Source organism: Streptomyces sp. HD (genome assembly GCF_028369295.1).
Classification (GTDB): domain Bacteria; phylum Actinomycetota; class Actinomycetes; order Streptomycetales; family Streptomycetaceae; genus Streptomyces.
Genome location: NZ_JAQMYP010000022.1, coordinates 55955 through 110382, shown reverse-complemented (window position 1 = coordinate 110382; position 54428 = coordinate 55955). Strand labels below are relative to the sequence as shown.

Below are 54428 nucleotides of genomic sequence, written 5' to 3'. Positions count from 1 at the left end.
CGAGCTGGATCAGGACCCCGGTGACGAGGAACGCGGCCGGGCGTCCGGCGCCCTGGAACGGCCACCGGATCGCGCGCCGCAGGCGGGCGGTTATGTGCATGAGGGAACCGTAAGTGCCGAGGTCAGGGGTGGTCCATGACGTAAGCGTCCGTCTTGGGGGTGTAGTTGGTGCCACCCCGGAACGGACATCTGCGTTACTGACTGTGATCGCCCCGCGGTCGAGGCTGGAGGTCATGAAGGAGAGCCGCCGCGAACGCGAGGAGTCCGAGCAGATGAGTGCGCTGATCACCCGAACCCACGGTGTCGAGGGCGGGTCGACCCTGCGGCGAGTGCGCCGCTGGTACCGGATGGAATACGTCCCGGTCGCCTGCGGGCTGGCCCTGCTGCCCTGGCTGGTCGTGCTGGCCAACAGCCTGCCCGCAGCGGCCGTCGCCTCGAACTGGCGCACGGTCTGGATCGGCCTGGACACCGCGGAGGCGGTGGCCCTGATCGCCACGGGCTTGCTGGCCGTACGAGGCCACCGCCTGCACTCGCTCACGGCCACCGTCGCCGCCACGCTGCTGGTGGTCGACGCCTGGTTCGACACGATGACGGCGGCACCGGGCATGGACCAGGTCTCGGCGGCGGCGATGGCACTCGGCGCGGAGCTGCCGCTGGCGGTGGTGTGCGTCGTACTGGCGGCAAGGGGGCACGCCCGCCCCACGAGCTGGCCGCCCACGAGCTGACCGGCCCACGGGCCGCCATCGACCTGCCGTCGGTCATCTCGTACGCCACGAGCAAGGGCATCGGCGTCTTCCTGTACGTCAACCGGCTCGCGCTGACCGACGCGGACCCGCTCTTCGCCCTCTACAAGAGCTGGGGCGTGCAGGGCGTCAAACTCGGCTTCATCAACGACGGCACCCAGGCGATGACCAACCGGATCACCGACTGGGCCAAGGCGGCAGCCGAGTACGAGCTGCTGATCGACATGCACGACGACGTCCGGCCGTTCGGCCACGAACGCACCTTCCCGAACTACGTCAGCCTCGAAGGCGTCCGCGGCAACGAGCAGTTCCCGACCGCCACGCACAACGTGACGCTGCCGTTCGCCCGCAACATCGGCGGACCGATGGACTGCACGATCTGCTACGGCCAGTCCCGCAACAGGACGACGAACGCCCACCAGATGGCGATGGCCGCGGTGTACTAGCAGCCCCTGAACTTCCCCTTCTGGTACGACAAGCCGTCCAAGTACTCCAACCCCGCGAACTGGCCGGGCCTGCCCTGGTTCGACACCGTCCCCACGACCTGGGACGAGAGCCGCACCCTGGCCGGGTCCATCGGCGAGTACGTGGTGGTCGCCCGTCGGAGCGGCGACACCTGGTACCTGGGTGCGATGACCAACGAGACGTCCCGGACCCTCTCGGTCCCCCTGTCATTCCTGGCCGCGCCGGACGACGGGCTCGTGGAGGTGGTCGCCACTACGCCCTCGGTGCGGGCGCCCGTTCCGGCGAATGGGATGCGGGGTCCTCGCGACCCGTGTCACGGTCGGTCTGGCGCCAGGCGAGGCGCAGCTCATGGACGGCGTGAACGAGGCTGACGCACGCACTGCACCTGATCGCGGGGCAGCCGAGCCTGGAGACCATGCACCGCCTGCTGCAGAAGCGGATATCCCGTACCCGCCTTCACGACGCCTTCACCGAGCCGCGGCTTCCGCCGTGGGACACCGTCGACGCGCTGGTCGAGATCCTCGCTTCACGCGCTCCGGGCAGGACACCCCAGCTGAGCGCATCTCTGATCGACGAGATCAACGCCGATTCGTTGTTGGTGCTCGAAGCCGCGGGCCGTATTGAAAGGTGCTTCGACATCGAGCTGGACGAGGACGGCCTCATCGAAGCGGAAACCATCGAGGAAATAGTGGGCCTGGCCCTCATGGCACGGGGGATAACGCGCGAGGGCGGCTAGGACCTGCCCCGCTCCCCCCCCCCAGCCGTTCCGCCTGCGGCAGGCCACAAGTTCGATCCGCCCGCCAGCCGTCGGCGCCGTCATCGAGGAGGGCCGGGGCTGTCCTCGATGACGGCATCATGGCCGACGCCGCTCAGCGTCTGCTGTCGGCCTGGCGGCCCGGCCTCACTTCAGGTGTCGGCCGAAGAAGCGGTCCCCGTCCTCCAACTCGAACCACGGGGTGCCGGTGTGACCGCCCATGTTGGCGTGCAGTGTCTTCTCCTTGCTGCCGAAGGCGTCGTACAGGTCCAGGGCCCGTTCACGGGGGTTCCCCTCGTCGTCCCACTGGAGAAGGATCAGCAGCGGAATGGTGATCTGCCGGGCCTCCTCGCGCTGGGCGTGGGGCACGTAGCCCCCGGCGAAGAATCCGGCGGCCTCGATGCGCGGCTCGACCGCGGCGAGGCGGATGCCGACGGCCATCCACCCCGAGTACCCGACCGGGCCGCCGATCTCGGGCAACGCGAGGAGGGCGTCCAGGGTGGTCTGCCAGTCCGGGACCGCCTTGTGGACCAGCGGGCCGATGAACGACTCGAAGATCTCGTCGACCGGCTCGCCGGCCCGCATCGCCCGCCGGAGGTCGGCGCGGGCCTGCTCGTCGGCGGTGGAACGGGGCCGGTCACCGCACCCGGCGGCGTCGATGCCGGCCACCGCGTAGCCGCGCGCCGCGGTGTACCGGGCCCGGGCCACCAGCCGCGGTTGCGCCTTGGACATGCCGTTGTTGTGGGCCATCAGGATCAGCGGGGCCGGTGCGGCGGATTCGGGCGTCCACAGGGTGCCGGGGATCTCGCCGAGGGTGAATTCGCGTTCGAGGACGCCGTCTTCGAGGCGCTGCTCGGAAGTGAATCGCATGGTCGTGCCTTTCGGGAGTGCGCTTGAACGGCGCTCCCGGACGACCTATCGCCCGACCGCGACCCCGGAGGGGAGCACCCATGTCGATACTGCGTTCACGGGTACCACCTCCTCGTTCTCCGGCACGGCCTCCGAAACGTAGCAACGGCCGCCATGGCCCGCCAACGGGTTTTCGCGAAGGCTCCGGGGCCCGCCGCGACGGCGGTCACGCCCAGCCTTCGGACCGCACCGCGGCGCCTATCGTGATCCGCATGCAGTCCTACACAATCGGCCAGGCCGCACGGCTTCTCGGGGTGAGCCCGGACACCGCGCGGCGATGGGCGGACGCCGGGCGGGTGGCCACGCATCGGGACGAGGCCGGGCGGCGGCTCGTCGACGGGAAGGATCTGGCCGCCTTCTCCGTGGAGTTGGCGAAGAGCGGTGGCGCCGAGGGGGGCACCTCGTACACGTCCGTCCGTAATGCCTTCCCCGGCATCGTCACCGCCGTGAAGCTCGGCGACGTGGCGGCCCAGGTGGAGATCCAGGCCGGGCCGCACCGGCTGGTGTCGCTGCTGACCCGGGAGGCCGTGGAGGAGCTGGGGCTGGAGGTCGGCATGGAGGCCACGGCCCGGGTGAAGTCGACGAACGTGCACATCGACCGGACCTGAGCGGGGCCGGCCACCGGGCCGACGGCCGTGCCGGTGGCTGCGAGGGAGTGACTCACGACCGTACCCGGGGCCGCGTCCCGTACAAACGCACATGCCAACCCAGCAGATCACAGTTGCGGCTCATGCGAAGAGACAGCGGACTTTTCCCTCGCACCTGCGGCAGTATCAAGTCGACCGACGTGGTCGTGGAGAGGGAGTAGATCCGTGATGACCCGTACCGTGCGGCGGACCCGCCGCCCCCTGCAGGTGGCGGCTCTGGGGGCCGTCGCCATGCTGGCCCTGGGTGCCTGCTCCTCGTCCGACTCGGACTCCGCTACGAAATCGGACTCCGCGGCGTCGGCGTCCGCCTCTGGCTCCGACGCCGGCAAGGTGTCCGGCTCGGTCACCGTCTTCGCCGCCGCCTCGCTCAAGGAGAGCTTCGAGAAGCTCGGCAAGCAGTTCGAGCAGAAGCACCCGGGCACGAAGGTCACCTTCAGCTTCGGCGGCAGCGATTCCCTCGCGGCGAGCATCACCGGCGGCGCCCCGGCGGACGTGTTCGCCGCCGCCAGCCCCAAGACGATGAAGATCGTCACGGACGCCGGGGACGCCTCCGGTACGCCGGCCACCTTCGTCCGCAACCAGCTGGAGATCGCCACCCTGCCGGGCAACCCCGACAAGGTCGCCTCCCTGAAGGACCTCACCAAGTCCGGCCTGAAGGTCGTGCTCTGCGACAAGGAGGTGCCGTGCGGCGCCGCCGCGCAGAAGGCCCTCGACGCCGGCAAGCTGAAGCTCACGCCGGTGTCGTACGAGCAGGACGTCAAGGCCGCCCTGACCAAGGTCGAGCTGAAGGAGGCCGACGCGGCCGTCGTCTACAAGACCGATGTGAAGGCCGCGGGTGACAAGGTGGAGGGCGTGGAGTTCCCCGAGTCCGCCGACGCCGTCAACGACTACCCGATCACCCTGCTCAAGGACACGCAGAACGCCGAGGCCGCCAAGGCGTTCATCGCGCTGGTGCGGTCCGCCGAGGGCCAGAAGGTCCTGACCGGGGCCGGGTTCCTCACGCCGTGACCGTCCCGACCGACAAGTCCGGTGCCGCGACCGACACCCTCCGGGGCGGGCCGCGGCGCCGGCGCGTCCGGGCCGGCGTCCCGCTGCCCCTGCTCCTCCCGGCACTGGTCGGCCTGGCGTTCCTTGTCGTGCCACTGATCACCCTGCTCGTACGCACCCCGTGGCGCAGCCTGCCCGAGCAGCTGACCAGCCCCGAGGTGTGGCAGGCGCTCCAGCTCTCCCTGGTCTGCGCGACGGCCGCCACCGCGGTGAGCCTGGTGCTCGGCGTGCCGCTGGCCTGGTTGCTGGCCCGGGTCGAGTTCCCCGGACGCGGATTCGTACGAGCCCTCGTCACCCTGCCCCTCGTCCTGCCCCCCGTGGTGGGCGGTGTGGCGCTGCTGATGGCGCTCGGCCGCAACGGGGTCGTCGGGAAGTGGCTGGACTCGTGGTTCGGGATCACCCTCCCGTTCACCACCGCCGGGGTCGTGGTCGCCGAGGCGTTCGTCGCCATGCCGTTCCTCGTGATCAGCGTGGAGGGCACCCTGCGGGCCGCCGACCCGCGCTACGAGGAGGCCGCCACGACCCTTGGCGCCTCCCGCTTCACCGCGTTCCGCCGGGTCACGCTGCCCCTCATCGCGCCCGGTATCGCGGCCGGCGCGGTCCTCGCCTGGGCCCGGGCACTCGGCGAGTTCGGCGCGACGATCACCTTCGCGGGCAACTTCCCGGGCCGTACCCAGACGATGCCGCTCGCCGTCTACCTCGCCCTGCAGAGCGACCCGGAGGCGGCCATCGCCCTCAGCCTCGTCCTGCTGGCCGTGTCGATCGCGGTCCTGGCGGGACTGCGTGACCGCTGGATGTCCGCCTCATGACCTACGCCGAGAAGGCCAGCCACCGTCTGATGACCGACGCCGAGGGCGCCCGAGCGGCCGGCCGCCTCATGACCGACACCGAGAAGACAGCCACCGCCTCATGACCGACGCCGAGAAGACGCCCGAGGATGCCGGCGGAGCGCCCGGCCCGGCCGGTGCGGGACTCGACGCCCGGCTGGTGGTCGAGCGCGGCTCCTTCCGCCTGGACGTGAAACTGACGGCGGCGCCCGGCGACGTGGTCGCCCTCCTCGGCCCCAACGGCGCCGGCAAGACCACGGCGCTGCGCGCACTCGCCGGACTCGTCCCGCTCACCGGCGGCCACCTCTGGCTGGACGGCGCGGAGTTGGACCGTACGCCACCGGAGTCCCGCCCGGTCGGCGTCGTCTTCCAGGACTACCTCCTCTTCCCCCACCTCACCGCGCTGGACAACGTCGCCTTCGGACCCCGTTGCCACGGCGCCACCAAGTCGGAGGCACGGGCGCAGGCCGCCGAGTGGCTGAAGAGGATGGACCTCACCGCCCACGCCGGCGCCAGACCCCGCCGTCTCTCCGGCGGCCAGGCCCAGCGCGTCGCCCTCGCCCGCGCCCTGGCCACCCACCCGCGCCTGCTCCTCCTCGACGAACCCCTGGCCGCACTCGACGCACGTACCCGGCTCGACGTCCGCGCCCAACTCCGGCGCCATCTGGCCGACTTCGAGGCGGTCGCGGTCCTCGTCACGCACGACCCGCTCGACGCGATGGTCCTGGCCGACCGCCTCGTCGTGGTCGAGGACGGCCATGTGGTGCAGGAGGGCACACCGGCCGACATCGCCCGCCATCCCCGTACGGACTACATCGCCCACCTCGTCGGCCTGAACCTCTACCGAGGCCAGGCCGAAGGGCACCTGGTCCACGTCGACGACGGCCCCATGCTCACCACCACGGAAGACCTCACCGGCCCGGTCTTCGTCGCCTTCCCGCCCAGCGCGGTCACCCTCCACCGGAACCGCCCCACCGGCTCCAGCGCCCGTAACGTCTGGCGCTGCGAGGTCGCCGGCCTGGAGACCCACGGCGACCAGATCCGCGCCGCCCTCACCGGCGAACTCCCCCTCGCCGCCGACCTCACGACGGTCGCCGCGGCCGAACTCGACCTCCACCCCGGCGCCACGGTCTGGGCGACGGTGAAGGCGGCCGAGACGCACGCGTACCCGGCCTGAGACGTGACGTCGTACGACCGCGCCCGATCCCGGATCCCGAGCCCGAGCCCGATCCCGAGCCGGATCCCGAGCCCGAGCCCGATCCCGAGCCGGATCCCGAGCCCGAGCCCGATCCCGAGCCGGATCCCGATCCCGAGCCGGATCCCGATCCCGATCGGCGCATCCTCCCCCGGATCCTGTCCCGTCGCACGACTCACGGACACACAAACACCGATCCGTGACAGGTGCGGCTCCGCTTCCGGCACGGCAGGCCCTACGCTGATCCCCGTGAGGCAGGCCGACGCTGGGAAGGATGATCGGCGATGACGCCCCTGAGCACCGGGGACCCGGAGTCCATAGGCGGGTACACCCTTCTCGGTCGGCTCGGGGCGGGCGGCATGGGAGTCGTCTACCTGGGAGTCTCCGCCTCGGGACGGCAGGTCGCCGTCAAGCTCGTACGCGGGAGGTACGCCCAGGAAGAGGAGTTCCGCACCCGCTTCCGGCAGGAGATCGCGGCGGCGCGCAAAGTGAGCGGCGCCTTCACCGCCCCTGTCGTGGACGCCGACCCGGACGCCGAGCGGCCCTGGATGGCGACGCTCTACGTGCCGGGGCTCAGCCTGGCCGAAGCCGTGGAGAAGAACGGCCCGTTGAGCCAGCGGGAACTGCGCACGCTGGGCCTGGGGCTCACCGAGGCGCTGCGCGACATCCACCGGGCGGGCCTGGTGCACCGGGACCTCAAACCGGGCAACGTCCTGATGACCGAGGACGGGCCGCGCGTCATCGACTTCGGCATATCGCGCGCTTCCGACCACCAGAGCCTCACCATGACCGGGCGCATCATCGGCACCCCGCCCTTCATGTCGCCGGAACAGCTCGCCTCTCCCCGGGACGTCACCCCGGCCTCGGACGTGTTCTCGCTGGGGTCGCTGCTGGTGTTCGCCGCCGTCGGCACCGGACCGTTCGACTCCGACAGCCCCTACATGACCGGCTATCAGGTGATGCACGAGCCCCCGGACCTCGACGGGGTGCCCGAAGCGCTCCTGGACATCGTCGGGCGCTGCCTGGACAAGGACCCGGCCGCACGGCCCGAACTGGCGGACATGCACCGCATGCTCCAGGCGCTGCCGGAGTCCGACGCCATCGCGCCCCCGAGGACCAGGGACCCCGCGAACCCCCCTCCCCGCCCCGCCCCTTGGGGCACGGCCACCGCCTCCGCGAGCGCCACGACCGGTACTGGCAAGGCACGCCGGCCCCGGATGCTGCTGGCCGGCCTCGGCACGGCGCTGGCCGTCGCGGGGCTGTCCGTCGGGGCGGCCGTCTTCGTGTCGGGCGAGGGCAGGACCACCGCCTCCGACCCCGCCGCCGCGACGGCCACCGCCCGTACCGCGTCGCTGCCCGACGGCTGGCGGCCCTGGCGCACGGCCCTGCGGCACGACGTGAAGGGCGTCCCTCTCGACTACGGGACCCTCGGCTGCGTGACGGAGGCGAACGCCCTGTTCTGCGGCGGTACGGGCTTCACGGCCGCCCGGATCGACACGGCCACCGGCCGCACCCTGTGGCGGTTCGGCACCCGCCCTCAGGGGGTGCAGCCGATCGGCGTCCGCGACGGGCTGGTCTATGTGTACGAGGACCCGGACGACACGGTCAGACGCGTGGTGGCCCTCGACGCCGCTACGGGGCACCGGCGGTGGCAGCGCGACATCAGCAAGTCCGAGGCCGCGATCCTGTACGACGACGGACTGCTGACCTTGTCCCCCGACCACTCGTCGTTCGTCGCGTACGACCGTTCCGGCAAGGAACTCTGGACGGCGCCCTCGCTGGACGAGTACTGCGCCACGTCGGTGCTGGGCGGCGCCCCCTACGCCCTGTGCTCGGCCGCCCGCGAGCCCGGCCAGGCCCCGATCGACCTGATGAAGCTCGGCCCCGGCAGCCTGACCGAACTCGCCACGCTGCCCAAGAAGGCGGTGGCGCTCGGCGCCGTCGACGGGCAACCCGTGTTCCTCGCCCCCCAGACCGCGAAGGACGTCTACGAATCCGGGTACGAGCGGCCGTACAACGCACTGCTGCGGGTGGACCCGAAGACCAAGCAGGTCCGACGAACACCGCTGGCCCCTGCACTGACCGGCGCGGCCACCCTCGTGGACGGCGTCGTCCACTTCGTCCGGTCCGACGGAACGGTCACCGCGGTGTCGGCGGACAGCGGCAAGCAACTCTGGCAGAAGGCGACGGACATGGAGAGCCTGTCCGCGCCCGCGGTGTCGGCAACGTACAAGCGGGTCTACTTCTCCAACCGCTTCGGCCGTCTGCTGGCACTGGACAGCCGCACCGGAGTGGAGGTCTGGCGCACCCCGGCACTGGAAAACCCCGGGGACAAGGCACAGGGCACCCCGCCGCGAGTGCTGCTCATCAAGGACGCGATCGTGGCGACGGCCGGCGACACGGCCTTCTCGCGCAGCCCGGACGGACCCAACTGACCGGTTGCCACTTCCTGTTACTCCTCCCTCTGACGCCCGGTCAGCGACCCGCGAGCCAGCCCACCAGGTCGTAGACGGCACCGCAGTAGGGGTCGTGGTCGTCCTTCCGCATGCGTTCCAACTCCCCCTGCAGAAGGACCGGAAGTGCGGCGTGCACTGCCGTCACGCCGACGACCACGAAGCCGTCTTCGTCGCGAAGGGGAAGGTCAACACCGAATGGCGGAGCGTCCTCTGACGCAGGGGTGTCCAGGTAAAGGCGGCACGTCGCCTGGTCAAGAAGCAAGAACCCACGCAGGCGCAGTTCCGCGGGCTCGCCCAACTCCGCGGAGACGGAGAAGGCTACGGCTGCCGCATGCAGCGCATCCGGCACCTGGAACCGCGGCTGGGCGACGAAGGCACGGACAGCGTCGGAAGCGTCGATCACCGGAATCCCGAAGGAGTCGCGTGGCGCCTCCTCGACCTCGCGCCCGGAGCAGTCGGCCAATACGCCGCGCAGGGCGGCCGCAAGGTCCCCCGGGGGGATGTTTCCGCCGTACTGATCCGCGAGAGGCACGTCGAACGCGACGGAACTGCCCAGTTGCCGCCCGTCCCACAGCACGACGCGCCCGACGCCGCGTCGATCCGGGCACGTCACCACACCACGTACAAGCCTGACCTCCTCCCCGAACGCGAACGCCGTGACCCGACTCAACATTTCGCGCGCCAACTGCGCCTGCAAGCCGGAAAGGCCCGCGTCATCCCACATCATCGAATGCTCCGCCATTGGACCAATCTTTGATCAATCCCGTCTCTCCTTGGCCATCAACGAAGCCCGAGCGTTGGTTGGGTCCCGGGCCACCCGGGCCGCCCCCATACAGAGCCGGGGATGCAGCTGCTATGCAGAGCTGGACACCTCGGAAGCCGGCCGCGCATCCGAGCCTCGCTCGGCCGGCGCGGGCTCCTGACGGCCGGTGTCACCGTTCCCGAATGCGCCACCACCACCAGCGCCCCGCCGTCCACTCGCTCGCCCAACCCGGGTCCGGAAGAGTACGCCGCTCGAACTCGATGTCGATCCGCTCCACCAAGCGGCCCAGATCAGCTCGGGCTCCTCTCGGGAGGCGCCGCAGGGCCACTTCCAGGTCATCTCGGCCGTCTTCGATCTCGATGCCGGGACTCTCATAAGGGCCGGTCAGATATCGCCCCGGCTGCCTGAAAGCCCACTCGAACCGGCTGAGCGCATCGGCAACGGCGTCCGGCCACAGGTACCCGGCCTCAACGCGTCGCACTGCTGCCCGGGTTCTAGCGGATACACCTGGAATCCGACGGACCGGCACGTGCTTGCGTGGCCGCCACCGCTCAGCGCGGACGGCCTTCGGGCGCCTACGCGGCATCGCCCTTTCGGATCAGAACCATGCCGGCATTCTGCCACGGGCCGCGCCTTCGGATTCGGGGTTCTCGCCACCCGCTCCGTGATTCGCGACCACGTCAGCGCCCTTGGGCCTGTTTGTTGTGCACCCCTTCTCAGCCCGGCCAGGCATCGTCCACCACGAGCGAGACCACCGTCCCACCGAACCGACTGGGCCCGGCATGCCATGAGTCGGCGATCGAGTCAACCAGGAGGAGGCCGCGACCGTGGGCGTCGTTGGCGTCTGGACGCCGGAGACGCACGTTCGCGGGGAACCCCGGGTTGTGCACCTCGATCCGGAGTGAGGCACCGTCGCGGAACCACTCCACGCGCACCACCCAGTCGTCATCCGACCACCCGTAGACGATGGCGTTGGTCACCAGCTCCGAGATCATCAGCGCACAGTCCTCGATCGAGCAGGCCGGGTTGTACGGGGCGATGAACTTCTGGAACCAGCATCGGGCTCGTGACACGGACTCCGGGACCGGAGGCAGGCTCATGGCTCCGAGACGCGGTGAGTCCGGGCTGGGGTCGCGATCGATTTCGTAGGCCATCCGCGCTCACTCCTTGCCGGTGCCGTCGCAGTCGAGGCACCGTCGCTTCGATGTGGCACGAGCGCGGTCGCTGACGGCGGAGAGCGCGAGAAGTCGTGCGTGAACTGACGCCCTTCCAGCCGCGCACCCGACATCCTCGGCAAGCTAACCGCGCACCCTGGTCCGGCTGATGACTCGCCACGTCGTACCCCCTTCCGAGTAAGTGGCCTTAGCCACTTACTGGATAGTGGCATTAGCCACTTGCCCCGTGCAAGCGGTTCAGCAGAAGCCCCACCCCATCAGGCGAGGGGGTAGCCCTGCTCGAACGCCCAACGGTGCGGGGGATACGTGGCTTCGGCGAACTCCAACGGCCGGTCCTGGAGGTCGTAGACGACGTGATGCACGACCAACACAGCGGCTGCGGACTCCAGTCGGAGCGCTGCCGCCTCATCCTCGGTCGCACTCCGAGCACACATACGATCCTCGGCGTAACTCCCCTGTCGACCGGTCGCCTTCTCGACGTACATCAAGGTGCCCTCCTGGATCCGCTCGGGGTCCAGCAGCTTGGGCGCCCGCCGACCGACATCCGGTGCGAACCACGAGAAGGACAAGGTGATGGGCCCGTCCTGGTTGTTGGTGACGCGGCGGCGATGCACGGCCCGCCGGTCCTTCACCAGCCCCAAGGCCTCAGCGACATAGTCGGGCGCCTCCATCCAGCCGGCGGACGTGATCACCGCGTACTCGCCCGGCGTGTAGATCTTGCCGGTCTGCCGCGCACGCCCGTACAGCTCGCGGGCCCGCCGGTTGACCTCAAGGCTCCGGACGTATGTGCCCGATCCCTGGCGCTTCTCCACCAGACCTTGATGACTCAACGCCTCAAGCGATCGAGCGGCGGTCGGCCTGGATACGTTCCAGTCAGCGGCGAGTTGGCGTTCGGAGGGGACCTCGTCCCCCGCCCTCAGGTCACCCCGAAGGATCTGATCACGGATGAAGTGCGCGATCTGGAGATACTTCGGCTGAGCCTCCTCGATCTGCGGCATGCGGTCCCCTCCTGCTCCAAGTGGCTATGGCCTCCAGCCACTATAGGGTGAGTGGCCAGCACCCCGAGCTCGTAGTCTTGGGCGCATGACGCGCCTGATCGTCGCAGCAGGAGGAGGGGGCGACGCAGTCGCCGCCGCAATGCTTCACACCGCCCTGTACGGCGACGACGACCGGGCGGTGATCCTCACCTACGCCTGGGATCGCCTTCTGATCGACCCGGTACCCGGCCCCCGAGGCGCCGACGACTTCACGGGACTTGATCCCCTCACCCCCGCGGTCCGGGCAGTGCCGGCCGACGCCCGCCCCATCCCGCCGGCAGGCTCGACACTCCCCCGCCTGGCGGCAGAGCTCCCGCACACCTTCGCCTTGCTCGACCCACATCACGGGGCCGAGGGGGTAACCCGCCAACTGGAAGAACTGATCGACCACTTCGAGCCCGAGACCATCGACGTCCTGGACGTCGGCGGCGACATCTTGGCCCGCGGCGATGAGCCGACCCTGAAGAGCCCGCTAGCCGATGCCCTCACGCTGGCCGCCTGCTGCCAAGTTAACGCACCCATGCGCCTGTTGATCGCCGGCCCGGGCCTGGACGGCGAACTCCCCATCGACGACCTGCGCGGACTGCTCGTCCCGCTCATCCATACGTTCACCGCAGAGGACGTCTGGCCAGTCGCCTCGGTCCTGGAGTGGCACCCCTCCGAGGCCACCGGGATGCTCGCGGCGACGGCCCGAGGGGTGCGAGGCACGTGCGAAGTTCGGGACGCGGGACTCCCTGTACCCCTCACGGACGAGGGCCCGACGGTCCATCAGGTCGACCTGGACGAGGCGTTGGACCGGAACGAACTGGCCCGCGCGGTGATGGCCACAGAGACCCTGGCCGAGGTGGAGACCCTCAGCCGTGAACTCTGCGGCTACTCCGAGATCGACTACGAGCGCGAAAAGGCCGCGCGGCTCAAGGACCATCCGCCAACCGAGCTGAACGAGGAGACGGTCTTGGCAGCGCTGGACCAGTTCGAGACCGGCGCCCGGAGCCGCGGAGTCACCCACACGACGTTCCGCCACCTCACTGAGGCCCTGAGTCTCAGGGGCAGCCAGCGCCAAGACCTGCGCCAACTCCTAATCAACAACCGCCCCGAGCAGTACGCACCTCCGTTGTGGAGCGTCACGGCCACCAGTACCCAACACACACGCCTGACACCATGAGCGCCTACGCCAGCGACCCACATCTCAACGTCCAGGACCTCACCGGCAACGGCACAGGAGTCGACGTCGCCACCAACCTGCTGAACGGGCTGTTGCGATCGTTGCGGCAGGTCCTGACGCTGCGCCCAGCGCGGCAGCCAAGCCAGCATCCATAACGCTGACGGTGCCGTCCCGACATGCTCCACATGCGCCGAGGGAGCAGTTCAGTCGACCTTCTTCCATGTCCTGCACCCGTTGGTCGTGAACGCCTTGTCGTCAGCATCGATGGTGACGGTGGTTCTCCCTTTGGTTACCTCACTGGCAATGATGTCGTTCGATTCACCGGACGTACTGCTCAATCGCGCCCAATAGCAGTCCGTGATGAGTCCACCCTGCGGCCCCTCCGTACGGTATGTGCCAGGCTTGATGTCCTTACCGATCACGTACGTACCGTCTCCAGGAATCTCCCCGGGGCGCCGGCCCTTGGTGGTGTCGGGCTCTCCGACCGGCGAGTTCCCAGTGGCCGTGGATGTCGCCGTAACGGTCTTTGTCGCTTTCGGCGAAGTATCCGCTGAGTCGCCTGCTCCGGTGTATCCGGCCACGGCTCCCACTGTGAACCCCACCACGACGGCCGCCGCGTGCGTCAGGACGCCTTTACTCACCCTCCGCCACCGACGGGCAGGAGACTGGCCGCCCCGCCGCTCTTCTCGCTGCAGCGGACCTTCCGGAGGCCCTGATGGATCGCCGGGCTTCATGCCCCCAGCGTGCGCCCACCCAACGCCGTCCGCACCTCGTCGAGGCAGAACGGTGAGCCAGGCTCCGTTGGAGTCCGTCCCTTGCGAAGGCCAGTTCGATGGCACGGGCGGTTGGTGATGACGACGATCGTTTTCCCTGGGGTGTTCGCATGCTCGACAGCGAACGTGGAAGGTGACCAGGCCAACGCATGTAAGTGGGCCGGCTCACCCTTCAGCCGTCAGCGGTAGGCCGTGCCATCGACAATGATGCGCCGTGCACCCCCACCCACACAATTGGAAACCGAGTGCGACTCGTTGTGGTGGCCGGGCGAAACGGTTGAGGTGGCTCGCGCGAAGTTCCTCGATGATGTCGTCGCGGAACGCCTCGGCGTGGAGGGAAACCCGTGGGGCGATCTGGTCTGGGCCGACGTCATCGAGCCGACTTCAGACCACAACGCTTAAACCTCCGCACCACAACACCAGATAGGGCAGGGAGCAGCGGGGAATCATGGTGAGCAGCCCTGCCCGACGGCCAGGAGAGCCGCGCAAGTAGTCGCACGCACCCCTGATCGCCGGAGCCAGAGATGGACCCTTCCGGCACGGCCGCTGTTTTCTGGGCATGCCTTGCGATCAACTCCCCCTGGGACGCCTTCTCAGCCGCTCGCGCCCGGCAACGGCGTAATCCCTGCCCGCGTCCCGGCCTCCCCAGCCGTGCCCCCGGCGCTGCCAGGCGCAAGCCCGCACGTGCCGGACCTAGACGCCCCGTCACGTCCCGTAAGTTGTACGACCGCCTCGCCGTCGGTGTCCTTGCTGTAGGCGATCGTGCAGGTCAGCTGGCGTAGGGCGATGCTGTTGAGGCCCTTCACGGCTAGAGGCAGGCGGGCTGTGACCTTGCCGTCCGGGGAGACGTCGATCTCGACGGTTGGGCCGAGGCCGGCGGTTGGGAGGGCGGTGGTGAGGCCAGCGGCTTGGTCTTCGGGGCGGGGGCCGTGGAGTAGCGCCAGGATTACCTTCTCCGTGGGGATCGGGCCGGCCGCGGCGTCGTTGTTCTCGGCTCCGGAGCCGGACTCGGCGAGTCCGGGGCCGAACTCGGTCTCGGGCTCGGGTGTTCGGATCACGGGGGTCAGGCGTCCGTCGGGGGTGCGGAAGAAGAGCAGCATGTCGGTGTCGCGGTTGAAGAAGGCCTGGACGCTGGCGGGGCCGCCCGCCTCGATGACGTCGGTCTCCTGGATGCCGCAGCCGCCGAGCAGCGGTGCCGTCGCCGCGACGGGGATGGCCAAGGCCACCGCAAGTCGAAGTCTCCGTCCGAGCCTCCGCGCACGCCTTCTCCCCCGGCCCTCCTCCACACCAGGCGGTGTCTCGACGGCCACAGCCACGGCGGCGGCCGTCGTGTGTCGGCGGCTCCGCGCACGCCTCATCCCCCGGCCCCCTCCGAGTGAAGCGGTATCTCCACGGTGAAGACGGCACCGCCCTCTGGCAGGTTCCCGGCGCGGATCGTTCCGCCGTGCAGCTTCACGTTCTCCAGGGTGATCGCCAGGCCCAGGCCGCTGCCCGCCGAGCGGGTACGAGCCGCGTCGGCCTTGTAGAAGCGGTCGAAGATGTGCGGGAGCGATTCGGGGCGGATGCCCGGGCCGCTGTCCATGACCTCGACGATCAGCACCTGCGAGCCCCCGGAGCCGGCCGAGGCGATCGGTGCCAGCGTGAACGCTGAATCAGCCGAGGCGATCGGTGCCGGCACTGAATCAGCCGAAGCGATCGGCACCGGCATACCCGCAGAGCCAGCCGAAGCCAACGGCACCGCCATACCCGCAGAGCCAGCCGAAGCCAACGGCACCGGCGTACCCGCAGAGCCAGCCGAAGCCAACGGCACCGGCATACCCGCAGAGCCAGCCGAGGCCATCGGCGCGGGCGTGCCCGCAGAGCGTTCCTCCGTAGTCAGTGCCGGTGAGGCCGCGGGCCCTGCCTGCGGCGCCGGCACGGGCGTACCCGCCGGCCCCGCCTCCCTCGACGTGTCCCCGCACCGCACCCCCGTCCGCAACCGCACCGTCACCGGTGCGCTCCCATGCCGCAGCGCGTTGCCCACCAGGTTGGCGATCACGACGTCGAAGCGGCGGAGGTCGAGGCGGGCTCGGATGCCGTCCGGGAGGTCCGTGCAGACGCGAGCGTCGGTCCAGTGGCGGTTGTGGAGGGTTTTGCGGATGGCCTCCGCGACGTCGACCTCGTCGGCGTTCAGTTCGGCCGCGCGGGCGTCGAAGCGGGAGATTTCCATCAAGTCCTCGACCAACACCGCGAGCTTTCCTGTCTCGGCGCTGACCAGGCGGACCGCTCGGGCGGTGTCGGCGTCCAAGGCGTCCGCGTCCTCGTCCAGGACCTCGGTGACGGCGAGCATTCCGGCTAGCGGGGTGCGTAGTTCGTGTGAGACGTCGGAGGCGAAGCGGCGGGCTCGGGCTTCCGCCTCGCGCAGTTCCCGGACCGAACGCTCCAGTTGGGCCGCCGACTCGTTGAACGTGTGGGCCAGATCCGCGAGTTCGTCGCTGCCTCGTACTGGAATGCGAGTGTCCAGTCTGCCGCTGCCCATGCTCCGGGCCGCCTCGCGCAGCTCCCGCACCGGGCGCAGCACGCTACGGGCGGCGATCAGGCCGGGAATCAGGGCGATGACGAGGCCGGGCAGGGCGCCGTCGCGGGCGGCCATGAGGAGGGCGTCGACGTTGATCTGTTCGTCCGTCATGGGCATTACGGCGTAGAGGACGAGTCCGCTGGGCAGCAGGCTGTACGGGCCTGTCTTGAAGACGGTCGGCATGGCGATGGTCAGGTAGGGGACGCCGTCCTTGACCACTCGCTCGAAGCTGCCGTGAGGGTTGGCCCGCGCGGCGCGGCGCAGTTCGGGTGTGATGACGGTGGAGACGGGGTTCTCGCCCGAGGAGGCGCGGACCGAGCCGTACTCGGCGAACACCACCCACGGGTGCGGCTTGCCCTTGCGGGCGATGTCGCGCAGGACCTCCTCCAGACCGCCGCCCTCCTCCCGCACCGGCAGCCCGAAGCCCGTCTGCTGCACCTGCTCGCGGAACGACGTGACCGCCGTGTCCTGCGCGGTCTCCAGCAGCGCGTTGCGCGCCTCGCGGTACGTCAGCGCGGCCGTCGTACCGGCGCTTACGGCGGCGACCAGCAGGAAGGCCAGCAAAAGTCTCGTGCGCAGGCCGAACGCCCTGACCCGCCGCGATCGCTGAGGGCCCGTGGCCATGGTCACAGCGGACCGAAGCGGTAGCCGAAGCCCCGCAGTGTCTGGACGTAGCGGGGTCTGCCGATCTCGTTCTCGATCTTGCCGCGCAGACGGGCGACGCACGCGTCGACCAGCCGGGCGTCGGCGTGGTAGCTGTGCTCCCAGACGTGTTCCAGCAGTTGCTGCCTGCTGAACACCTGCTCGGGGGCGGCGGACAGGTGCAGCAGGAGCTTGAGCTCCGAGGGGGCGAGGGCCAGGGGGCGGCCGGCCTTGGCGACGGTCAGGCCGACCCGGTCGATGGTGAGTTCGCCGTAGACCTCGATGGCGGGGCGGCCCTGGCCGCCGTCGTCCAGGCGGCGCAGCACGGCCCGGATCCGGGCCTCGATCACCTCGGTGCGGGCGGGCTTGACGATGTAGTCGTCGGCACCGGCCTCCAGGCCGATGACCACGTCGAAGTCGTCGCCGCGCGCGGTGAGCATGATGATCGGCAGCTGGCTGCGCTCGCGGACCTGGCGGCAGACCTGTACGCCGTTCATGCCGGGCAGCATCAGGTCCAGCAGCAGCAGATCGGGGCGGAACTCGGCCATCGCGGCGAGGCCGGCCTCGCCGGTCGCGGCCGCCCGTACGTCGTGGCCGCGGCGGCGCAGACCGAGTTCGACCCCCTCGCGTACGGAAGGGTCGTCCTCGATGAGGAGCACGCGGGGCATCTGCGGTTCTCCCTCGGTGGTGGTCAGGGCCGGGGCCGGGGCCGGGTCCGTCGTGGTCAGGTCCGGTCCGGGTCCGTCGTGGTCAGGTCGGAGTCCGAGGCCGGGTCCGTCGTGGTCAGGTCCGGTCCGGGTCCGTCGTGGTCAGGTCGGAGTCCGAGGCCGGGTCCGTCGTGGTCAGGTCCGGGTCCGGGTCAGTCTTTTGCGGATGCCGGCGAGCAGCGCTTCGAGTTCGGCCAGTCGTAGGGGTCGGGCCAGCAGGGCGAACGGGAGGACGACTGCGGCCGCTCCGGCAACCGTGGAGACCATCGCCCCCGCCCGTGCGGTTCCCAGGACCGCGAAGTGGGCCAGTGCCGTGGCGGGGACGGCGGCCAACAGCAGCCGTACGTGTGCTCCGGCAGCCGACGAGCGCAGCGGGCGGGCGACGGCGAGTCTGCGGCTCAGCACCCGCGCGGTCAGTGCCCAGCCCGCGCACAGGGCCAATGAGTACGCCGCCGCCATGCCCGTCACGGCCCAGCGCGCCGGGAGCAGTTGTGCGGCGGCCAGGGACAGTCCCGCGTTGAGGGCGACGATCACGAGGTTGAGCAGGAACGGCGTACGGGTGTCGGAGAGTGCGTAGAAGGCGCGGGACAGGACGTACTGGCCGGACAGGGCGATCAGTCCCGGCGCGAAGGCCATCAGGATCCCGGCCATGGCGGCCGTGTCGGCGGCGCTGGTCCTGCCGTATCCGAAGACGAGGGCCATCACCGGCTGGGCCAGGGCGAACAGCGCGCAGGCGGCGGGTACGACGGCGGAGGCGCAGACCCGCAGGGCGTGCGAGACGTCGCGCCGCACCGCGGCCGTGTCACCGTCGGCCGCGGCCGCGCTCATCCTCGGCATCAGCGCGGTCACCACGGAGACCGTGATGATGCCGTGCGGTACGACCCACAGGACATAGGCGTTGTTGTACGCGCCGTATCCGGGGCCGCCGTCCAGGCCCGCGGTCGTGGCCAGCCGGGTGGTGACCCAGTAGGCGGCCTGGTTGGCCAGGACCAGCAGCACCAGCCAGCCGGCCGAGCGCAGGGGGCGGGTCAGTCCGCTGCCGCGCCAGTCGAAGCGGGGCCGCCAGCGGAAACGGGCCGCGCGCAGCGCCGGGACGAGGGCGAGGGCCTGGACCGCGATACCGGCGGTCGTGCCCCAGCCGAGCACGGCGGTCTCGGTCGCGGTGAGCAGGCCCCCGCCGTCCCCGCCACCCCCGCCGGGCCCACCGTCCCCGCCTCCCATGGCCATCGCCAGGTACAGGCCGAAGACCGTCATGACGACGACGTTGTTCAGGACCGGCGCCCACATCATCGCGCCGAACCGGCCGCGGGCGTTGAGCACCTGCCCCAGCAGCGTGAACAGTCCGAGGAAGAAGATCTGGGGCAGGCAGTAGCGGGCGAACGCCGTCGTCATCGCCGCCTGCCCGCCCGTGTAGTCGGTGTACACGTCGATGATCGCGGGCGCCGCCCATACCGCCGTCGCGGTGATCGCCAGCAGCGCGACGACGCAGACGGTGACGAGCCGGTCGGTGTACGCGGCGCCCCCGTCCTCGTGCTCCTTGGCGGCCTTGACCAGCTCGGGCACGAAGACGGCGTTCAACGCCCCGCCGAGGAGCAGGACGTAGACGATGGTGGGCAGGGCGTTGCCGACGGCGTAGCCGTCGGGGATCGGACCGATGGTGCCGATCGCTGCCGCGACGACGGCGGAGCGGGCGAATCCGGTCGCGCGGGAGACGAGGGAGCCTGCGGCCATGACGGCACTGCCGCGGGCGGTGGAGGTCTTCGTTTCCGTACCCGCCCGCATCGTGGTCTGCTTCATCGGCGGTTCAGGTACGCCTGAAAGGCGCGGTAAAGCGTGTGGTTGGCGCTGCCGCCCAAGGGTCTCTCCCATTCCCCCAACGTCTCGACGACCTGTCCCCCGGTGCCGAGCTTCCACCGCAGCAGTCCGTACGTACGTTCCTCAGGATCGAGAGTGGAGGGTACCCCGCGCATGTCGTAGACGTCGGCGCCGAGGGCGTGGGCGTCCTGCAGCATCCGCCACTGCAGGGCGTTGGAGGGCCGGACCTCGCGGCGGTGGTCGGCCGAGGCGCCGGTCTGGTACCAGACGCGGCGGCCCACCGTGATCATCGTGTGGGCGGCGAGGATCTCCCCTCGGTGCCGGGCGAGGTACAGCTTCATCCGGCCCGGTTCCTCGGCGTTGAGGGCCGCGTACTGACGCTCGTAGTAGGCGAGCGAGCGGCCGAGCCGGAAGCCGTCGCGTCGCTCCGTTACGCCCAACAGCCGGTAGAAGTCCGGGAGTTCGGCCGCGCTGCCCACCACCACCTCCACGCCCTCTTTCTGGGCCCGGCGGACGTTGCGTCGCCACTCCTGGTTGAGCGCGGACCACAGGTCCTCGGTGGTGCGTCCGGCGAGCGGCACATGGAAGACGTGCCGGGGCTGAGCGTCCGCGTCCCCGCCTCCGCCCCTGCCTTCTGTGGTCCCGTCACCGCCGCAGCGGCGCCAGCCCCGCGCCCGCAGCCGTTCGGCGACGGCGGTGCCGAGCGGGTCGACCTCGCTGGCGAGGACGTCGCCGAGCCGTCGGCCGGGGCGGGTGAGCGGCTTGAGCAGGGCGGCGTCCCAGCGGCGGTAGGCGGGCGACGGGCCGATGCGCACGGCGAAGGCGCCCGCGCGGCGCAGGTGTTCCAGCAGCGGGTCGAGCCAGCCGTCGATGTGGGGGTCGTTCCAGGCGGCGACGGGTCCTTCGGGCAGGTAGGCGAAGTACTTGCGGGTGCCGGGGAACTGGCGCAGCAGAACGAGGGCCACGCCGGTCAGTGCGCCGGCCTCCGGATCGGGCCCCCAGCCGAGGAGTTGGGCACGCCAGCCCTCCTTGACGTCGGCCCAGGACGGGCACTGGAGGAATCCGGCGCCGAGCGCGGCGCCGTCGGGGGACGCGAGGAAGGCGCGGTAGGTGTCCGCGGAGATGGTGCGCAGGGCGAAGCCCCGGTGCCCTGGTCGGCACACGCGGCTGGGCGGAACGAGCAGCGCTGACACGGTCTGAGCCTCTCCTTCTCCCCGGGCTGTCGCGGGGACACAAAGGAGGCTCACAGCGGTCCATGACCGCTCCGTCCGGCGAATGTGACGGGACCATGACCGTTCCTCACCAGTCGCCGTCATATAGCTCCGTAGCCGCTGACCTCGGGTTTTCCGGCTCTACAGTCACGACATCGCCGACTCTTCCACTCGTTCGCTTCCTCCCGGAGGTCTCGTTGTCGCGCACCCGTGCATTTGCCCAAGCCCGTGTCCGGGCCGTCGTCGTGGCCACCGCCACGGCCTCCTTGCTGACGCCGCTCGCCGCCTGTTCGTCGGGGGGCTCCCCCAGCGCCCCGGGCAGCAAGGTGAAGCCGGGCGCCGACGACCGTCCTGTCACGGTCACCGTCACGCCCAGGGGAGATCGGGTCCCGGCGGGCGAGCCCGTGAAGGTCACGGCCGCGGGCGGCAGACTCACCTCGGTGACCGTCACCGACGGCGAGGGCCACCGGCTCGCCGGAAAGGTAGCCGCCGACGGCCGTTCGTGGGTGTCCAGCCGCAAGGCCGTACCCGGCGCCGCGTATTCGGTGACTGCGGCGACCCGGAGCGAGGGCGGCACTGCCAAGAGCACCAAGGCCACCTTCACCACCGCTCCCGCAGACAAGGTCAACAAGGTCGACTGGCGGCCGGGCTCCGGCACCACCGTCGGCGTCGCGCAGCCGATCTCCCTGGTCTTCGACAATCCGGTGAAGAACCGGGCCGCGGTCGAGAAGCAGCTCAGGATCACCACCTCGAACGACACCGAGGGCTCCTGGGGCTGGATACGCGACTACTCGGGCCGGGACCGGGTGGACTGGCGGCCCAAGGCGTACTGGAAGCCGGGTACCAAGGTCACGCTGAACGCCGAGCTGAACGGCACCGATTCGGGCACGGCCGGCGGCTGGTTCGTACGCGACTACACGACCACCTTCACCATCGGCGCCCGGCAGGTCGTCAAGGTCGACCTCGACAGCCACCGGCTCACCCTCGAACGCGACGGCGAGACGGTCCGGCGCATACCGGTCTCCGGCGGCACGCCCGGCGGCGACAAGCGCTCCTGGCACGGAACCGCCGTGCTCATGGCCAAGGAGGGCACGATCAACATGAACTCCGAGACGGTGGGCCTGGGCGACGCCTACGACAAGATGGTCGACTACTCGATGCGGCTGACCTGGTCGGGGATGTACGCGCACGCCGCCCCGTGGAACGCCCGCTACTTCGGCAATTCCAACCAGAGTTCCGGGTGCATAGGGATGAGCACCGCGAACGCGGCCTGGTTCTACGGGCAGGTGCGGCCGGGCGACCCGTTCGAGATCACCGGCAAGGACACCAAGGACGCGGTCGCGCCCGGCAACGGCTTCGGCGCGTGGAACCTCTCGTGGGCCGAGTGGCAGCAGAAGAGCGCGTTGCGCTGAGAAGCTCCCGGCTGCGGTCCGGGGACTGCGACGCCGCTGCCGGTTCCGGCCCGAGCGGGGTTCCGGAGAGGGCCCACAGGCAGAGGCTGTCGGCGAGGCTGGGCAGGTCGTAGGGGATCGGCCGGGGTGCGGCCTGGTCCGGGCGGGAGGGGATGCGGCCGCCGGGCTCGCCGGGGCGGTGCCCCCAGCCGCCGTTGCCGTGCTGGGTGGCCGGCAGGCGGCCCGCCGAGCCGGCGGACGCACCGAGCGCCGTCACGGCCCGATGACCAGGGCGCGGCACGGCACCGCCAGGGGTGTGTCACCAGCGGCGGCCGTCACGGAGCGCCAGCCCCAGGCCCGCAGGGTGCGAAGGGTCGCGGTGTCGGCGCGGTCCACCAGCGTGACACCGAGCACGTCGGGGTGGCCGGTGAGTCCGGCGGTGTGATCGGCGAGCAGCCGCCGTTGCAGGCGCCGGGCGAGATTCCAGTCACGGCCCTGGTTCTGGGTGCGCACCCGGGAGTGGACCACGAGCCCGGAGATCGCGAAGAGCCTCCCGGAGGGCGCGAGCCGGAGCAGGTCCAGCGGGAGATACCGGTCCAGACCCCGCCACCGGGGCCCGTACGCGCGCACCGGAAAGCCGTAGGCACATCCCGTCATCACGACGCCGTTGGCCGGGCCGGTCCCGGCCAGTTCCCGGGGCACGCCGCGCTCCGCGACCAGCAGGGCGAAGCCCGGTCGCTGCACCTCGACGGCGAGTCTGCGCAGGAACAGCTCGCGGTCCTGGTGCCACGCCCGCGGATCGCTTCCGGAGGTCTCCGCGTACAGGTCGCCGAGTTCCTGCCGCCGGTCCTCGATCTGCCACCGGTTCAGCGGGCGGATGCGCTCCCCTTCCAGGGGCGACGGCATCTGCCGGCCCTTTCGGTCGGGCATGTTCACGGCCATGTGGCGCATCCTGCCCCGGTGTCCGGACGGGACCGGCCCGGTGTAGACGTTCGCCGAGAACGGCGCCGGGTGTGAGCCGGCACACCAAGAACCCTCGGCCACTTTCACCGTACTCCCGTGGATGTCCGGCCAGGCCGGAGGAGCGGGATACTCGGAGCCGTCCACCCATCACTAATCTGTTATGGCGAAGACACCTTTCCTTGCCTGCCAGGGCTAGGGTTGTCGCATGCCCGCTGAGAAGGTCCCAGTCGCCGGAGACCTCGACAACGACGACTACCCCGCCTACACGATGGGGCGGGCCGCAGACATTCTCGACACCACCCCGGCCTTCCTCCGCGCCGTCGGCGGCGCCGGGCTGATCACCCCGCTGCGTTCGGCAGGCGGCCACCGCCGGTACTCCCGCAGCCAGTTGAGGATCGCCGCCCGCGCCCGTGAACTCGTCGCCCAGGGCACCCCCGTCGAGGCCGCGTGCCGGATCATCTCCCTGGAGGACCAGCTCGACGACGCCCTCCGGCTGAACCGGGAAATGCGCCGGCAGCTGGACCAGCAGGGCGGCCGTGCGGTCGCGGATACCTAGTCCCGCCAGTACAGAAATACGGGCCGCGTCGGGGTCAGAATTTCTGGCCGACCCCGAAAAAACATGAGGCCTCCACCCCGGCCCCTGTGTTAACGTGATACCAGTTGCAGTTTTGGTTGCCAGAGACTTTTTCTTTGCAGAGCTTTCCGGATATTTCCGGAGGGGTGATCATCGCGGCGACTCGGATTCCGTAAAGTGCGGATTCCGGCACTGCCCCCCAAGGGAGATTCAATATGGCATCTGGCACCGTGAAGTGGTTCAACGCGGAAAAGGGCTTCGGCTTCATCGAGCAGGACGGTGGCGGCGCTGACGTGTTCGCCCACTACTCGAACATCGCCACCTCCGGCTTCCGCGAGCTTCAGGAAGGCCAGAAGGTTACCTTCGACGTGACGCAGGGCCAGAAGGGCCCGCAGGCCGAGAACATCGTTCCCGCCTGACGCTCACGCGAACCATGTGGCTGGGGCCCGCGCTCTTGGGGTGCGGGCCTCAGCTCATTTCTTTCCCGGACTTCTCGGCCTCGCCCGACTTTCGCATTTCCCTCGGCTCATTCTTGTGAATCCGCGTGTGGCACCGCTGGGCGGAATTCCTCGATACGCCGCATCGAGGAAGGTCCCCCATGAACCGCACCCGTCGCGCCGACGGTGGCTCCGGTCGCTTCCGCACCGACAGAACCTCCACGCGCTCGGCAGGCAGCTCTCGTAGCGGTCGCGTTCGCGCCCAGGAGGCAGGCCGGCAGAACCCCCGTCCGGCCACCGGACGCAGGAACGGCGCCGGAGCACGCTCCGCCACCCGCCCGCAGGAGTTCGCCCTGCCGGTCACTCTCACCGAGGCGCTGCCACCGGTCGCGACGTTCGCCGAACTCGACCTGCCCGCACGTCTGCTGACCGCCCTCGCCGCCGAAGGCGTGACGGTGCCCTTCCCGATCCAGGCGGCCACCCTCCCGAACGCGCTGGCCGGACGGGACGTGCTGGGCCGGGCACGCACGGGCTCGGGCAAGACGCTCGCCTTCGGCCTGGCTCTGCTGGCCCGGCTGGACGGACAGCGGGCCCTGCCTCGACAGCCGCTCGCCCTCGTCCTCGTACCCACGCGGGAACTGGCCCAGCAGGTCACCGACGCGCTCACCCCCTACGCCCGCGCCCTGCGGCTGCGGCTCGCCACCGTGGTGGGCGGCATGTCGATCGGCCGTCAGGCGAGTGCGCTGCGCGACGGCGCCGAGGTCGTCGTGGCGACACCCGGCCGTCTCAAGGACCTCATCGAGCGGGGCGACTGCCGGCTGGACCAGGTCGCCGTCACCGTGCTGGACGAGGCCGACCAGATGGCCGACATGGGCTTCATGCCCCAGGTGACGAAGCTGCTCGACCAAGTCGGTACCGACGGCCAGCGGTTGCTGTTCTCCGCCACCCTGGACCGCAACATCGACCTCCTGATCCGGCGCTACCTCCACGACCCCGTGGTGCACTCGGTCGACCCGTCCGCGGGCGCCGTCAACACCATGGAGCACCATCTGCTGCATGTGCGCGACACCGACAAGCACACCACCGCGACCGAGATAGCCGCCCGCGACGGGCGAGTGATCATGTTCCTGGACACCAAGCACGCGGCCGACCGGCTGGCCAAGCACCTGCTGTCCGTCGGTGTGCGGGCCGCTGCCCTGCACGGCGGCAAGTCGCAGCCGCAGCGCAACCGGACACTCGCCTGGTTCAAGGACGGCGAGGTCACGGTCCTGGTGGCCACCAACGTCGCCGCCCGCGGGATCCACGTCGAGGGTCTCGACCTCGTCGTGAACTTCGACCCTCCGGGCGATCACAAGGACTACCTGCACCGCGGCGGCCGTACCGCGCGCGCCGGCGAGTCCGGAACCGTCGTCACCCTCGTCCTGCCGCACCAGCGGCACGCGATGGACCGTCTGATGGCCGACGCCGGCATCACGCCGAGCACCGCCCGGGTCGGCCCTGGCGAGGCCGAACTGCACCGCATCACCGGCGCCCGAACCCCCTCGGGCGTGCCCGTCACCCTCACCGTGCCGGTCCCCGCGCAAGGCGAACGCAAGGGCTCCGGCTCGCGCGGCCGTAAGGCATCCGGCTCGCGCGGTCGCAGGGGGGCTGGAGCCGGCAGCCGTACGGGATCCGGCTCCACCAGCCGTACAGGATCCGGCTCCAGCAGCCGTACAGGATCCGGTTCCACCAGCCGTACGGGATCCGGCTCCGGCAGCCGTACGGGACGGTCGGCCGACCGGGGTGGGAACGGACGGGCCGCCGACCGGGCCCCCCGCTCCAACCCGCGGAACACCCCATAGAGGAGAAGCCCATGCGTTGTGTCATCGCACATTTCCCCTTCGACCTGATCAAGAGCGAGGTCGAGCAGTCGATGAGCGGAATCACGCCCGAAGTCGTCACCGGCGTGGCCGTGACCATCGAGGGCCGCGTCTACCCCGTGATGCAGGTCGGGGAAGTGATCACCAGGCAGAACCGCCGCGACTTCACGGCGGGCGAGATGCGCCGGGCGCTGACCCGGCTCGGCTTCACGTGCCACGACGCGCCTCCGGCCGCACCGGCCGGGGACGCGCCGCGAGCCGGCGAGGGTGCGCTCGGCTGGTGACACCTCGGGGCGACCTGCTCGCCGTCAAGGCCGTCCGGCCCGGTCGGCGTGGGCTTCGGCGGTGGTCTTCAGGTCGTGCAGCCACGCTTCGAGGCCCGCGCCGAGGGCCGCGGTAGCGGTGGGGACGTCCGCTTCGACCTGGGCGCCGGTCCAGGTCTCCTCGGTGTGGACGTGCACCCCGCCCTTCACCTTCCTGAAGGTCCACAGGTGGACGCCCTCGTCGATGCGCAGCCCCTCACCGATCGCGGGTCCGCTCCACAGGACGCAGTGGTGGCGCCGGAGTTCCTGGACGGTGGAGGTGATGGCGAGTGTGGTGGCGGGGGTCGTGGGGGTGGCGGGTGCGGGGGTCGTCCACCGGAACCGCGAACCCGCCTTCAGCCGGCCGGGGTCGAGTCGTTCGGCGGTGACGACCGGGGGCTGCCAGGACGGCCAGCGTTCGACGTCGGTCTGCAGCTTCCAGATGGTGCTCAGCGGCGCCTTGATCACGACGTCGGACTGGTAGCGGATGAGGGCGCCGTCGTCGACGCCGCGCCCGCCGCACTGAGAGGTGCCGCGGTCGGGGCTGGCCTGGGCGGTCGGGATGGTGCTCGCGAGGACGGCGGTGACGGCGAGAGCCAGCATGACCGCTGCCTTGGCCTTGGCCTTGCCCTCGCTGTGTGAGTTCGACGATCCGGTGCTGAACATGGTGTTCCCCTCGTTTCGCTTCGTGTCGTGTCGTTGCGGTGATCGGATCGGGCGCTCGGGTGCTCGCTACGGGTTCAGCACGACCTTTCCGGCGACGGTGCCCGACTCGGCCAGCCGCAGGGCGTCGGCGACGCGGGCGAGCGGCAGCTGCGCGGCGATCTGGGCCGTGACCTCACCGCGCTGCAGGGCGGCGAAGACCTGGGTGAGGTCGGTGCGCAGACGGGCGCGGAAGCGGTTCTTGGCCAGGGCCCGGCCGGCCCAGACGTTGAAGAAGTAGGCGCGGCGGCGGTTGGGCAGGGCGTTCCACAGCCACACCCGGCCGAGCAGCTTGAGGACGGGCCACTGCTTGGAGCCCTCGTCGTCACGGGTGGAGGCGCTGCCGTACGAGACGAGCGTGCCGCCGGGGGCGAGGAGGCGCCAGGAGTCGACGATGCCGTGGCCGCCGACATGGTCGAAGACGGCGTGCACCCCGCCCGGGGCGAGTGCGCGGATGCGGGCGGCGACGTCGGCGGCGCGGTAGTCGACGGGGACGACTCCCCGTTCCCGCAGGGCGTCGTGGTGGCGCGCGGACGCCGTGCCGATCACCCGGGCGCCCGCGGCCAGGGCGAGCTGGACCAGGACCGAGCCGACGCCGCCGTTGGCGCCGTACACCACGACGGTGTGTCCCGCGCGGACGCGGGCCTTGCGGTGCAGCATCTGCCAGGCGGTGATGCCGTTGACGACGAGGGTCTCCGCCTCGGCCGCGCCGATGCCTTCGGGTACCGGCACCACGTCCGCCGCGTCGACCAGCACATGGCTGGCCCAGCCGCCGACCTTGAGCAGGGCGGCGACCCGGGTGCCGGTCAGGTCCGGGTCGACGCCCTCGCCGGTCGCCAGCACCGTGCCCACGAGGTCGTAGCCGGGCACGAACGGGAAGGGCGGCTGGTCGTAGTAGCGGCCGCGCCGCATCTGCTGCTCGGCGAAGGAGACGCCGGTCGCCTCCATCCGGATCACGACCTGGCCCGGGCCCGCGGCGGGGACGGCGCCGTGCCGGATCTCAAGCCCCTCGGGCTCGACCTTGCCCGGCAGGACGACCTCGACGAGTCCTTCGGCGTTCATGGCGACCTCCACAGAGTCGGTGAGTTACTCGGCTTCGCGTTCGTTAGAAGTTATAACTCCATGGATTCGGAAGTGTCAATAACTTCAGTGATAACCTCTAACTATGGTGAACTCGGAAGCGAAGACCCCGCGGGAGCGCTACCGCGCCCAGGTGCGTACGGAGATCAAGCAGCGCGCGTGGGAACAGATCGCCACGGCGGGCGCGTCGGCGCTGTCCCTGAACGCGATCGCCAAGCAGATGGGCATGAGCGGGCCCGCGCTGTACCGGTACTTCAGTGGCCGCGACGAGCTGATCACCGAGCTGGTCAGGGACGCGTACCGGAGCCTCGCCGACACCTTCCGTGCGGCCTCGGAGGCCGGTGCCGGCATGGCCGCCCTGGCGCACGCCCTACGCGGATGGGCGCTGCAGGACCCGCAGCGCTACTTCCTCATCTACGGCACGCCCGTCCCCGGCTACCACGCGCCCGACGACACCACCGCGATCTCGTCCGAGATCATGGCGACCCTCCTGGACGCCTGTGCCGCGCAGCCCCTGGACGGCCCGGCGACACCGTTCGACGCACACATCGAGGACCACCGGGACTGGGCGGCCGACCACCCCGCCCCGCCCGCGGTCCTGCACCGGGCCCTGACCTTCTGGACCCGGCTGCACGGCGTCCTGTCCCTGGAACTCGCCGGCCAGTTCACCGGCATGGGATTCGACCCCGCGCAGCTCTTCACCGCCGAACTGGACGACCTGGTCGGTACGCCGGCCACTTGACCGCAACCCGACGCGGGTCTCGCCCCTCTTTCCACTCATGCCGGTAAACGTCAAACGCGGGTCCCGCACCAGAGCCCTCGTCGGATCCCTGCTCGCCGCCCTGCTCCTCGTCACCGCGTGCACGTCGGCGGAGACGGGACGGGCCACGGCCTCACCCACTTCGAAGGCCCTCGGCGGGAACGGGGGGCGGATGGCGGGGGCTGCCTGGTACGTGCACTGGGTCTCGATCGGCGGGCGGACGACCACCGCGCCGCCGCCCCGCGCCGCCGCCTGGGTCGAGTTCGGCGACGACGGCACGGCCGAGGGCAACTACGGATGCACTCCGTTCAAGGCTGCGGCGACGTTCACCGAGACAGCGCTCACCGTGGGCAGGAAGACCGACGCGGCGCCCCCGGCCAAGCGGTGCCCGGCGTCGCGTCTCGCCTTCGAGGAGAAGCTGCGGAAGCTGTTCAGCGGGCCGCTCACCGTCAACCAGCGCGTCGACGACGTGTCGATGACCCTGAAGAACCAGCGGGGCGACTACATCGCGGTGCAACTGCTGCGCCCCAAGGGGCTCTTCGGCTCCCGATGGCAGCTGACCCATCTGGTCGGGGACGACGGCTCCGTCATACCGATCACCGGCGGCAGCGAGGTGTACTACGTCTTCCACCGGGACGGGACCGTCACCGGCAACACCGGGTGCAACGACTTCACCGGCAAAGCCGTCTTCGACCGCGACGTCCTCACGATGTACCGGCCCGTCCGGACCACCGACCGGACCTGCTCACAAGAGCTCATGCGCCAGGAGGACACCCTGCTGACGTACCAGAAGAACCCGCGCCGGATGGGGTACGGCGGCGCCGTGACCGACTCCTTCCAGGCCACCGAGCTGGACCCGCCACCGACGGACCCCGGGTACCACTGGACGGCGATCCGCGGCGACTAGGACCCGGGCATCCCGAGCTGAGACGCAGGGGCGCTCTTCTTGCGGGCCCGGTACGCGGCCGCCTTGATCTTGTTGCCGCAGGAGTCCATCCCGCACCACTGCCGGCGCGTGCCCCGTGAGCGGTCGATGTAGGTGCGGGTGCACTCCGGGTTCCCGCACTCCTTGAGCAGGGGGACGTCCGGTCCGCTCAGCAGCTCGACGGCCTGGCGTGCCACCAGGGAGAGGGCTTCTTCCGGTGTCGCTTGTGTCCAGCGCCCCGACGGGGTGAGCTGCGGCACCGCCGACGGCCTGCGCGCCGCGTTGTTCACCACGGTCAGCGCCGCCCTGTCGTACTCCTCACCGAGCCGACGGGCGGTGACCAGCTGGTAGATGGCTTCCCGTACGGTCGTCGCCTGCTCGACGTCGGCCTCCTGACCTGGGGAGACCGCGTCGACGATGCCGGACTCCACGTACCAGGCGTTCAGCCTGTCCGGCGTCACGAACATCTCGAAGCGCACCGAGCGGCGCGCTCGCAGCGTCGCGGCGAAGTCGAGTGCCGGGTTCCCGCAGACGAAGACATGGTCGAGATTCACGTCACCATTCTGACAGGTGACTGTCGCGCCGGGCAAGAATTCCGGCTCAGAGGCCCAGGTCGGCGGCGATGCACGCGAAGGACCTCCACGAGCCCTCGGGGTCGTAGGCGTATCGCGCCGGGTCCGCGGGCGTGGCCACCTTCTCCTCGACCATGTCCTCGTGCCGGACGCGCTCGGGCAACCTACCGAACCGCGCCCGGCGTCCCGCTGCGGCACCGTCCGTGGTGCTCCTGCCTTCCATGAGGAAAACTCCCTTCGGTTCTACGGTGATCAGGTCACCTGTCCAGACGGTGAGCCGGGGCGGTCAGTCGGGGCGTCAGAATCCGTCCACGTCGATGACGGCCGGGCGAAGGCGGCGGGTGCTTCCTGGGGGACGTTGTGGCCGACACCCGGCAGGGTCCGGTGTTCGTACGCGCCGGTGAACCTGTCCGGTACGAGGCTCCGCCGCCCGGAGCGGTGAAGGGATCGCGCTCGGGGTCGAGGGTGATGGTGGGCACGCCGATCGTCGGGCGGGCGGCGAGCCGCTTCTCCAGTGCGTCGTAGCGGCGCTCGCCGTCGGCGAGGCTCAGCCGCCAGCGGTAGTTGTGGATGACGACGGCCGCGTAGTCGGGGTTGTCGAAGGCCGCCGCGGTGCGCTTGAAGGTGGCGTCGTCGAAGTCCCACGTCGGGGAGACCGCGTCCCAGACGAGCCTGGTCAGGTCATGCCGCAGGGTCCTGTCCTCCATGGCGAGCCGGCCCCGCTCGGTGGCGAAGTAGTACTGGTACCACCAGGTCTGCTCGGCGATGACCGCGGGGCCGTGGGCCGGGCCCAGTTCGGCGTAACCGACGTTCAGCAGACCTGCCCTGACCTGCTTGAGCTGCGGAAAGGTCGCGAGCGAGGCGGAGCCGGCCGCCGCGGGAGCGGCCGACGCGGTCCGCGGGCCCTGCAAGCCGGTCAGCGAGACGGCTGCCGCGCCTGTTCCCACACCGAGAGCCTTGCCGAAGACACGCCTGTTGATCATGTGCATCCCCTCCACGCGTCGACTTCACGGGCCGTGCGATGACTGAACTGTCACCCAGCGAGCGTCACCTGTCAAACCGGTGACGCTCACTGGGTGGGCAACTATGACGCGCGGGATCGGGCTCAGGCGTCACCAGCTGATGGCGTCATCCATCTCCTGCTGCCAGTACGTGACCTTGAGGGAGTCGTCGATGTAGATGCCCTTCGCGGGCAGCGGCGGGTGGGCGACCTTGCCGACGCTCCCGCTCATGGAGCGGCCGTAGAAGGCGACGGCCAGGGACTTCTCGGTCCGGCCGTTCGAGCCGCTGCCGTCGGTGGCGGACAGGCTGACGGACGCGTAGCCGGACTGGCCCGGCTCCAGCGTGACGACCGCCTGCGGCTGCGAGTCCTCGATGACCGGCGGCACGGACTGGGCCTCACCGAAGGCGACGGCGGGGTAGCCGTAGAGGAAGCAGGTCTTGCTGCCGGTGTTGGTCACCGTGAGCAGCATGTGGTTCACCGGGCGGTTCAGCGGGGCCGCGACCGTCTTGGTGTTGGACCCCTCGCAGGTGACCGGCTTGCCGGCGGAGGTCGGCGCCTTTCCCGCCGAGGTCTGGGCGGTGGAGCCCGAACCGGCGCCGCTCCCGCCGCCGGAGGAGCCCGAACCGTTCGAGCCGTTCGCGGAGCCGGAGGAACCCGAGGCGCCCGAGGAGCCCGAGGTGCCGGAGGAACCCGAGGCGCCCGAGGAGGAGTTGCCTCCGGAGCTTGCCGAAGGGGTGCCGGAAGCCGAGCCCGTGGAACCGGTCGCCGCGGCGCCCTCGTCCTTGGTGCCGGTTCCGTCGCTGCACGCGGTCAGGGAGAGCGCGGCGAGTACTGCGGTCGCGGCGGCGGCGACGAGACGGGTGCGGGAGGTACGGGAAGTGCGGAACTCGGACATGTTGATGCGCCCCTTCGGTGTTCGGGTGGCCGTGGTGATTGGATGACCGAAGCTTGTGACGCGATCTGTCCCAACCGCCACGCCCAGCGGGGAGTTGGGGACGCTGGAACGCTGAAATGCGCTCTGACCAGGGAGAACGCAGTGCCCCTGGAACGCGCGACTGGAATGCGGGGACTGAGGGGAACGGGTGTCAGGCGCAACGGAGGCGGGGGAGGCGGAGGCGTTCGCGCGGCTCTTGCGTGACCTCAAGGACCGCTCGGGGCTCAGCTACGGGGCGCTTGCCAAGCGTCTGCACATGAGTACGTCGACGCTGCACCGCTACTGCAACGGCACCGCGGTGCCGGTCGATTACGCACCGGTGGAGCGCCTCGCGAGGGTCTGCCGGGCGACGCCGCAGGAGCTGGTGGAGTTGCACCGGCACTGGATCCTGGCCGACGCGGCACGCGGGCGCGGGACGGATCAGGCGGCGGCGACGAGGTCGGCTCAGGACAAGGACAGGGACAAGGACAAGCGCGAGGACAAGCGCGAGAACGAGAGCGAGAGCGGTGAGCCGGTCGTCGTCGACCTGCCGGACCCGCTCACGCAGCCGCGTCGTCCCGCCCGTCTCCTTCGTCGCCGTACCGCGCTGATCGCCTCCGTCGCGACGGCCGCCGTGCTCGGAGCCGTGGCGCTGGCCGTGGGTGTGCCGTTCGACGGCGGCGGGAAGGACGAGGGGCCCGCGGGGCAGGCGGACAGCGCGGTGGAGGCGACGGCCGGCGGGGCCCGCACAGGGACGCCGTCCGCCGCACCGTCCGCGAGCGGGAAGGGGAAGAAGCCGTCCTCGTCGCCCTCTGCCTCCCCCACCAGGTCCGCGGGCGCCGGGTCCGCCGCCTCTGCGGGTGGTGGCGGACAGGAGGCGGACCGGCCGGTCGGCGACGGCGCCTCCGACGCCGTTCCGCTCACGGTCGACGTCCGCCCCTATGTCTACGACAGCCCGTGCAGCCAGCACTTCCTCGTCAAGAACGAACCCGAGCAGGTCGGCCCGCCGGCGAGCGAGCAGGACGCCCAGCGCTGGGCCACCGCGTACGGGGCGATCTCCTCGAACGAACAGCGGATCGCCCTCACCGTCCAGGGCACCGGCAAGGAGACCGTCGTCCTGAAGGATCTGCACGTACGTGTCCTGTCGAAGAGCGCGCCGCCCGGCTGGAACGAGTACGCGATGGGCTCCGGCTGCGGCGGCGGAGTCCAGTCCAGGTCATTCGACGTCGACCTGGACAGCGGCAGTCCCACGGTCACCGTCAAGAACGGCCAGCGCGACTTCCCGTACAAGGTCAGCGAATCCGATCCCGAGGTCTACTACGTCACCGTCCACACCACGGCGTCCGACGTCCGCTGGGACCTCACCCTGGACTGGTCCAGCGGCAGCCGCCGCGGCACCGTCCACATCGACAACGACGGCACCCCGTTCCACACCAGCGCCAGGGTCGGCGGCAAGGAGTACAGCTACCCGCTGGGCGGCAGCGAATGGATCGAAACAACGGGTAGCTGAACGACGAGTAGCTGAACGACGGGTAGTTGAGTGACGGCGGTGCCTCCGGCCCAGGTGACGTAGGTGTCGGCGAGGTGGGCCCAAGCGGCAGGCAGGGGGGCGAGTGTCCCGGCCGGCCGCTCGTCGGGTTTGTACGCGAACTCCCCCGGAATTGTCCTTGATCGGTAACGGACGGATCCGGCGGCCACCGCCCCTCGTCCTGTCAGTTGGTCGCAGAGCGACCCGGGGACGGGTGAGGAACTACGCGAAGGCGGGGCGGACATGGCGCGGCACGGTGGCGGGCGTGGCTGGTACGGCAAGCTGGTCGGGGCGGCGCTCGGCGTGACGGTGCTCGCCACCGGTGCCTCGATGTGGACCGCGCAGGCCGATGCCGTGGACGACTCCTCGCCGAGGGCGGCCGCGTCGGCCTCGCCGGCCGGTGACCTCAAGCCGGTCGACGTGAGCATCGCGCACGCCTCGGACAAGGGAGCGCGCGGCATCAACATCACCATCGACGACGGACCCGACCCCGTGTGGACTCCCCAAGTCCTGGACGTGCTGCGGGAGTACGGCGTGAAGGCCACGTTCTGCATGGTGGGGACGCAGGCACAGGCCCACCCGGACCTCGTGAAGCAGGTGGTCGCCGCCGGGCACCGGCTGTGCGACCACTCGGTCTCGCACGACACCGCCATGGACAAGAACACCCAGGCCTACCAGTCGCAGCAGATCCTCGACGCCGAGCGCATGATCACCGAGGCGTCCGGTGGCGTACGGCCGATGTACTACCGCGCGCCCGGCGGAGCCTTCACCCCCTACAGCCGCAAGATCGCCGCCGACCGGGGCATGCGCCCGCTGGGCTGGAACGTGGACACCAAGGACTTCGAGCGGCCGGGCGCGGACGCCATCGTCGCCACCGTCCAGCGGGAGGTGCCGGGCGGTCCGACGCTCCTCTTCCACGACGCCGGCGGCGACCGCTCCCAGACCGTCGAGGCCCTGCGCCGCATCCTCCCCTGGCTCAAGGACCAGGGCTACTCCTTCGGCTTCCCGGTGCGCTGAGCCGGTGCGGCGTGCTCGCGCCGCCCGCTCGTCTTCGTCCCGCTCGTCTTCGTCATACCGCCGACTTGCCGATGACTGCCTAGGTCAGGGACGGGATCCGGGCCGCGAGCCGACCGGCTTCGGCGCCGGTCCCGCACCGGCCAGAACAGGACGTAGGCGGTGGATACGACGACGAAGCCCAGGCGGATCAGACCGCGGGTCGCGTCGTGCGGAACGACGAAGACCGTGCCGTACAGGGTGAGCAGCGCGATCCAGCTCCACCAGGGCACCAGGCGCCGCTGCCCGATCACGTCCCACAGCAGGGTGCCCAGCAGGACGGAGGCGGTGTAGTACGTGTAGACGCTGGGGTCCAGCGCTATCCGGGCGTTGGCGCCGAGCAGGACGACGGCGGCCCAGCGGCCCCGCCAGACCGCGGCGCAGCCGAGGGCCAGTCCCAGTGCGGCCTGTGCGGGCCGGTCCCAGGGAGGGGTCTGCGGATCGTCGACGCCGAGCCAGCGCAGCGCGGACGCGGGCTGGTTGGGGATGGTGAACTCGGCGGCGGCGAACGACTGCGGGGCGCCGAGCAGGAACGGCAGCCAGGCGACCGCGACCAGCGCCGCGCACCACAGGCCCGCGCGCAGCCACTGGCGTCTCGGCAGGGCGAGCAGCAGCGGCAGGAAGGCCAGCGCGGTCGGTTTGGAGTCCATGGCGAGCGCCAGGAAGATGCCGGTCGCGGCGGGGTTGTTGCGGGTGAGGGCGTGTACGGCCAGGGCCGTGAAGAAGAGGGCCAGTACGTCGTCGAGGTGGCCGAAGCGGACGGCGACCTCGATCCACATCGGGATGAAGGCCAGGCCCGCTATCAGCACCCGCTGCCGCAGCCGCTGGTGATTGGTGCCGGTGCCCAGGAAGTGCCAGGCGGCGCTGCGTCCGGCGACCACCAGGATCACCAGACCGAGCAAGGACATCACGGCGGCGGCCAGGAACTGCCCGACGGACTCGGGGAAGGGGTTGAACAGGCCCGCCGTCAGGAAGCTGACGGGGCCCATCTGCAGTTCGGGGTGATGGGCGTAGAGGTTCAGACCGCCGTCCGGCCTGCCGGAACCCGCGTAGAGCAGCTCGCCGCCCGTGCGCAGGTAGTGCCAGGAGAAGCCCCCGTTCGGCTGAACCACGGCGAACCACAGGGCCGTCCAGGCGGCGAGCAGCACCATGTGCATCCGCTGGCTGATGGCCGACACGCTCTCTCTCACTCCCGGTGCTCGCTCGCCTCGCGCGATCCCTCAGGTCACGCGCCCCGCCCAGAGAGATGGCTGGAAGGCGGGGCGGGTTCTTTCCCGGGCGTCGCCCTCGCTGTGACGTACGCCCCGCCGGGTCCCGACGGAAATGTGCGTGATCGGTAACAGAGGGATCCCTCGACCGCTTTTCCCCCTCTTGCCGGATGCACGGGCCCGACAGTGACGGCGAGGAACAGAGGACATGGCGCGAAGCGGCGGACGGGGATGGTACGGAACGGTGGTTGCGGCCGCGCTCGGGGTGACCGCGGTGGCCGCCCTGGCCTCGTTCTGGGACGGGCAACTCGGTTCCACCGGGGGGCGGCCCGCCCCGTCCGGCGTCTCGGCGCCTCCCGCCACCTCGCCCGGTCAGCCGCAGGGCCAGAAGAAGACGCCCGTGTCGGCGGAGATCGCGCACGCCTCGGACGGCGGTGCCCATAGCGTCAACATCACCATCGACGACGGACCGGATCCCGTCTGGACACCGCAGGTGCTGCAGGTGCTGCGGGACAACGGGGTGAAGGCCACGTTCTGCATGGTGGGCACGCAGGCCCGCGCCCACCCGGACCTGGTCAGGACGGTGGTGGCGGCCGGGCACCGGCTCTGCGACCACACGGTCTCGCACGACGTCACGATGGACCGCAAGTCCGAGGCCTACCAGTCACAGCAGATCCTGGACGCCGAACGCATGATCACCGAGGCGTCCGGCGGCGTCCGCCCGATGTACTACCGGGCCCCGGGAGGGGCGTTCACCCCCTACAGCCGCCACCTCGCCGCGTCCCACGGCATGCGCCCGCTCGGCTGGAACATCGACTCCAAGGACTTCGAACTCCCCGGCACGGCCACCATGGTCGCCACCGTCAAGAACGAGATCTCCAACGGCCCGACCCTCCTCTTCCACGACGCGGGCGGGGACCGCTCCCAGACCGTGGCCGCCCTGCGCGAGGTCCTGCCGTGGCTGAAGGAGCAGGGGTACTCCTTCGGCTTCCCCGTGCGCTGAGCACCGCACGGGCTCTCAGCGTTCGCTCCCCGTGCCGCGCAGGTCGTCGGCGGCTTCGTGGTAGGCCAGGGCGGCCCGGGTGAAGTAGTCGAAGAGGACGTCGAGTTGTTCCGGCGTGTATCCGGCGAGGATCTCGCCGACCCGTTGCCGCGCGGGTGCCAGGACGCGGTCCAGTTCCGCGGGTTCGCCGACCGGTTCCACGACGACCTTGCGCCGGTCCCCGGGGTCGGGGGCGCGGCGGACGTATCCGGCCTGTTCCAGCCTGTCGATCAGCCGGGTCGTCGGACCGGTCGTCAGGCCCGTGCGTTCGGCCAGTTCACCGGGGGACATCGCGCCTGACAGCTGAAGGATGTTCAGGGCGTACAGATCGGTGGCGCCGAGGGCGCACGCTCTGGCGCCGGCGTGGCCGTGCAGCATCACGGCGCTCAGGTACCGGCGGTAGATCTCATTCGCATCGGCTCGCATCGGCGGCGGCGTTGACACGGGTCCTTCCACTCCCTAATCTCTTCCTCAGAGAAGAGAAATCTCCAGCGCAGTTACTTCTTCCATGAAACTATCACGCCGGAGGCAGGCCAGTGATGACACGCAGCCCTCTCGACCCCGTACACGACAGCGATGTCGCCGCGATCCGCGCGCTCCTCGACGAGAGCCGCGCGGCCTGGAACCGCGGTGACGGCAGCGCGTACGGCAGGTGCTTCACGCACGACGCGACCGACGTGACCTTCGTCGGCACCGTGTACCACGGCGGCCCGGAGATCGGCCGCGCCCACCAGTCCCTCTTCACCGGATTCCTCAAGGGCACGGAGCTGGCCCTCGACATCACGGACATCCGCTTCTACGGCCCCGACACCGCCGTCGTCGTCACCCGCGGCGCCGTCGGCAAGCGCAGGCCGAAGCGGCTGGACAAGCTCGCCACGTACACGGTCGTGCGGGAGTCCGGGATCGGCTGGCGGATCGCCGCCGTGCAGAAGACGCAGCACAAGCGCCTGATGGAGGCCATCTCGTTCCGGCTCCAGCCCGACACCCGGCCGGCGATGCGGTGAGGGGCGGCTCGCCCGGCACGCCGACGTGTCACGGGGCGCGCCCCGGCCGGAAGTGGCCGGAGGCGCGCCCCGTCGTCCAGGCCCGTCAGGCCGAGCAGGTCCGTCAGGTCCGTCAGGTCCGTCAGGTCCGTCAGGTCCGTCAGGTCCGGGAAGGCCGCGTCACGAGGTGCGCCGGTACGCCCCGGTGCCGACCAGGTCGGGCAGCGGGTTGACCAGGTCGCCGCTCGGGGACTGGCGCTGGGCGGAGGGCGCCGTGGGCCAGACCGCGGGGCAGTGGGTGCCCTTGCTCGGGGTCTTCAGCGTGGTGAGGTAGGTGTCGATGGCGGTGCGGGCGCACGGGCTCAGCCAGTAGTCGCCGTGGCCGACACCGTCGTAGGTGAGGAGCACGGCCTCACGGCCGATCTGGCGGGCCGCGTTGGAACCCCAGGAGTACGGCGTGGCCGGGTCGAAGCGGCTGTTGGTCATCAGGATCGGCGGGGTCCCGTCGACCCGGAGCCTGCGCTGCGGGTTGGACACCTCGGACGGCCAGTCCTGGCAGCCTGTCTGGACCGTCCAGCCGAGCGTGCTGAAGCGGGTGACGGGGGCACGGCGGTTGAGTTCGCGTTCGTAGCGGGCGAGGGTGCGGTACGAGGGGACCGTGAAGTCGTAGTCCTGGCACATCACCGGGAAGAACGGAAACTCCGTCGGCTCGCCGAACCGGCGCAGGGAGCGTGCCGCCGCGGGGTCGGTGGCGTCGAGCTCGGCGAGAGCCTGAGCGAAGTCGAACCAGCCGGCCGGGTCGTACATGTTGCTCAGGGCGACGTCCTGGAGGTCCTGAGGGGTGACCTTCCGGGGCGGGTCGCCGGGCAGGACCAGTTCACCGGTCTCCGCGCGCTTGTGGAGCGAGTCGAACAGGGCGCGGGCGTCCCGGCCGTGCAGCGCACAGGACGGCGTACGGGCGCACCAGTCGGCGAACTGGCCGTACGACGCCTCCACCGAGTCGGTCTCGGTCTTCTGGAAGGCCCAGTCGGACAGGCTGTGGTCCATGTTCGAGTCGAGGGTCATCGCGCGGATGCGGTGCGGGTAGCGCTCGGCGTACTGCTGGCCGATCGCGGTGCCGTAGGAGACGCCGTAGTAGCTGATCCGCTTCTCGCCGAGGCCGGCGCGGATCGCGTCCATGTCGCGGACGACGCTGCCGGTGTCCATGTGGTCGGCCAGCGGGCCGGTGAGGTCACGGCAGCTCTTGCCGAGCGCGCGGTTCGCCGCCCGCAGGGCGTTGAGGGAGCGCGCGCTGTCCGGGTAGAGCAGCGCGCCCTGCGCCGTCACCCGGTCCCCGTCGCACTTCACCGGGGTGCTGCGGCCGACGCCGCGCGGGTCGAAGCCCACGATGTCGAAGCGTGCCAGCAGTGCGGGCGAGAAGGCGTCGGGGGCGGCGAGCGCGAAGTCCATGCCGGAGCCGCCGGGTCCGCCGGGGTTGACCAGCAGCGAGCCGATGCGGCGCGCGGGGTCGGTGGCCAGGTGGCGGGCCAGGGCCAGGTCGACGGTGGCGCCGTGCGGCCGCTTCCAGTCCACGGGCACCTTGATGGTGGCGCACTCGAACTTGCCCTGGCCGGGCGCGGATTCACAGGGTTTCCAGGCTATTCGCCCGGCTGACGGGGTGCGGTCGGCCTCGGGAGCGGCTGCCGCCGTCCCGGCGAGCAACTGGCCGAACAGTGCGGCGACCAGAGCTCCGACAGCGAGTCTTCCGCGCGTCTTCGCGCGTGGGATCAGTGGGGGGTGGTACGGCACGGATGTTCCTCCACGAATCAGGAGTTCACAGACCGATCACAGCATCAGACCAACTCCCTTGTGAATCAAGCAAGATGAGGATCCATCAGGCCGTTTCCGGCGCAACGAAAACCCCCGGGCCAGGGACCCGGGGGTGCTTTGTCGTCCAGATCGGGAAGTCAGCCCGAGTGCGTCCGGCCGTCGCGGACCCAGGTCACCACGACCAGGGCGGCGGTTATGTACATCACGACGCTGGCGCAGGCCACGGATTCGACGTACGGCTCATAACCGTCCGCGCGGAGCTGGAGCGTGAGGAAACCGAGCGCCGTCCCGAGCGCCGCGATCGACAGCGACAAGGAGCCGAACGGGATCTTCTTCATGGGTACTTCCTCCTGCATTCGAGTCGACTGGTCAGTTCCGACCCTACGTATCCACCGTCAAGTTCCCTGCGCCTGCCCCGAGCGAGCCGCGGGAAACGGAAGCGGCGACTAGGCGGCCGGGGCACCGATCGTCACCGAGAAGGCGTCGCCGACGCGGACCCGGTCGTAGAACCACGCCGCGTCCTTCTCGCCGAGGCCGAGCCAGCTGCTCTTGCCGCCGTCGTCGCTCAGGGCCTTGAGCTGTGGGGCGAAGAGGCTGACGAAGTGCGGCCGGCCCGCACCGTCGCGCAGCTCCACCACATACGAGACGTGCACCATGGTGCGGCCGTCGGGCGGCATGTCGAAGGGCAGTCTTTCCCCGCGCCGCTTGGCGACCACCTTCATGGGGCCCTTGGAGTCGAGCTCGGAGACGAACTCGGACAGGATCGGCATCGTCCGGTCCGCGAGGGTGAGGGTGTGTTTGCGCAGGTCGAGCGTGCCGGAGGCCGGCACCGACTTCGGCTCGTGCTCCGGCGCCGGCGCCGGGGTGGTCGAGGACGGCGGGGCGGTAGCGGGCGGGGTCACGGCCGGAGGCCGGCTTCCGGGCCGCTGGTCCGCGTTCCCGGCGAGGTCCAGGGTCAGCGCGAAGGCCAGCAGGGCCACGGACGCGGTTCCCGCGCCGAGCGCGTAGGCCGTACGACGCCGACGCCTGCGGCGTATCGCCCGGTCCCGGATCTCGGCGCCGCCGACCACCGGCGGGGCCTGCTGGGCGGCGGCCAACTCGCGCAGTGCGGCAGAGAGTTCATCGGACACGACCGCTCTCCTTCCGGACCGGGACATCGGCCTCGTCCTCCGCAAGACGCTTCGCCAGCTCCGCCCGCCCCCGGGACAGCCTCGCCTTGACCGTCCCCACGGGCGCGCCGGTCTCGGAGGCTACCTGTTCGACACTCAGGTCGCACAAATGGTGCAGGACGATCGCCATCCGCTGTGCCTCGGGCAGTTCGCGCAGGGCCGCCACGAGCAGGGTGTACTCGGGTCCCGGCCCCGGTGTGGAGGCCGGCGGCGGAGTGCGCCGTACCAGTTCCAGCCAGCGCTTCGCCCGCCGCCAGCGGCTCACCGCGAGCCGCATGGCCACGGTGCGGATCCACGCCTCGGGCGCGCTGTCCGCGAGGAACTGCTGCCGCCGGTCCCAGGCCCGTACGAAGGCCTCCTGTACGACGTCCTGGGCCTCACCGTGGTCTCCGGTGAAGGCGTAGAGCTGTCCGGTCAGCCGGGGAAACGCGGTCGCGTAGAACGCGTCGAACTCGTCCTCGGTCATGCCCCCACTCACCGGAATCCGTGCCCTTTCCGTGCAACCCGGCCACCTCCGCCGTGCGTACAGGTCCCGTAGGTCGCGGCCGGCCGAGCGCAACCCCACAGGGAAGACGACGTACACGGGCCCCAGGCTCCCCTTTCCTCAACGGAGTTCGCCCGACGGCTGCTCAACCTCTCTGTTTCTCACCGTGATCCGGCTGCGAGACAGAGCCCGAGTTCCCGAGCCCGAGGACCGCCCACGTGCCACCCGCCCACGCCGTACTTTCCGCCGACCGTGACTTCGCCACCTACGCCCGCACCCACTGGCCCTGGCTGGTGGTGACCGCGCGGCTGCTCACCGACGACCCCGGTGCGGCGGAGGAACTGGTGCGGAGAACGCTGGCGCGGATGTGCGCGGGCTGGCGGCGCGTGCCGCGCGACGACCGGGATTTCTACGTACGGCGCTGTCTGGTGCGGGGCCATCTGCGCCGGCTGCGCGGACGGCGGGCCGCGCGCCGACGGACCGTTCTGGTGCTGCGGTTCTGGGAGGAGCTGACGGACGGGGAAACCGCCCAGGTGCTGGGCTGCTCGGCGGGCGCGGTGCGGGCCCATGTCCGGCACGGGCTGCGGGCGACCGGCGCCGAGCCCGGACGGCTGCGCGAGGTGTACGCCCGTGCCGCCGGGGACGTCGTCCCGTCCGAGGTGCCGCTGACCGACGTCCAGGCACAGGGCCGCGTCCTGCGACGGCGCCGTACCGCCGTGATCGCGGCCGTCTGTGCGGCGCTGCTGGCACCCGGCGCGTTCTTCGCCGCCGACCGGATGGGGGGCGACGAGACGTCCGGCGACGATGCGGAGGGGGGCGCGCATGCCGCGACCAGCCCGGTCCGGATCGTGACGGCGGGCGAGCGGGTGACCGCCGGGCCGGGGGTGCGGGTGTGGCTGACGGCCGACGGGGGGCACTGGTCGGGGTCCGCCGTCCTCAAGGGCCTGGGCGACAGCGACCGGCCGCGCGACGAACCGGGTGTCTCGGTGCGGATGGACAGCGTGCCCGACGGGTTCTTCCTGTCGGGCCTCTACTACGGCCTGGACGGCGAGCCGGGCCGCGTCGAGGTGAGCACCGGCGACGGCGGCAGGTCCACCGCGAAGGTCCTCGTCCTGGCGGGCAGCGGCGACTGGGGCCTCTGGTACGCGAGCGCCCCGCTGCCCGTGAAGGACATGCAGGCGATCCTCTCCGCCGAACCGGACGAACGGATCGTCACGGTGTACGACGCCTCGGGCAAGGTCGCGGCACGGTCGACGAGCGGGTGGGGGCGGCTGTGAGCGGGACGGACAGGGAGATGGAGAGGGGCGCGGGGAAGGAGACGGGGCCGGAGGCGGAGGCGGAGGCGGAGGCGGAGGCGGAGGCGGAGGCGGAGGCGGAGGCGGAGGCGGAGGCGGAGGCGGAGGCGGAGACAACGACAGAGACGGGGACAGAGACAGGGGCGGGGCTGGAGACGGGGAGGCGCCCGCGGGCGCGTACGTCGTTGCGGATCCGGTTCCGGCGCACCCGGGGCCGTCGCCTCCGCCGGCTCCTCCACGCCTTCCTCGCCCTGATCGCGACGCTGTGCGCGGCGGCCGTCGTGGCGTACCGGTTGACGCCCATTCCGAAGCCGCACCCCGAGACCGTCACCCAGAGCACCGTGTTCCTGGACTCGGGCGGCGCCTATCTCGGTCGGCGTGGACCGGTCGACCGGCAGGACGTCCCGCTGGCCGCGGTCCCCCGGCATGTGCAGGAGGCGGTGATCGCCGCGGAGAACCGCTCCTTCCGTACGGACAGCGGGATCTCGCCGCGGGCCATCGCGCGGGCCACGCTGGCGACGCTGACCGGCGACGACCCGCAGGGCGGCTCCACCATCACCCAGCAGTATGTGAAGAACGCGCTGCTCAGCCCGGAGCGGTCGCTGTCCCGCAAGGCACGCGAGGCGCTCGTCGCGATCAAGCTGGACCGCACCCGCAGCAAGGACGAGATCCTGGAGGGCTACCTCAACACCGTCTACTTCGGCCGGGGCGCCGCCGGCATCCAGTCCGCCGCGCGCAACTACTTCGGCGTGGACGCGAAGAACCTTGACGTCGCGCAGGGCGCGGCGCTGGCCTCCATCGTCAACATCCCGTCGTACTACGAGAAGGCGGGCTCGGACCGGAAGGTGACCGCGAAGCTGGCGGACCGCTGGGAGTGGGTGCTGGACGCGATGGCGGCGAGCGGGAGCATCACGGCGAAGCAGCGGGCCGGGGCGCGTTTCCCGGCGTTCCGGTTCTATCCGCCGGGCGACACCGAGGGGCAGCGGCAGTATCTGATCGACATCGCCGCGAAGGAGGCCGCCGACCGGCTCGGCATCACCGAGGACCAGCTCGCGAGCGGCGGCTACAGCGTCACGACCACCTTCGACCTGGCCCTCCAGGACCGCGCCACGCAACTGGCCCAGGAGCACCCCGGGGGCAGACGCGGCGTCCGTGTGCACACCGCGGTCGTGGGGCTGGTGCCCGGCGACGGTGCGGTACGGCTGCTGTACGGGGGCTCGGACTACGCGCGCCAGCCGTTCAACGACGCGGTGAGCGGGGCGGTGGAGGCGGGGACGGTCCTGGGGCCGTTCAAAGGGATGGAGCGGGCGGGCGAGCCGCTGCGCCGGCTGCTGAGGACGGCGGCACCGACGCCGCTGAACCTGACATCGGCGTACGCGGCGGTCGCGGCGAACGGCAACCACGCCACCCCGTACACCGTCGCCCGCATCACCCGGGAGGGCCGCACCGTCTACCGGGCCCGCCCCGAGGTGCGGCGCGTGCTGGACGAGAAGGAGGCGCTGGTGGCGGGCATGCGGGCGGGGGGCGGGCCGACGCCGGCCGCCATCGGCACCGACGCCGGTCCCGGTGCCCGTGCCGACGTCGTCCCGGGGAAGGTGTTCGCCACCGGCGGGGCGGGCGGCGGCATCACCCGACGAACCGTTTGGACCACCGGGTACGACCGCCGACTCGCCCTGACGGTCGCCCTGTTCGCCGACCGGCCGGGCGCCGAGAAGGGCACGACGGCCCCCGCACAGCTACCGAACGATCCACCGCCGACCGACTTCACGGAGGGGGTGGCGGCGGGGGTTTGGGGGGCTGCCGTCAAGGGCGGGGCGGAGAAGAGTGGGGCGGAGAAGAGTGGGGCGGAGAGCAGCGCGGGTAGTGGGAGGTGACGCCGGAAGCGGGAGGTGACGCCGGAACCAGGAGGTGACGCCGGAAGCGGGAGGTGACGCGGGAAGTGGGAGTGGTCCCGGGTGGCCGACGCGGCTTCGTCACCCCACGTGGGCCGTGGGCATGGGGTCGGCGCGTGGCGCCCACCCACCGCGCTTCAGCCGGTCTTCGCCGTCTCGTCGAAGAACCTGACGACCCGGGGCACGGCCTGCCGCACCGATGCGCTGTGGTCGTAGTCGCCCACGTCGGTCAGCCGGTGTGCGGCGCCGTTCCTCGTCAACTGGTCGGCACAGTACGCCGCGTGGCTGAAGTCGACGTCCTGGTCGCCCCGGCCGTGGAAGATCTCCACCGGTACGTTCGGCCGCCAGTCGCACGTGTTGTCCATCGGGCGCAGCCTGTCCTTCAGGACACCTTCGGGCTTGCGGATCTTGTTCAGGAAGTCCTCGGTGAACAGGTCCTTGGACGCCGCCGGGAGTTCGCCGACGATCTGCTCGGCGGTGTGATAGCCGTCGAAGAGACCCTCCACCTTGCTGTCGTAGGGGGAGCGGAAGGCGTCGCCGGGTGACGTGTAGAGGCCGTACATCCTGTTCCAGGCCGTGACGAAGTAGGCGAGGTAGATGCCGGATTTGGCGATCTTGTCGTCGGCCGCGGCGGCCTCGAAGGCCGAGAGGTCGTAGGGGCCGCTGACCGGTGCGAGTGCGCCCGGCCTGAAGTAGCGGTCGGCGCCCTGCTGTTGCAGCGCCCGGCCCACCAGCATGGTCGCGGGGCCGCCTTGCGAGAACCCGCTGACCTGAACCTTCCGCTTCAGCTCCCGGCCGTTGCGGTGGGCAAGGGTCCGGGCCGCACGCAGGCCGTCCACCGAGGCCGCGACGGTGGCCCGGGGGTCACCGTAGGGGTGGAAGCCCTCGCCCGAGCCGAGGCCCACGTAGTCGGGCGCCGAAACGGCCCGGCCGGTCGAGGCGAACAGCAGGGCGACGAGCCGGTCGTCGGACTTCGGGTTCTCCGAGGCGACGTCCTTGCGGTAGACGGTGGTGCCGTGCAGCCAGGAGACGGTGGACAGACGGCGCGCCCCGTTCTTGGGCAGGACGACGAGCTGGCTCGCGGTCGTGGGGGCGCCCGCGCTGTCAGTGGTGCGGTAGGTGACCCGGTAGGCGGTCACGCCGTAGCGGACCTGGGACGAGTCGAACTCTCCCCGTAATTCCCCGGCCACTTCCTCCGCGGTGAGGTCGGCCGCCTGCTCGACGGAGACGACGGCTCCGCCTTGTGCCGGCCCGCCGTGTGGGGCGGCCGCCGCCGAGACCGGAGCCAGCAGGGCGGACACGCTGCCGAGGAACGCCGCACCGGCCAGAATCCGGACATTCGTTCGCTGTGAAGTCATGAATGAATCATGTCCGTGGGCCGCCCGCCGGGACATGGAGCTGTCCCCCGGGCCGCGAAGGGGGAAACCCCCTCGGCGCCGGGGCGTCTCTGCCTGCACGTAGTCCGAGGTTGTTCCTCAATGAATCTTTGTGTGCAGATGTGTTGACCTGTGTTCGGGTCGTCTTCTAGTTTGCGGGAGCTATCGAGTCGCCGATCTGTTCCTCAGTAAGGGGATGTCGTGTCACGTAAGAACCATCGCCGGTCAGCTTGCTTCGGTGCGTTGCTGGCCTGCGCCACGGCATTCGGGGGAACGCTCGCCGCCCCCGCGTCCGCCTCCCCCGCGTCCCCGCAAGCCGCGGTACCGCCCGTCAGTGACTTCCGGGGCGTCAACTGGGCCGACCCGCGCGACAATTACGCCGATGACGAGGTCGTACCCTCGGGGCTGTCCAAGTCCGACAGCTACGGCACCGTCTACGCCAAGTCCAAGGCGATCGTCGGCGGGTTCGGCAAGCTGGGCGCCAACACCGTACGGCTGCCGGTGAACCCCTCCTCCGTCAACGGCCCGTTCTGGAAGGCCTACCGGGGAGCGATAGACGCCGCCACCGACAAGGGGTTCAAGGTCATCCTGGGCTACTGGGAGGCCGACAACGCCAAGGACGGCAAGATCGACGACCAGGCCTCCTGGAACCGGATGTGGGCGCGGATCACCTCCGCCTACGCCGGTAACGCCAAGGTGTACTTCGAGCCGATGAACGAGCCGTTCGGCTACACCTCCCAGGAGTGGCGGGACGTCGCCGCGCAGTGGGTGACCTCCCACCGCTTCGTGCCCCGCGACCGGATCCTCGTCGGCGGCATCAAGTACAGCGAGGACGTCAAGCCCGTGTGCGCCGACAGCCGGCTCGACGGCACCCGGCTCGCCCTGCACAACTACGGCTTCTGGCACACCGACTGGACCAGCGCCGAGCAGTGGAAGCAGGACTTCAAGGAGCGCATCGGCGGCTGCGCCTCGCGCACCATCCTGGACGAGTTCGGCGCCACCATGACGTCCGGCCTGGACTACAACGGGCCGACCAACGGCTCCCACGAGATCGCCTACATCCAGGCGGCGACCGACACCATCCGCGAACTGGGCCTGGGCTCCGTCTACTGGCCGGGCCTGCGCAACGGCGACACCTACTCCCTCACGACCCTCCAGGGCACGGGCACCGACCTCAGCCTGACGGTGAACAACCCCAGCGGGCTGGACCGCCTGCACTGGGCCTGGAGGCAGTGACCGACGCGCAGCAGCACCGATCGCCACCACTTTCCATGCCGGAAAGTCGTCAGTTGACGGAGCGGAAAGTCGGGCCCTAGTGTTTCCACCATGGAAACTGGCGCGCCCTTCACCGGCTCTTACCCCCCTCCCCCTGCCACACCGGAAGAAGCCCAGGCCACCCTCGCCGAGGCCGACCGCATCCGCGCCTCGGCCACCGCCCTGTCGGCCACACCGTGGCCGACCTGGTTCGCCGCCACCCTCACCGCGTACGTCGTGATCTTCCCCATCGCGTACGGAGGGTCGCTCGCCGACGAGCGGTGGATACTCCCGAGGGCGGCCTGGGCGGGAGCACTGCTGGTCATCACCGTGACCTACCTGGCACTGTTCGCGGTCGCCGCGCGCTCCTGGAGGCGGCGCACCGGCGTGGCGCTGCGGTTCGACGTCCTGCCCAAGTCGGCGACCGTACCCCTGGCGATCGGCTTGCCCGTGCTGCTGGTGGGGCTGCCCTGGCTGTTCCGCGTGACCGGCCAGGCCTGGTGGCTCGGCGCCGCCTCGGCCGCCGCGGCCGTGGTGTCCGTGGGCTTCCATCTCGCGTTCGTGCGACTGCACCGGAAGACCCCGTGACCACCCCGCCCGCCAACCCGATGGACGGCTTCGACAACCTCGTCCACTCACCCAACAAGCTACGCGTCTGCGCCCTGCTGGACACCGTGGGCGAGGCCGAGTTCGCGGTGATGCAGGAGCAACTCGGCCTCTCGGCCTCCGTGTTGAGCAAGCACGCCGGAGCCCTGCTGGAGGCCGGCTACATCGAGCAGCGCAAAGCCGTACGCGACACCCGCCAACGCGTCTGGCTGCGCCTCACCCCCCGCGGCCGCGAGGCCTACCGCGGCCACCTCGCGGCACTACGGGCGATCGTCGGACAACAGACACCGCCACCGCAGGTGTCCGGCGAGCGCGGCGGCGAGCAGTCCTCGGGCGTCTGACGGCCCTTCCTCCCCCACGGGACCCACCCTGCTAACTTCTACATAGCTGTAGAAGTTAGCGCCGTCCGCGCCGGGCGGCCGTGCGCCATACCCCGTTTGGAGTTCTCATGGCCCTGTGGGACCGCATCAAGGAGTCCGCATCGACGATGCAGACCCAGTTGACGGCGAAGAAGAACGACCTCAAGAGCGGTGCCTTCCGCGACGCGAGCATGGCGATGTGTGCGCTCGTCGCCGCTGCCGACGGCACCGTCGATCCCTCCGAGCGGCAGCGGGTGGCCCAGCTGATCGCCTCCAACGACGTGCTGCGCAACTTCGACGCCGACGACCTGCGCCGCCGTTTCGAGGAGAACCTCGACAAACTGACCGCCGACTTCGCCTTCGGCAAGGTCAGCGTGTTGCAGGAGGTCGCCAAGGCCAAGAAGAAGCCCGCCGAGGCGCGGGCAGTCATCCAGATCGGCATCGTCATCGGCGGCGCCGACGGCGACTTCGACAAGACCGAGCAGGCGGTCGTCCGCGAGGCGTGCTTCACGCTGGATCTGCCGCCGCACGAGTTCGACCTCTGAGCGAGCTCAGGAACGCGCGGGCGGATCACCCCGCCCGACCACCGTGCCCGGGACCACCCGTCCCGGGCCGGGCCGCGCGTCGTCGGGGCCGTCCTGCTCCTTGAGCGCCCTGGCCTCGCCCTTGAGGATGCGGGTCGCCTTGCCGGCCGAGCGGGTCAGCTCGGGGAGTTTCTTCACGACGAGGACCGCCGCCACCACGAGGAGGATCAGGGCCAGTTCACTCAAGCCGAACATCAGGTCTGCTCTCTCCCGGGGGGCGATCTGCGGGTGTGCGATCTACGGGCCTGTAGAAGTGTCTCCTGAAACGCGATCGCACAACAAGCCCGCCTCACAGAGGCGTCGCGGCGTGCAGGATCAGCACCATCGTCACCGCGGAGTTCGCCGACGACATCGCGGAGACGGCCGCCCCCGCCGCCGCACCCCATGCCGCCAGGCCCACGGTGGTGAACACCGAGGGCCAGCTGCGTACGACGGGTGCGGGGTGGAGAAGAGCCTTCACCCGGCGCGGCACCGGCCCCGGCGCGGCGAACCCCGGCAGCGTGGGCAGGGGAGCGCCCCGGGACACCAGCGCCGCCCTGCCGATCGCGCGCGCCACGGTGCGGCGGCTGCCGACCTTCTGGGCCGCCTCCTCGTCCGCCCAGCGTTCCGCGGTGTACGACACGGCCGTACGCAGCGGACGCAGGAACGGGTTGGCCCGCGCGGCCAGTTGTACGGCGAGCAGGAAACGGTGATGGCGGGCGGCGAGGTGGGCGCGCTCATGGGCGAACAGCGCCCGGCGTTCGGCGGGTTCGAGACGGTCCAGGAGACCCGTGGTCACCACGACCCGGCCACGGCGGCCGCCGGGCAGCGCATACGCGTAAGGGGCGCCGTCGGGCAGGACGACCACCTCGGTGCCGGGCATCCCGGCCAGCGCCCGGTGTGCCGCGCGGCGCACCCTGCGGTGCCGCCACAGCGTCCGGCCGCACGCCACCAGTACGGCACACAGCGCCGGGATCGCCGCCTTCCCGACGACCTCGTCGTACGGCACCGCCGCCCGCACCTCGGGGTCGGACCAGCCGTCGGGCAGCGGGTTGCCGGGCAGTTGGGCGGTGCCCACCACCATCGTCAGGGCGAGGCACACCGTGCTGCACACCGCCATCACCGCGGCGACGCCGGTGAGCAGCCGGGTGGCGGTGCGGGGATGCAGACGCTGCTCGGCCAGGCGGGCGATCGGCCAGGCCGTGAGCGGCAGGACCAGCGGCAGAAAGACGAAGACCCCCATGAGGCGTCAGTCTTCCCCTTCGTCCCGGGACTGACCCAGCAGTTCGCGCAGCAGCCGCTCGTCGTCCGGCCCCAGACCGGTGACGAAGCTGGCCAGCACCGCCTCCCGGTCGCTCTCTCCGTCCAGCACCCTGCGCATCCGGTGCGCGGCGAGACCCGCCTCGTCCGAGGCCGGCGTCCATGCGAAGGACCGGCCGGACCGCTCCCGGGTCACCGCGCCCTTCGCCAGCAGCCGGGTCAGGATCGTGATCACCGTCGTGTAGGCGAGGTCCCCGCCGAGCCGCTCCTGCACCCAGCCGGCCGTCGCCGGTCCGTCCGCCTCCCGCAGCGCCGACAGGACCAGCACCTCCAGCTCGCCCTGCCCCCGGCGCCGGGAACCCTGTTGGTGATCCGCCATGCCCGGTCTCCCTTCCGCTGTCACCCGCTGCCCGACCGGACATCGTATAGAGGCCGCCATGCGGCCAACTTCTACAGTGTTGTAGATTTCAGATCGAGCCCCCTCCGACCCACCGTGAAGGAGTACGCAATGGGAGTTTCCCTGGCCAAAGGCGGCAACGTCTCGCTCAGCAAGGAGGCCCCCGGTCTGACCGCCGTCCTGGTCGGACTGGGCTGGGACGTGCGCACCACCACCGGCACCGACTACGACCTCGACGCCTCCGCGCTGCTGCTGAACGCGTCCGGCAAGGTCCTGTCCGACCGGCACTTCGTCTTCTACAACAACCTGACCAGCCCCGACGGCTGCGTCGAGCACACGGGCGACAACCTGACCGGTGAGGGAGAGGGCGACGACGAGAGCATCAAGGTCGACCTCGCCGCCGTGCCCGCCGAGGTCGACCGGATCGTGTTCCCGGTCTCCATCCACGACGCCGAGAACCGCGGCCAGAGCTTCGGCCAGGTCCGCAACGCCTTCATCCGCGTCGTCAACCAGGCCGGCGGCGCCGAGATCGCCCGCTACGACCTGTCCGAGGACGCGTCGACGGAGACGGCCATGGTCTTCGGCGAGCTCTACCGGGGCGGCGCCGAGTGGAAGTTCCGCGCGGTCGGCCAGGGCTACGCGTCCGGCCTGGCCGGCATCGCCGCAGACTTCGGCGTCGGCGTCTGACCCGACCGCTCCCCGCCGAGCTCACACCTCCCGTTCGGGGCGCCCCCAGCACACCCGGGCCGCTTCCTATGCGCCTCGCCCGCCGCCTATGCACACCGTCGTCCGATCCGTGCCCCGTGCGTGAGGGACGCGTTCAACTGGATTTGTTTTCTGAGTCCGGTGAGTGCACGCGGAGTGACGGAGGCGGTTCGATGACCACACCCCTGGCCGACTATGCCAAGTTCGCGGGCAAACGCGTCGCGATCGTCGAGCACATGCAGAACCATCCCTTCGTGCTGGGGCTGCACCAGGCGCGTGAGCACGGGCTGGAGGTGTGGCTGCTGACCGGTGACCGGTCCTGGTACACACACGGCCACGACTGGGAGTCGCACCCCCTCGCGGCGGCCGTCGACCGGGTGATCGACGTGGACACCACCGATGTGGACGCGGTGCTGGCGTCGGTGACCGGCCCCGACGGGCAGGTCCTGGTGGACGGGCTGACGTCGTTCTCCGACTACCACACCGTCCTCGCCGCGCAGGCGGCCCGGCGGCTCGGGCTGCCCGGCCCCGACCCCGCCGCCGTGGAGACCGCCAACGTCAAGGACCGGCTGCGGGTCGCGCTCGGGGACGTGCCGTACAACATTCCGCACATGCTGGTCAGCGGGCGGGAGCAACTGGACGAGGCCGCGCGCCGGCTCGGCTTCCCGATGATCGCCAAGCCGCCCGCGGAGGCCATCAGTTACGGCGTGCGGCGCGTCGACGACATGGAGCAGCTGGTCGAGGCGTGGCAGGAGCTGTCGCAGATGCGGCACAGCCTGCGCGGCCAGCCACGGTCCGGGGACGTGCTCCTTGAGACGTACGTCGAGGGCGTCGAGGTCAGTGTCGAGACCATGACGGTGAACGGGTACACCCATGTCTTCGGCGTCACCTCCAAGGACCTGTTCGGGGACCCCGCCTACATCGAGTGCGGGCACACCTTCCCCGTGCCGCTGTCCGACGAGGAGCGCGACGCGCTGTACTCCGTCGTCCGCCGGACGCTGGAGGCGATCGGCTACGGGCACGGCCCCTGCCACACCGAGGTACGGCGCACCGAGTCCGGCTGGCGGGTCATCGAGGCCAATCCGCGTACGCCGTCGAGCTGTATGACCATGCTGGTCACGGACGTCACCGGGCGCAGCCCGATCCTCGACGCCTGGCTGCTCGCGATCGGCGAGGTCCCGCCGATCGAGCCCGTCGTGCACCGGGGCGGCGCGGCCGTGCGCATGATCTACCCCGAGCGGCGCGGCACGCTCAAGCGGGTCGACGGCATCGAGGCCGCCTCCGCCGTACCCGGCGTCCAGGTCCTGCTGCACGTGGAACCCGGCGACAAGCTGCTCCAGCGCATGGACAACTCCTCCTGCGTCGGCTTCACCTACTGCAACGGACCGGACCGGCTCGAAGCGCAGGCCCTCGCCGACAAGGCGGCCGGATTCCTCGACTTCGTGGTCGAGGAGGACGAGGCGGGCCGGGCGGACCAGGCGGCCGGCCGGGACGTGCGCTCGTGAGCGACGGCGCCGAGGTCGTGGCCGTTCCCAGCGCCGCCGAGCTGGAGGCGGCCGGCTGGGCGGAGCTGCTGGGCCCCGAGGACTTCTTCCAGACGCCCCGCTGGCTGGGTGTGCAGGAGCGCAACTCCGGCACCACCATGGACTTCCTGGTACGTCGCCGGGCGGGCGCACCCGTCGCGGCCCTGGTGACCGCGTGGGCGGACGACTCGGTGCCCTGGCTGCTCGCCCGCCCCGACGCGATGCTCGCCCGCGCAGTGCAGGACGAGGAGCCCGAGGCGCTGGCCCGGCTCGCCGACGTGGCGCAGGGCGACCCGGCGTCGCTGCTGCCGTCCCTGGTGTGCGGCGGCCGCCATCTGGGCCGCACCCGCACGCTGGCCGCGCCCGACGCGCTGCCGTCGGACGTGGAAGCCCTGGTGGCGGACGCCGAACGGCTCGCCGTCGAGCGGGGCGCGGCCTCCGTGTGCTTCCCGCACGTCGACGAGCGCGACTCGGGCCTCGTGGAGCTGCTGCGTCGGCGCGGCTACGCCTCCCACCCGTCCGCCCACTACGCCTGGCTGCCCATTCCAGCGGGCGGCTGGGAGCAGTTCCTCGCCGAGATGAGCAAGCACCGGCGCCGCAGGGTCAAGCTGGAGCGGCGCGCGCTGGCCGAGGCCAAGATCGAGGTCAGCGTCGAACCGCTGACCCCGGATCTGGTGCCCCGGCTCGGCGAGCTGGACTGCAACCTGCTGCGCAAGTACGGCAATCCGGCCAGCCCCGAGCACTCGGCGGGGCTGATCGGCTGGATCGGCGAGGTGATGGGCGACGACGTGATGGTCTCCGTCGCCCGCAAGGACGGCGTCCCCATCGGCTTCGGCATGGTGCTGCGCTCCAGGTCCCGGGGACGCGAGGAGTGGTTCGGCCACCGCGCCGGCTTCGACTACGAAGCCCAGGGCAAGCTGCCGCTCTACTACGACGTCCTGTACTACCGCGTCCTGGAGGCGGCGGCCGAACAGGGCGTCAGCGTCCTGCACGCCGGGATCGGCAGTGTCGAGGCGAAACTCGCCCGCGGCTGCCTCGCCGCCCAGGAGCACTCCTTCCTGCTGCGTCTCGACAACGGCCCGCGCCCCGGCACCGGCCCGAATCCCGACAACAGCCCACGTCCCGAAGGGAATCCCCGATGACCGCCCCGACCCGACGGCCCGCCCCGGCGACCGGTGGCCCCGGCTGGGACGCCGCCGTGGGCGCGCTGGTGAACCGCTCCGACCGGCGCGGCGGAACCCTGCGCCTGGTCAGCTCCGCCGACGTGGACTCGCTCGACCCGGCGCGCACCTACTACGTGTGGGTGTGGCTGCTCCAACGGCTGCTCAACCGCACGCTCATGGCCTACCCGACCGACCCCGGGCCGGGCGGTCTCGTCCCGGTCCCGGACCTGGCCGACGGCCCCGGGCAGGTGAGCGACGGCGGCCGTACCTGGACGTACCGGCTGCGCCGGGGCCTGCGGCACTCCGACGGCACCCCGATCACGTCGGCCGACATACGCCACGCCGTACAGCGGGTGTTCGCCCAGGACGTGCTGCCCGGCGGCCCCACCT

General features: G+C 70.8%; 59 protein-coding genes and 1 pseudogene (2 of these 60 running past the window's edge). 32 read left to right on the top strand and 28 right to left on the bottom strand.

Features of this window, described 5'->3' with window-relative positions; all coding sequences use genetic code 11:
* On the bottom strand, nt 1-100 hold the 5' portion of the coding sequence (locus POF73_RS22290; RefSeq protein WP_272118146.1) for a sensor histidine kinase. 1151 nt of this gene lie to the left of the window's left edge; the window shows 100 of its 1251 coding nt (coding positions 1-100); its start codon is at nt 98-100; its stop codon lies beyond the left edge, outside the window.
* A 133-nt stretch (nt 101-233) separates the two neighbouring features.
* Between POF73_RS22290 and POF73_RS22285 the strand changes: the two genes are divergently transcribed.
* From POF73_RS22285 to POF73_RS22270, 4 genes are read left to right on the top strand one after another with little or no spacing between them, the layout of a single operon-like run.
* Complete coding sequence (locus POF73_RS22285) at nt 234-725, top strand: hypothetical protein (RefSeq protein WP_272118145.1); 492 nt, start codon at nt 234-236, stop codon at nt 723-725.
* Nucleotides 665-1189, top strand: coding sequence for a glycoside hydrolase family 97 catalytic domain-containing protein (locus POF73_RS22280; protein WP_272118144.1), 525 nt, complete (start codon nt 665-667; stop codon nt 1187-1189). Before POF73_RS22285 ends, POF73_RS22280 begins: the two co-directional genes overlap by 61 nt.
* Before the next feature lie 6 nt (nt 1190-1195).
* Nucleotides 1196-1579: a glycoside hydrolase family 97 C-terminal domain-containing protein gene (locus tag POF73_RS22275; RefSeq protein WP_334313618.1), complete on the top strand. Its 384-nt coding sequence runs from the start codon at nt 1196-1198 to the stop codon at nt 1577-1579.
* Between the two features lie 44 nt (nt 1580-1623).
* The gene (locus POF73_RS22270; RefSeq protein ID WP_272118143.1) at nt 1624-1944 is read left to right on the top strand and encodes an acyl carrier protein; all 321 of its coding nucleotides are present in this window, start codon (nt 1624-1626) and stop codon (nt 1942-1944) included.
* A 165-nt stretch (nt 1945-2109) separates the two neighbouring features.
* Here the strand turns inward: POF73_RS22270 and POF73_RS22265 are convergent, their stop codons facing one another.
* Nucleotides 2110-2832, bottom strand: a complete 723-nt coding sequence (locus tag POF73_RS22265; RefSeq protein ID WP_272118141.1) for a dienelactone hydrolase family protein — start codon at nt 2830-2832, stop codon at nt 2110-2112.
* Nucleotides 2833-3083: 251 nt separating this feature from the next.
* On the opposite strand from POF73_RS22265, the gene POF73_RS22260 reads away from it, so the two are divergent.
* The 5 genes from POF73_RS22260 to POF73_RS22240 all read left to right on the top strand — a co-directional run bounded on the left by POF73_RS22260 (nt 3084) and on the right by POF73_RS22240 (nt 9022).
* On the top strand, nt 3084-3479 hold the full coding sequence (locus tag POF73_RS22260) for a TOBE domain-containing protein (protein WP_272118138.1): 396 nt from the start codon (nt 3084-3086) through the stop codon (nt 3477-3479).
* Nucleotides 3480-3686: 207 nt separating this feature from the next.
* Entirely contained in the window at nt 3687-4526 is an 840-nt protein-coding gene (gene modA, locus POF73_RS22255) for a molybdate ABC transporter substrate-binding protein (RefSeq protein WP_272118136.1), read from the top strand.
* Nucleotides 4523-5374, top strand: coding sequence for a molybdate ABC transporter permease subunit (modB, locus tag POF73_RS22250; protein WP_272118134.1), 852 nt, complete (start codon nt 4523-4525; stop codon nt 5372-5374). Before modA ends, modB begins: the two co-directional genes overlap by 4 nt.
* Nucleotides 5375-5474: 100 nt before the next feature.
* On the top strand, nt 5475-6569 hold the full coding sequence (locus tag POF73_RS22245) for an ABC transporter ATP-binding protein (protein WP_272118132.1): 1095 nt from the start codon (nt 5475-5477) through the stop codon (nt 6567-6569).
* Nucleotides 6570-6871: 302 nt separating this feature from the next.
* Nucleotides 6872-9022 (top strand): protein kinase domain-containing protein, encoded by a 2151-nt coding sequence (locus tag POF73_RS22240; RefSeq protein WP_272118130.1) that lies wholly within the window; start codon nt 6872-6874, stop codon nt 9020-9022.
* Between the two features lie 40 nt (nt 9023-9062).
* Here POF73_RS22240 and POF73_RS22235 read toward each other — a convergent pair whose 3' ends face one another.
* The 3 genes from POF73_RS22235 to POF73_RS22225 all read right to left on the bottom strand — a co-directional run bounded on the left by POF73_RS22235 (nt 9063) and on the right by POF73_RS22225 (nt 11979).
* Nucleotides 9063-9785: a hypothetical protein gene (locus POF73_RS22235; RefSeq protein WP_272118128.1), complete on the bottom strand. Its 723-nt coding sequence runs from the start codon at nt 9783-9785 to the stop codon at nt 9063-9065.
* Nucleotides 9786-10522: 737 nt separating this feature from the next.
* Nucleotides 10523-10960, bottom strand: coding sequence for an ATP-binding protein (locus tag POF73_RS22230; protein ID WP_272118126.1), 438 nt, complete (start codon nt 10958-10960; stop codon nt 10523-10525).
* Nucleotides 10961-11238: 278 nt separating this feature from the next.
* Nucleotides 11239-11979: a GntR family transcriptional regulator gene (locus tag POF73_RS22225; protein ID WP_272118124.1), complete on the bottom strand. Its 741-nt coding sequence runs from the start codon at nt 11977-11979 to the stop codon at nt 11239-11241.
* Between the two features lie 85 nt (nt 11980-12064).
* Between POF73_RS22225 and POF73_RS22220 the strand changes: the two genes are divergently transcribed.
* On the top strand, nt 12065-13183 hold the full coding sequence (locus POF73_RS22220) for a DUF1152 domain-containing protein (protein WP_272118122.1): 1119 nt from the start codon (nt 12065-12067) through the stop codon (nt 13181-13183).
* The gene (locus POF73_RS22215; protein WP_272118120.1) at nt 13180-13338 is read left to right on the top strand and encodes a hypothetical protein; all 159 of its coding nucleotides are present in this window, start codon (nt 13180-13182) and stop codon (nt 13336-13338) included. Before POF73_RS22220 ends, POF73_RS22215 begins: the two co-directional genes overlap by 4 nt.
* A gap of 48 nt (nt 13339-13386) precedes the next feature.
* On the opposite strand, the gene POF73_RS22210 is transcribed toward POF73_RS22215, so the two are convergent.
* From POF73_RS22210 to POF73_RS22185, 6 genes are all read right to left on the bottom strand, one after another.
* Nucleotides 13387-13764: a hypothetical protein gene (locus POF73_RS22210; RefSeq protein WP_272118118.1), complete on the bottom strand. Its 378-nt coding sequence runs from the start codon at nt 13762-13764 to the stop codon at nt 13387-13389.
* 785 nt (nt 13765-14549) lie between these two features.
* Nucleotides 14550-15182, bottom strand: coding sequence for a hypothetical protein (locus POF73_RS22205; RefSeq protein WP_272118116.1), 633 nt, complete (start codon nt 15180-15182; stop codon nt 14550-14552).
* Nucleotides 15183-15310: 128 nt separating this feature from the next.
* Nucleotides 15311-17137 (bottom strand): ATP-binding protein, encoded by a 1827-nt coding sequence (locus POF73_RS22200; RefSeq protein ID WP_272118114.1) that lies wholly within the window; start codon nt 17135-17137, stop codon nt 15311-15313.
* 2 nt (nt 17138-17139) lie between these two features.
* Nucleotides 17140-17823 carry a response regulator transcription factor gene (locus tag POF73_RS22195; RefSeq protein WP_272118112.1) on the bottom strand — a complete coding sequence of 228 codons (684 nt, stop codon included), beginning with the start codon at nt 17821-17823 and terminating at the stop codon, nt 17140-17142.
* A gap of 174 nt (nt 17824-17997) precedes the next feature.
* The gene (gene murJ, locus POF73_RS22190; RefSeq protein WP_443049591.1) at nt 17998-19659 is read right to left on the bottom strand and encodes a murein biosynthesis integral membrane protein MurJ; all 1662 of its coding nucleotides are present in this window, start codon (nt 19657-19659) and stop codon (nt 17998-18000) included.
* Nucleotides 19656-20870: a lipid II:glycine glycyltransferase FemX gene (locus tag POF73_RS22185; RefSeq protein WP_443049590.1), complete on the bottom strand. Its 1215-nt coding sequence runs from the start codon at nt 20868-20870 to the stop codon at nt 19656-19658. Before POF73_RS22185 ends, murJ begins: the two co-directional genes overlap by 4 nt.
* A 215-nt stretch (nt 20871-21085) precedes the next feature.
* On the opposite strand from POF73_RS22185, the gene POF73_RS22180 reads away from it, so the two are divergent.
* Nucleotides 21086-22300 (top strand): L,D-transpeptidase, encoded by a 1215-nt coding sequence (locus POF73_RS22180; protein ID WP_272118110.1) that lies wholly within the window; start codon nt 21086-21088, stop codon nt 22298-22300.
* A gap of 252 nt (nt 22301-22552) precedes the next feature.
* Here POF73_RS22180 and POF73_RS22175 read toward each other — a convergent pair whose 3' ends face one another.
* The gene (locus POF73_RS22175; RefSeq protein WP_272118108.1) at nt 22553-23221 is read right to left on the bottom strand and encodes a hypothetical protein; all 669 of its coding nucleotides are present in this window, start codon (nt 23219-23221) and stop codon (nt 22553-22555) included.
* A gap of 226 nt (nt 23222-23447) precedes the next feature.
* Here POF73_RS22175 and POF73_RS22170 point away from each other — a divergent pair, with 226 nt between their 5' ends.
* From POF73_RS22170 to POF73_RS22155, 4 genes are all read left to right on the top strand, one after another.
* Complete coding sequence (locus POF73_RS22170) at nt 23448-23798, top strand: helix-turn-helix domain-containing protein (protein WP_272118106.1); 351 nt, start codon at nt 23448-23450, stop codon at nt 23796-23798.
* Nucleotides 23799-24031: 233 nt separating this feature from the next.
* Complete coding sequence (locus POF73_RS22165; RefSeq protein WP_007383480.1) at nt 24032-24235, top strand: cold-shock protein; 204 nt, start codon at nt 24032-24034, stop codon at nt 24233-24235.
* A 179-nt stretch (nt 24236-24414) separates the two neighbouring features.
* Nucleotides 24415-26094: a DEAD/DEAH box helicase gene (locus POF73_RS22160; protein WP_272118089.1), complete on the top strand. Its 1680-nt coding sequence runs from the start codon at nt 24415-24417 to the stop codon at nt 26092-26094.
* A gap of 11 nt (nt 26095-26105) precedes the next feature.
* Complete coding sequence (locus POF73_RS22155) at nt 26106-26396, top strand: SCO5918 family protein (protein WP_272118087.1); 291 nt, start codon at nt 26106-26108, stop codon at nt 26394-26396.
* A gap of 24 nt (nt 26397-26420) precedes the next feature.
* Here POF73_RS22155 and POF73_RS22150 read toward each other — a convergent pair whose 3' ends face one another.
* Together POF73_RS22150 and POF73_RS22145 are read right to left on the bottom strand one after the other, a co-directional pair.
* Nucleotides 26421-27080 carry an SRPBCC family protein gene (locus POF73_RS22150; RefSeq protein WP_272118085.1) on the bottom strand — a complete coding sequence of 220 codons (660 nt, stop codon included), beginning with the start codon at nt 27078-27080 and terminating at the stop codon, nt 26421-26423.
* A 66-nt stretch (nt 27081-27146) separates the two neighbouring features.
* Nucleotides 27147-28178, bottom strand: coding sequence for a medium chain dehydrogenase/reductase family protein (locus POF73_RS22145; RefSeq protein WP_272118084.1), 1032 nt, complete (start codon nt 28176-28178; stop codon nt 27147-27149).
* Nucleotides 28179-28281: 103 nt separating this feature from the next.
* Between POF73_RS22145 and POF73_RS22140 the strand changes: the two genes are divergently transcribed.
* Nucleotides 28282-28938 carry a TetR/AcrR family transcriptional regulator gene (locus tag POF73_RS22140; protein WP_272118082.1) on the top strand — a complete coding sequence of 219 codons (657 nt, stop codon included), beginning with the start codon at nt 28282-28284 and terminating at the stop codon, nt 28936-28938.
* Nucleotides 28939-28975: 37 nt separating this feature from the next.
* On the top strand, nt 28976-29863 hold the full coding sequence (locus POF73_RS22135; RefSeq protein WP_272118080.1) for an META domain-containing protein: 888 nt from the start codon (nt 28976-28978) through the stop codon (nt 29861-29863).
* On the opposite strand, the gene POF73_RS22130 is transcribed toward POF73_RS22135, so the two are convergent.
* The 4 genes and pseudogenes from POF73_RS22130 to POF73_RS22115 form a co-directional block, all read right to left on the bottom strand.
* Nucleotides 29860-30435: a CGNR zinc finger domain-containing protein gene (locus tag POF73_RS22130; protein ID WP_272118078.1), complete on the bottom strand. Its 576-nt coding sequence runs from the start codon at nt 30433-30435 to the stop codon at nt 29860-29862. The two genes, POF73_RS22135 and POF73_RS22130, sit on opposite strands and share 4 nt — an antisense overlap.
* A gap of 46 nt (nt 30436-30481) precedes the next feature.
* Entirely contained in the window at nt 30482-30676 is a 195-nt protein-coding gene (locus tag POF73_RS22125; protein ID WP_272118076.1) for a hypothetical protein, read from the bottom strand.
* A 75-nt stretch (nt 30677-30751) separates the two neighbouring features.
* Nucleotides 30752-31436: pseudogene (locus tag POF73_RS22120) on the bottom strand (alpha/beta fold hydrolase).
* Between the two features lie 129 nt (nt 31437-31565).
* Nucleotides 31566-32351, bottom strand: a complete 786-nt coding sequence (locus POF73_RS22115) for a DUF4232 domain-containing protein (RefSeq protein WP_272118074.1) — start codon at nt 32349-32351, stop codon at nt 31566-31568.
* A 187-nt stretch (nt 32352-32538) separates the two neighbouring features.
* Here POF73_RS22115 and POF73_RS22110 point away from each other — a divergent pair, with 187 nt between their 5' ends.
* On the top strand, nt 32539-33879 hold the full coding sequence (locus POF73_RS22110) for a helix-turn-helix domain-containing protein (RefSeq protein ID WP_272118072.1): 1341 nt from the start codon (nt 32539-32541) through the stop codon (nt 33877-33879).
* Nucleotides 33880-34140: 261 nt separating this feature from the next.
* Entirely contained in the window at nt 34141-34914 is a 774-nt protein-coding gene (locus tag POF73_RS22105; protein WP_272118070.1) for a polysaccharide deacetylase family protein, read from the top strand.
* On the opposite strand, the gene POF73_RS22100 is transcribed toward POF73_RS22105, so the two are convergent.
* The gene (locus POF73_RS22100; protein ID WP_272118229.1) at nt 34887-36107 is read right to left on the bottom strand and encodes a hypothetical protein; all 1221 of its coding nucleotides are present in this window, start codon (nt 36105-36107) and stop codon (nt 34887-34889) included. The genes POF73_RS22105 and POF73_RS22100 overlap by 28 nt on opposite strands.
* A gap of 259 nt (nt 36108-36366) precedes the next feature.
* Between POF73_RS22100 and POF73_RS22095 the strand changes: the two genes are divergently transcribed.
* Nucleotides 36367-37161: a polysaccharide deacetylase family protein gene (locus tag POF73_RS22095; protein WP_272118068.1), complete on the top strand. Its 795-nt coding sequence runs from the start codon at nt 36367-36369 to the stop codon at nt 37159-37161.
* Between the two features lie 15 nt (nt 37162-37176).
* Here POF73_RS22095 and POF73_RS22090 read toward each other — a convergent pair whose 3' ends face one another.
* Nucleotides 37177-37626, bottom strand: coding sequence for a MarR family transcriptional regulator (locus POF73_RS22090; RefSeq protein WP_272118066.1), 450 nt, complete (start codon nt 37624-37626; stop codon nt 37177-37179).
* A gap of 113 nt (nt 37627-37739) precedes the next feature.
* Here POF73_RS22090 and POF73_RS22085 point away from each other — a divergent pair, with 113 nt between their 5' ends.
* The gene (locus POF73_RS22085; protein WP_272118063.1) at nt 37740-38204 is read left to right on the top strand and encodes an SgcJ/EcaC family oxidoreductase; all 465 of its coding nucleotides are present in this window, start codon (nt 37740-37742) and stop codon (nt 38202-38204) included.
* A 159-nt stretch (nt 38205-38363) separates the two neighbouring features.
* Here the strand turns inward: POF73_RS22085 and POF73_RS22080 are convergent, their stop codons facing one another.
* The 4 genes from POF73_RS22080 to POF73_RS22065 all read right to left on the bottom strand — a co-directional run bounded on the left by POF73_RS22080 (nt 38364) and on the right by POF73_RS22065 (nt 41627).
* On the bottom strand, nt 38364-39971 hold the full coding sequence (locus POF73_RS22080) for an alpha/beta hydrolase (protein ID WP_272118061.1): 1608 nt from the start codon (nt 39969-39971) through the stop codon (nt 38364-38366).
* 158 nt (nt 39972-40129) lie between these two features.
* Nucleotides 40130-40330 (bottom strand): SCO3870 family protein, encoded by a 201-nt coding sequence (locus tag POF73_RS22075; protein ID WP_272118060.1) that lies wholly within the window; start codon nt 40328-40330, stop codon nt 40130-40132.
* A gap of 108 nt (nt 40331-40438) precedes the next feature.
* Nucleotides 40439-41122 carry a hypothetical protein gene (locus POF73_RS22070; protein WP_272118058.1) on the bottom strand — a complete coding sequence of 228 codons (684 nt, stop codon included), beginning with the start codon at nt 41120-41122 and terminating at the stop codon, nt 40439-40441.
* Nucleotides 41112-41627 carry a SigE family RNA polymerase sigma factor gene (locus POF73_RS22065; protein ID WP_272118056.1) on the bottom strand — a complete coding sequence of 172 codons (516 nt, stop codon included), beginning with the start codon at nt 41625-41627 and terminating at the stop codon, nt 41112-41114. The genes POF73_RS22070 and POF73_RS22065 overlap by 11 nt, the downstream gene beginning before the upstream one ends.
* 236 nt (nt 41628-41863) lie before the next feature.
* On the opposite strand from POF73_RS22065, the gene POF73_RS22060 reads away from it, so the two are divergent.
* Together POF73_RS22060 and POF73_RS22055 are read left to right on the top strand one after the other, a co-directional pair.
* On the top strand, nt 41864-42922 hold the full coding sequence (locus POF73_RS22060) for a sigma factor-like helix-turn-helix DNA-binding protein (RefSeq protein WP_272118054.1): 1059 nt from the start codon (nt 41864-41866) through the stop codon (nt 42920-42922).
* Nucleotides 42919-44814 (top strand): transglycosylase domain-containing protein, encoded by a 1896-nt coding sequence (locus POF73_RS22055; RefSeq protein ID WP_272118052.1) that lies wholly within the window; start codon nt 42919-42921, stop codon nt 44812-44814. Before POF73_RS22060 ends, POF73_RS22055 begins: the two co-directional genes overlap by 4 nt.
* 155 nt (nt 44815-44969) lie before the next feature.
* On the opposite strand, the gene POF73_RS22050 is transcribed toward POF73_RS22055, so the two are convergent.
* Nucleotides 44970-46190, bottom strand: coding sequence for a lipase family protein (locus tag POF73_RS22050; protein WP_272118051.1), 1221 nt, complete (start codon nt 46188-46190; stop codon nt 44970-44972).
* A 219-nt stretch (nt 46191-46409) separates the two neighbouring features.
* Between POF73_RS22050 and POF73_RS22045 the strand changes: the two genes are divergently transcribed.
* The 4 genes from POF73_RS22045 to POF73_RS22030 all read left to right on the top strand — a co-directional run bounded on the left by POF73_RS22045 (nt 46410) and on the right by POF73_RS22030 (nt 48972).
* Entirely contained in the window at nt 46410-47444 is a 1035-nt protein-coding gene (locus POF73_RS22045) for a glycoside hydrolase family 5 protein (RefSeq protein WP_272118048.1), read from the top strand.
* Nucleotides 47445-47534: 90 nt separating this feature from the next.
* Nucleotides 47535-48050 carry a hypothetical protein gene (locus POF73_RS22040; protein ID WP_272118047.1) on the top strand — a complete coding sequence of 172 codons (516 nt, stop codon included), beginning with the start codon at nt 47535-47537 and terminating at the stop codon, nt 48048-48050.
* Nucleotides 48047-48409, top strand: a complete 363-nt coding sequence (locus POF73_RS22035) for a transcriptional regulator (RefSeq protein ID WP_272118045.1) — start codon at nt 48047-48049, stop codon at nt 48407-48409. Before POF73_RS22040 ends, POF73_RS22035 begins: the two co-directional genes overlap by 4 nt.
* A gap of 107 nt (nt 48410-48516) precedes the next feature.
* On the top strand, nt 48517-48972 hold the full coding sequence (locus tag POF73_RS22030; protein WP_272118043.1) for a tellurite resistance TerB family protein: 456 nt from the start codon (nt 48517-48519) through the stop codon (nt 48970-48972).
* Nucleotides 48973-48978: 6 nt separating this feature from the next.
* Here POF73_RS22030 and POF73_RS22025 read toward each other — a convergent pair whose 3' ends face one another.
* From POF73_RS22025 to POF73_RS22015, 3 genes are all read right to left on the bottom strand, one after another.
* Nucleotides 48979-49206 carry a twin-arginine translocase TatA/TatE family subunit gene (locus POF73_RS22025; RefSeq protein WP_272118041.1) on the bottom strand — a complete coding sequence of 76 codons (228 nt, stop codon included), beginning with the start codon at nt 49204-49206 and terminating at the stop codon, nt 48979-48981.
* Nucleotides 49207-49300: 94 nt separating this feature from the next.
* Nucleotides 49301-50233, bottom strand: coding sequence for a M56 family metallopeptidase (locus tag POF73_RS22020; RefSeq protein WP_272118039.1), 933 nt, complete (start codon nt 50231-50233; stop codon nt 49301-49303).
* A 6-nt stretch (nt 50234-50239) separates the two neighbouring features.
* Nucleotides 50240-50629: a BlaI/MecI/CopY family transcriptional regulator gene (locus POF73_RS22015; protein WP_272118038.1), complete on the bottom strand. Its 390-nt coding sequence runs from the start codon at nt 50627-50629 to the stop codon at nt 50240-50242.
* Nucleotides 50630-50758: 129 nt separating this feature from the next.
* On the opposite strand from POF73_RS22015, the gene POF73_RS22010 reads away from it, so the two are divergent.
* The 4 genes from POF73_RS22010 to POF73_RS21995 all read left to right on the top strand — a co-directional run.
* A complete protein-coding gene (locus POF73_RS22010; RefSeq protein ID WP_272118035.1) occupies nt 50759-51334 on the top strand; it encodes a TerD family protein in 576 nt (191 codons plus the stop codon).
* 191 nt (nt 51335-51525) lie between these two features.
* Complete coding sequence (locus tag POF73_RS22005; protein ID WP_272118033.1) at nt 51526-52857, top strand: ATP-grasp domain-containing protein; 1332 nt, start codon at nt 51526-51528, stop codon at nt 52855-52857.
* Nucleotides 52854-54017: a GNAT family N-acetyltransferase gene (locus POF73_RS22000; protein ID WP_272118031.1), complete on the top strand. Its 1164-nt coding sequence runs from the start codon at nt 52854-52856 to the stop codon at nt 54015-54017. The genes POF73_RS22005 and POF73_RS22000 overlap by 4 nt, the downstream gene beginning before the upstream one ends.
* On the top strand, nt 54014-54428 hold the 5' portion of the coding sequence (locus tag POF73_RS21995; protein ID WP_272118029.1) for an ABC transporter substrate-binding protein. It continues 1292 nt past the right edge of the window; only the first 415 of its 1707 coding nucleotides appear in the window; its start codon is at nt 54014-54016; its stop codon lies off the right edge, out of view. Before POF73_RS22000 ends, POF73_RS21995 begins: the two co-directional genes overlap by 4 nt.

Excerpts from the sequence above, each read along its gene's own strand:
- POF73_RS22285 (WP_272118145.1), top strand. The coding sequence starts at position 234 with ATGAAGGAGAGCCGCCGCGAACGCGAGGAGTCCGAGCAGATGAGTGCG.
- POF73_RS22270 (WP_272118143.1), top strand. The coding sequence starts at position 1,624 with ATGCACCGCCTGCTGCAGAAGCGGATATCCCGTACCCGCCTTCACGAC.
- POF73_RS22265 (WP_272118141.1), bottom strand. The coding sequence starts at position 2,832 with ATGCGATTCACTTCCGAGCAGCGCCTCGAAGACGGCGTCCTCGAACGC.
- POF73_RS22260 (WP_272118138.1), top strand. The coding sequence starts at position 3,084 with ATGCAGTCCTACACAATCGGCCAGGCCGCACGGCTTCTCGGGGTGAGC.
- modA (WP_272118136.1), top strand. The coding sequence starts at position 3,687 with ATGACCCGTACCGTGCGGCGGACCCGCCGCCCCCTGCAGGTGGCGGCT.
- POF73_RS22245 (WP_272118132.1), top strand. The coding sequence starts at position 5,475 with ATGACCGACGCCGAGAAGACGCCCGAGGATGCCGGCGGAGCGCCCGGC.
- POF73_RS22240 (WP_272118130.1), top strand. The coding sequence starts at position 6,872 with ATGACGCCCCTGAGCACCGGGGACCCGGAGTCCATAGGCGGGTACACC.
- POF73_RS22235 (WP_272118128.1), bottom strand. The coding sequence starts at position 9,785 with ATGGCGGAGCATTCGATGATGTGGGATGACGCGGGCCTTTCCGGCTTG.
- POF73_RS22230 (WP_272118126.1), bottom strand. The coding sequence starts at position 10,960 with ATGGCCTACGAAATCGATCGCGACCCCAGCCCGGACTCACCGCGTCTC.
- POF73_RS22225 (WP_272118124.1), bottom strand. The coding sequence starts at position 11,979 with ATGCCGCAGATCGAGGAGGCTCAGCCGAAGTATCTCCAGATCGCGCAC.
- POF73_RS22220 (WP_272118122.1), top strand. The coding sequence starts at position 12,065 with ATGACGCGCCTGATCGTCGCAGCAGGAGGAGGGGGCGACGCAGTCGCC.
- POF73_RS22215 (WP_272118120.1), top strand. The coding sequence starts at position 13,180 with ATGAGCGCCTACGCCAGCGACCCACATCTCAACGTCCAGGACCTCACC.
- POF73_RS22200 (WP_272118114.1), bottom strand. The coding sequence starts at position 17,137 with ATGGCCACGGGCCCTCAGCGATCGCGGCGGGTCAGGGCGTTCGGCCTG.
- POF73_RS22195 (WP_272118112.1), bottom strand. The coding sequence starts at position 17,823 with ATGCCCCGCGTGCTCCTCATCGAGGACGACCCTTCCGTACGCGAGGGG.
- murJ (WP_443049591.1), bottom strand. The coding sequence starts at position 19,659 with ATGAAGCAGACCACGATGCGGGCGGGTACGGAAACGAAGACCTCCACC.
- POF73_RS22175 (WP_272118108.1), bottom strand. The coding sequence starts at position 23,221 with ATGGCCGTGAACATGCCCGACCGAAAGGGCCGGCAGATGCCGTCGCCC.
- POF73_RS22170 (WP_272118106.1), top strand. The coding sequence starts at position 23,448 with ATGCCCGCTGAGAAGGTCCCAGTCGCCGGAGACCTCGACAACGACGAC.
- POF73_RS22165 (WP_007383480.1), top strand. The coding sequence starts at position 24,032 with ATGGCATCTGGCACCGTGAAGTGGTTCAACGCGGAAAAGGGCTTCGGC.
- POF73_RS22160 (WP_272118089.1), top strand. The coding sequence starts at position 24,415 with ATGAACCGCACCCGTCGCGCCGACGGTGGCTCCGGTCGCTTCCGCACC.
- POF73_RS22155 (WP_272118087.1), top strand. The coding sequence starts at position 26,106 with ATGCGTTGTGTCATCGCACATTTCCCCTTCGACCTGATCAAGAGCGAG.
- POF73_RS22150 (WP_272118085.1), bottom strand. The coding sequence starts at position 27,080 with ATGTTCAGCACCGGATCGTCGAACTCACACAGCGAGGGCAAGGCCAAG.
- POF73_RS22145 (WP_272118084.1), bottom strand. The coding sequence starts at position 28,178 with ATGAACGCCGAAGGACTCGTCGAGGTCGTCCTGCCGGGCAAGGTCGAG.
- POF73_RS22140 (WP_272118082.1), top strand. The coding sequence starts at position 28,282 with ATGGTGAACTCGGAAGCGAAGACCCCGCGGGAGCGCTACCGCGCCCAG.
- POF73_RS22135 (WP_272118080.1), top strand. The coding sequence starts at position 28,976 with ATGCCGGTAAACGTCAAACGCGGGTCCCGCACCAGAGCCCTCGTCGGA.
- POF73_RS22125 (WP_272118076.1), bottom strand. The coding sequence starts at position 30,676 with ATGGAAGGCAGGAGCACCACGGACGGTGCCGCAGCGGGACGCCGGGCG.
- POF73_RS22115 (WP_272118074.1), bottom strand. The coding sequence starts at position 32,351 with ATGTCCGAGTTCCGCACTTCCCGTACCTCCCGCACCCGTCTCGTCGCC.
- POF73_RS22105 (WP_272118070.1), top strand. The coding sequence starts at position 34,141 with ATGGCGCGGCACGGTGGCGGGCGTGGCTGGTACGGCAAGCTGGTCGGG.
- POF73_RS22100 (WP_272118229.1), bottom strand. The coding sequence starts at position 36,107 with ATGCACATGGTGCTGCTCGCCGCCTGGACGGCCCTGTGGTTCGCCGTG.
- POF73_RS22095 (WP_272118068.1), top strand. The coding sequence starts at position 36,367 with ATGGCGCGAAGCGGCGGACGGGGATGGTACGGAACGGTGGTTGCGGCC.
- POF73_RS22090 (WP_272118066.1), bottom strand. The coding sequence starts at position 37,626 with ATGCGAGCCGATGCGAATGAGATCTACCGCCGGTACCTGAGCGCCGTG.
- POF73_RS22085 (WP_272118063.1), top strand. The coding sequence starts at position 37,740 with ATGACACGCAGCCCTCTCGACCCCGTACACGACAGCGATGTCGCCGCG.
- POF73_RS22075 (WP_272118060.1), bottom strand. The coding sequence starts at position 40,330 with ATGAAGAAGATCCCGTTCGGCTCCTTGTCGCTGTCGATCGCGGCGCTC.
- POF73_RS22065 (WP_272118056.1), bottom strand. The coding sequence starts at position 41,627 with ATGACCGAGGACGAGTTCGACGCGTTCTACGCGACCGCGTTTCCCCGG.
- POF73_RS22050 (WP_272118051.1), bottom strand. The coding sequence starts at position 46,190 with ATGACTTCACAGCGAACGAATGTCCGGATTCTGGCCGGTGCGGCGTTC.
- POF73_RS22040 (WP_272118047.1), top strand. The coding sequence starts at position 47,535 with ATGGAAACTGGCGCGCCCTTCACCGGCTCTTACCCCCCTCCCCCTGCC.
- POF73_RS22030 (WP_272118043.1), top strand. The coding sequence starts at position 48,517 with ATGGCCCTGTGGGACCGCATCAAGGAGTCCGCATCGACGATGCAGACC.
- POF73_RS22025 (WP_272118041.1), bottom strand. The coding sequence starts at position 49,206 with ATGTTCGGCTTGAGTGAACTGGCCCTGATCCTCCTCGTGGTGGCGGCG.
- POF73_RS22020 (WP_272118039.1), bottom strand. The coding sequence starts at position 50,233 with ATGGGGGTCTTCGTCTTTCTGCCGCTGGTCCTGCCGCTCACGGCCTGG.
- POF73_RS22015 (WP_272118038.1), bottom strand. The coding sequence starts at position 50,629 with ATGGCGGATCACCAACAGGGTTCCCGGCGCCGGGGGCAGGGCGAGCTG.
- POF73_RS22010 (WP_272118035.1), top strand. The coding sequence starts at position 50,759 with ATGGGAGTTTCCCTGGCCAAAGGCGGCAACGTCTCGCTCAGCAAGGAG.
- POF73_RS22005 (WP_272118033.1), top strand. The coding sequence starts at position 51,526 with ATGACCACACCCCTGGCCGACTATGCCAAGTTCGCGGGCAAACGCGTC.